This window comes from Herbaspirillum sp. CAH-3, from assembly GCF_009668275.1.
GTDB lineage: Bacteria > Pseudomonadota > Gammaproteobacteria > Burkholderiales > Burkholderiaceae_D > Herbaspirillum > Herbaspirillum aquaticum.
Genome location: NZ_VSWE01000004.1, coordinates 283777 through 339913 on the forward strand (window position 1 = coordinate 283777; position 56137 = coordinate 339913).

At 63.2% G+C, this 56137-nt stretch carries 48 protein-coding genes and 1 riboswitch (1 of these 49 cut by a window edge); of the genes, 26 read left to right on the forward strand and 22 right to left on the reverse strand.

Translation table 11 applies throughout. The features are described 5' to 3' along the window. Positions 1–1089 carry the 5' portion of a DUF342 domain-containing protein gene (locus tag FYB76_RS07355; protein WP_154133182.1) on the reverse strand. It extends 549 nt beyond the left edge of the window, so only the first 1089 of its 1638 coding nucleotides appear in the window; the start codon lies at positions 1087–1089; its stop codon lies beyond the left edge, outside the window. 267 nt (positions 1090–1356) lie between these two features. Between FYB76_RS07355 and FYB76_RS07360 the strand changes: the two genes are divergently transcribed. Together FYB76_RS07360 and mntP are read left to right on the forward strand one after the other, a co-directional pair. Then, positions 1357–2295, forward strand: coding sequence for a cation diffusion facilitator family transporter (locus FYB76_RS07360; protein ID WP_088756479.1), 939 nt, complete (start codon positions 1357–1359; stop codon positions 2293–2295). A gap of 103 nt (positions 2296–2398) precedes the next feature. After that, a riboswitch (yybP-ykoY riboswitch) is annotated at positions 2399–2579 on the forward strand. Positions 2580–2587: 8 nt separating this feature from the next. Next, positions 2588–3169, forward strand: coding sequence for a manganese efflux pump MntP (gene mntP, locus FYB76_RS07370; protein WP_154133184.1), 582 nt, complete (start codon positions 2588–2590; stop codon positions 3167–3169). 1 nt (position 3170) lies between these two features. Here mntP and FYB76_RS07375 read toward each other — a convergent pair whose 3' ends face one another. Further along, positions 3171–4091, reverse strand: coding sequence for a LysR family transcriptional regulator (locus tag FYB76_RS07375; RefSeq protein ID WP_154133185.1), 921 nt, complete (start codon positions 4089–4091; stop codon positions 3171–3173). A gap of 67 nt (positions 4092–4158) precedes the next feature. Beyond that, entirely contained in the window at positions 4159–5112 is a 954-nt protein-coding gene (locus FYB76_RS07380) for a 2-hydroxyacid dehydrogenase (RefSeq protein ID WP_154133186.1), read from the reverse strand. 408 nt (positions 5113–5520) lie between these two features. Here FYB76_RS07380 and FYB76_RS07385 point away from each other — a divergent pair, with 408 nt between their 5' ends. Together FYB76_RS07385 and ilvD are read left to right on the forward strand one after the other, a co-directional pair. Then, positions 5521–6963 carry an MFS transporter gene (locus FYB76_RS07385; protein WP_195724589.1) on the forward strand — a complete coding sequence of 481 codons (1443 nt, stop codon included), beginning with the start codon at positions 5521–5523 and terminating at the stop codon, positions 6961–6963. A gap of 199 nt (positions 6964–7162) precedes the next feature. After that, complete coding sequence (ilvD, locus tag FYB76_RS07390) at positions 7163–9025, forward strand: dihydroxy-acid dehydratase (protein WP_154133187.1); 1863 nt, start codon at positions 7163–7165, stop codon at positions 9023–9025. Positions 9026–9129: 104 nt separating this feature from the next. Here ilvD and FYB76_RS07395 read toward each other — a convergent pair whose 3' ends face one another. The 3 genes from FYB76_RS07395 to FYB76_RS07405 form a co-directional block, all read right to left on the reverse strand. Continuing rightward, positions 9130–11013, reverse strand: coding sequence for an AI-2E family transporter (locus FYB76_RS07395; RefSeq protein ID WP_154133188.1), 1884 nt, complete (start codon positions 11011–11013; stop codon positions 9130–9132). A 145-nt stretch (positions 11014–11158) separates the two neighbouring features. Continuing rightward, a complete protein-coding gene (locus tag FYB76_RS07400; protein WP_154133189.1) occupies positions 11159–11551 on the reverse strand; it encodes a VOC family protein in 393 nt (130 codons plus the stop codon). Between the two features lie 22 nt (positions 11552–11573). Continuing rightward, complete coding sequence (locus tag FYB76_RS07405; protein ID WP_154133190.1) at positions 11574–12530, reverse strand: LysR family transcriptional regulator; 957 nt, start codon at positions 12528–12530, stop codon at positions 11574–11576. A gap of 129 nt (positions 12531–12659) precedes the next feature. On the opposite strand from FYB76_RS07405, the gene FYB76_RS07410 reads away from it, so the two are divergent. Together FYB76_RS07410 and FYB76_RS07415 are read left to right on the forward strand one after the other, a co-directional pair. Beyond that, the gene (locus tag FYB76_RS07410; protein WP_154133191.1) at positions 12660–14114 is read left to right on the forward strand and encodes an MFS transporter; all 1455 of its coding nucleotides are present in this window, start codon (positions 12660–12662) and stop codon (positions 14112–14114) included. A gap of 327 nt (positions 14115–14441) precedes the next feature. Continuing rightward, the gene (locus tag FYB76_RS07415) at positions 14442–16088 is read left to right on the forward strand and encodes a methyl-accepting chemotaxis protein (protein WP_154133192.1); all 1647 of its coding nucleotides are present in this window, start codon (positions 14442–14444) and stop codon (positions 16086–16088) included. A 55-nt stretch (positions 16089–16143) separates the two neighbouring features. On the opposite strand, the gene FYB76_RS07420 is transcribed toward FYB76_RS07415, so the two are convergent. Together FYB76_RS07420 and FYB76_RS07425 are read right to left on the reverse strand one after the other, a co-directional pair. Further along, on the reverse strand, positions 16144–17487 hold the full coding sequence (locus tag FYB76_RS07420; RefSeq protein ID WP_154133193.1) for a nitrate/sulfonate/bicarbonate ABC transporter ATP-binding protein: 1344 nt from the start codon (positions 17485–17487) through the stop codon (positions 16144–16146). Positions 17488–17501: 14 nt separating this feature from the next. Then, positions 17502–19247 (reverse strand): ABC transporter permease subunit, encoded by a 1746-nt coding sequence (locus FYB76_RS07425; RefSeq protein ID WP_154133226.1) that lies wholly within the window; start codon positions 19245–19247, stop codon positions 17502–17504. Between the two features lie 298 nt (positions 19248–19545). Here FYB76_RS07425 and FYB76_RS07430 point away from each other — a divergent pair, with 298 nt between their 5' ends. Continuing rightward, the gene (locus FYB76_RS07430; RefSeq protein ID WP_154133194.1) at positions 19546–19803 is read left to right on the forward strand and encodes a PbsX family transcriptional regulator; all 258 of its coding nucleotides are present in this window, start codon (positions 19546–19548) and stop codon (positions 19801–19803) included. A 128-nt stretch (positions 19804–19931) separates the two neighbouring features. On the opposite strand, the gene FYB76_RS07435 is transcribed toward FYB76_RS07430, so the two are convergent. From FYB76_RS07435 to FYB76_RS07450, 4 genes are all read right to left on the reverse strand, one after another. After that, a complete protein-coding gene (locus tag FYB76_RS07435) occupies positions 19932–21278 on the reverse strand; it encodes an MFS transporter (protein ID WP_154133195.1) in 1347 nt (448 codons plus the stop codon). Positions 21279–21355: 77 nt separating this feature from the next. After that, positions 21356–21574 (reverse strand): DUF2783 domain-containing protein, encoded by a 219-nt coding sequence (locus tag FYB76_RS07440; RefSeq protein ID WP_088756464.1) that lies wholly within the window; start codon positions 21572–21574, stop codon positions 21356–21358. 41 nt (positions 21575–21615) lie between these two features. After that, a complete protein-coding gene (locus tag FYB76_RS07445; protein ID WP_154133196.1) occupies positions 21616–23361 on the reverse strand; it encodes an FAD-dependent oxidoreductase in 1746 nt (581 codons plus the stop codon). A gap of 38 nt (positions 23362–23399) precedes the next feature. Then, the gene (locus FYB76_RS07450) at positions 23400–24359 is read right to left on the reverse strand and encodes an MBL fold metallo-hydrolase (protein ID WP_088756462.1); all 960 of its coding nucleotides are present in this window, start codon (positions 24357–24359) and stop codon (positions 23400–23402) included. Between the two features lie 343 nt (positions 24360–24702). On the opposite strand from FYB76_RS07450, the gene FYB76_RS07455 reads away from it, so the two are divergent. Together FYB76_RS07455 and FYB76_RS07460 are read left to right on the forward strand one after the other, a co-directional pair. Then, positions 24703–25485 carry an IclR family transcriptional regulator gene (locus FYB76_RS07455; protein ID WP_154133197.1) on the forward strand — a complete coding sequence of 261 codons (783 nt, stop codon included), beginning with the start codon at positions 24703–24705 and terminating at the stop codon, positions 25483–25485. Beyond that, positions 25482–26339, forward strand: coding sequence for an IclR family transcriptional regulator (locus tag FYB76_RS07460; RefSeq protein ID WP_154133198.1), 858 nt, complete (start codon positions 25482–25484; stop codon positions 26337–26339). The genes FYB76_RS07455 and FYB76_RS07460 overlap by 4 nt, the downstream gene beginning before the upstream one ends. A gap of 60 nt (positions 26340–26399) precedes the next feature. Here FYB76_RS07460 and FYB76_RS07465 read toward each other — a convergent pair whose 3' ends face one another. Beyond that, positions 26400–28922: an ATP-binding protein gene (locus tag FYB76_RS07465; RefSeq protein ID WP_154133199.1), complete on the reverse strand. Its 2523-nt coding sequence runs from the start codon at positions 28920–28922 to the stop codon at positions 26400–26402. 338 nt (positions 28923–29260) lie between these two features. Between FYB76_RS07465 and FYB76_RS07470 the strand changes: the two genes are divergently transcribed. After that, entirely contained in the window at positions 29261–31228 is a 1968-nt protein-coding gene (locus tag FYB76_RS07470) for a bifunctional diguanylate cyclase/phosphodiesterase (RefSeq protein WP_088756458.1), read from the forward strand. On the opposite strand, the gene FYB76_RS07475 is transcribed toward FYB76_RS07470, so the two are convergent. The 3 genes from FYB76_RS07475 to FYB76_RS07485 all read right to left on the reverse strand — a co-directional run bounded on the left by FYB76_RS07475 (position 31204) and on the right by FYB76_RS07485 (position 33151). Further along, positions 31204–31593, reverse strand: a complete 390-nt coding sequence (locus FYB76_RS07475; RefSeq protein WP_088756457.1) for a hypothetical protein — start codon at positions 31591–31593, stop codon at positions 31204–31206. The genes FYB76_RS07470 and FYB76_RS07475 overlap by 25 nt on opposite strands. A 67-nt stretch (positions 31594–31660) precedes the next feature. After that, on the reverse strand, positions 31661–32173 hold the full coding sequence (locus FYB76_RS07480; RefSeq protein WP_154133200.1) for a ferritin-like domain-containing protein: 513 nt from the start codon (positions 32171–32173) through the stop codon (positions 31661–31663). Positions 32174–32248: 75 nt separating this feature from the next. After that, positions 32249–33151 (reverse strand): manganese catalase family protein, encoded by a 903-nt coding sequence (locus tag FYB76_RS07485; protein WP_088756455.1) that lies wholly within the window; start codon positions 33149–33151, stop codon positions 32249–32251. A 507-nt stretch (positions 33152–33658) separates the two neighbouring features. Between FYB76_RS07485 and FYB76_RS07490 the strand changes: the two genes are divergently transcribed. From FYB76_RS07490 to FYB76_RS07500, 3 genes are all read left to right on the forward strand, one after another. Next, a complete protein-coding gene (locus FYB76_RS07490) occupies positions 33659–34492 on the forward strand; it encodes a ZIP family metal transporter (RefSeq protein ID WP_370516320.1) in 834 nt (277 codons plus the stop codon). A gap of 11 nt (positions 34493–34503) precedes the next feature. Then, positions 34504–35082 (forward strand): hypothetical protein, encoded by a 579-nt coding sequence (locus FYB76_RS07495; RefSeq protein ID WP_154133202.1) that lies wholly within the window; start codon positions 34504–34506, stop codon positions 35080–35082. Positions 35083–35148: 66 nt separating this feature from the next. Further along, on the forward strand, positions 35149–35574 hold the full coding sequence (locus FYB76_RS07500; protein WP_229296906.1) for a DUF4399 domain-containing protein: 426 nt from the start codon (positions 35149–35151) through the stop codon (positions 35572–35574). 82 nt (positions 35575–35656) lie between these two features. On the opposite strand, the gene FYB76_RS07505 is transcribed toward FYB76_RS07500, so the two are convergent. Then, positions 35657–35863 (reverse strand): KGG domain-containing protein, encoded by a 207-nt coding sequence (locus tag FYB76_RS07505; RefSeq protein ID WP_088756453.1) that lies wholly within the window; start codon positions 35861–35863, stop codon positions 35657–35659. Between the two features lie 372 nt (positions 35864–36235). Between FYB76_RS07505 and FYB76_RS07510 the strand changes: the two genes are divergently transcribed. Next, a complete protein-coding gene (locus FYB76_RS07510) occupies positions 36236–36466 on the forward strand; it encodes a hypothetical protein (RefSeq protein WP_088756452.1) in 231 nt (76 codons plus the stop codon). A gap of 77 nt (positions 36467–36543) precedes the next feature. Here the strand turns inward: FYB76_RS07510 and FYB76_RS07515 are convergent, their stop codons facing one another. Then, on the reverse strand, positions 36544–36765 hold the full coding sequence (locus FYB76_RS07515; RefSeq protein ID WP_088756451.1) for a hypothetical protein: 222 nt from the start codon (positions 36763–36765) through the stop codon (positions 36544–36546). A 356-nt stretch (positions 36766–37121) separates the two neighbouring features. On the opposite strand from FYB76_RS07515, the gene FYB76_RS07520 reads away from it, so the two are divergent. The 4 genes from FYB76_RS07520 to FYB76_RS07535 all read left to right on the forward strand — a co-directional run bounded on the left by FYB76_RS07520 (position 37122) and on the right by FYB76_RS07535 (position 42360). Then, on the forward strand, positions 37122–37310 hold the full coding sequence (locus FYB76_RS07520; protein WP_088756450.1) for a hypothetical protein: 189 nt from the start codon (positions 37122–37124) through the stop codon (positions 37308–37310). A gap of 85 nt (positions 37311–37395) precedes the next feature. Next, the gene (locus FYB76_RS07525) at positions 37396–38556 is read left to right on the forward strand and encodes a zinc-dependent alcohol dehydrogenase (RefSeq protein WP_154133203.1); all 1161 of its coding nucleotides are present in this window, start codon (positions 37396–37398) and stop codon (positions 38554–38556) included. A 417-nt stretch (positions 38557–38973) separates the two neighbouring features. Next, positions 38974–40542, forward strand: a complete 1569-nt coding sequence (locus tag FYB76_RS07530) for a methyl-accepting chemotaxis protein (RefSeq protein WP_154133204.1) — start codon at positions 38974–38976, stop codon at positions 40540–40542. Between the two features lie 48 nt (positions 40543–40590). Then, complete coding sequence (locus FYB76_RS07535) at positions 40591–42360, forward strand: GGDEF and EAL domain-containing protein (protein ID WP_284078887.1); 1770 nt, start codon at positions 40591–40593, stop codon at positions 42358–42360. Positions 42361–42419: 59 nt separating this feature from the next. Here the strand turns inward: FYB76_RS07535 and FYB76_RS07540 are convergent, their stop codons facing one another. Beyond that, positions 42420–43172, reverse strand: a complete 753-nt coding sequence (locus tag FYB76_RS07540; RefSeq protein ID WP_088756446.1) for a GAF domain-containing protein — start codon at positions 43170–43172, stop codon at positions 42420–42422. 447 nt (positions 43173–43619) lie between these two features. Between FYB76_RS07540 and FYB76_RS07545 the strand changes: the two genes are divergently transcribed. The 3 genes from FYB76_RS07545 (at position 43620) to FYB76_RS07555 (ending at position 46070) form a co-directional block, all read left to right on the forward strand. Continuing rightward, positions 43620–43796 carry a hypothetical protein gene (locus tag FYB76_RS07545; RefSeq protein ID WP_229296907.1) on the forward strand — a complete coding sequence of 59 codons (177 nt, stop codon included), beginning with the start codon at positions 43620–43622 and terminating at the stop codon, positions 43794–43796. A 236-nt stretch (positions 43797–44032) separates the two neighbouring features. Beyond that, a complete protein-coding gene (locus tag FYB76_RS07550) occupies positions 44033–45016 on the forward strand; it encodes a DUF1852 domain-containing protein (protein WP_154133205.1) in 984 nt (327 codons plus the stop codon). A gap of 25 nt (positions 45017–45041) precedes the next feature. After that, positions 45042–46070 carry a methionine synthase gene (locus tag FYB76_RS07555; RefSeq protein ID WP_370516317.1) on the forward strand — a complete coding sequence of 343 codons (1029 nt, stop codon included), beginning with the start codon at positions 45042–45044 and terminating at the stop codon, positions 46068–46070. 139 nt (positions 46071–46209) lie between these two features. On the opposite strand, the gene FYB76_RS07560 is transcribed toward FYB76_RS07555, so the two are convergent. After that, positions 46210–47109 carry a formylglycine-generating enzyme family protein gene (locus FYB76_RS07560; protein WP_370516321.1) on the reverse strand — a complete coding sequence of 300 codons (900 nt, stop codon included), beginning with the start codon at positions 47107–47109 and terminating at the stop codon, positions 46210–46212. A 565-nt stretch (positions 47110–47674) separates the two neighbouring features. On the opposite strand from FYB76_RS07560, the gene FYB76_RS07565 reads away from it, so the two are divergent. From FYB76_RS07565 to FYB76_RS07580, 4 genes are all read left to right on the forward strand, one after another. Next, the gene (locus FYB76_RS07565; RefSeq protein ID WP_154133207.1) at positions 47675–48601 is read left to right on the forward strand and encodes a LysR family transcriptional regulator; all 927 of its coding nucleotides are present in this window, start codon (positions 47675–47677) and stop codon (positions 48599–48601) included. A gap of 76 nt (positions 48602–48677) precedes the next feature. Further along, a complete protein-coding gene (gene tcuA / locus FYB76_RS07570) occupies positions 48678–50081 on the forward strand; it encodes an FAD-dependent tricarballylate dehydrogenase TcuA (RefSeq protein ID WP_154133208.1) in 1404 nt (467 codons plus the stop codon). Next, on the forward strand, positions 50068–51240 hold the full coding sequence (tcuB, locus tag FYB76_RS07575; protein WP_154133209.1) for a tricarballylate utilization 4Fe-4S protein TcuB: 1173 nt from the start codon (positions 50068–50070) through the stop codon (positions 51238–51240). Before tcuA ends, tcuB begins: the two co-directional genes overlap by 14 nt. 90 nt (positions 51241–51330) lie before the next feature. Further along, complete coding sequence (locus FYB76_RS07580; RefSeq protein WP_154133210.1) at positions 51331–52641, forward strand: MFS transporter; 1311 nt, start codon at positions 51331–51333, stop codon at positions 52639–52641. A 253-nt stretch (positions 52642–52894) separates the two neighbouring features. On the opposite strand, the gene FYB76_RS07585 is transcribed toward FYB76_RS07580, so the two are convergent. Then, a complete protein-coding gene (locus FYB76_RS07585; protein ID WP_370516318.1) occupies positions 52895–54097 on the reverse strand; it encodes an ammonium transporter in 1203 nt (400 codons plus the stop codon). 232 nt (positions 54098–54329) lie between these two features. Then, positions 54330–55124 (reverse strand): alpha/beta fold hydrolase, encoded by a 795-nt coding sequence (locus tag FYB76_RS07590; RefSeq protein WP_154133212.1) that lies wholly within the window; start codon positions 55122–55124, stop codon positions 54330–54332. Between the two features lie 111 nt (positions 55125–55235). Between FYB76_RS07590 and FYB76_RS07595 the strand changes: the two genes are divergently transcribed. Next, positions 55236–56137: LysR family transcriptional regulator (locus tag FYB76_RS07595; protein ID WP_154133213.1), on the forward strand; the 902-nt coding region annotated here is incomplete at its 3' end.

Here is a 56137-nt window from a genome sequence, read left to right on the forward strand (position 1 = left end):
GATGTCCTCGGCCGCTTCGATGTGGGCACTCTCGGCAAACATCACCTGCACCGATTTTTGCGAACTGATGCGCGAGGCAATGGCGGTGGTGCCGGCCTGCGCGGTCACCCCTTCGCTGTGGCCGATCACGCCGCCCTTGACCGTGACACTGCCACCGGCCACGATCTCGGCCGCTTCGACGGTCCCATTGATCACCACGTCGCCGCCCACATTCATCTTCATGCCGGTGAGCACGTCGCCCGAGACGCGCACCGTGCCTTCGAAGCTCAGGTTGCCGGTGGAGAGGTCGACGTTTTCCACATCCAGCACCGGATTGACCTTCACCCCGTTCTTGATGACCGTAGGCTGGCCCGGCACGATGGCCACCAGCAGGTTGGGATCTTCTTCACTCGGTTCTGCACCGATGCATTCCTTGGCGAAAGGCACATCGGCAATCGGCCGTGCCGGCACCTTGCCGCCACGGATGTCGATGCCATCCTGGCCCGGCACCGGCGGCGTGCGGCGCATCAGCGGGTCCCCGACCTTGACCAGCAGGATGTGGCCCATGTCGGCATAGGAGACCACGGCATCTTCGTCGATGTCGGCCAGCTCTTCTTCCTTTTCTTCCAGTAGGCTCTCGAAACGGGCCGGCTCGGCAGGCGTGGGCATGAGGCCCTGCGCCACCACCAGCTTGTTGCAGAAACCGGCCGAGAGCGCCCCGCGCAGTTGCTCGTGCAGGATGCCGTAAGTGATGCCGGCGGCGCGGATGGCGTTGACCACTTCCACGCTCTTGGCGCGGCCACCGTAGGGCGGCACCAGGGTCAGCGAGGCCATCATCAGGTCATCGGACACATCGAGCGAGAATTCGCCATCGCGCCGTTCGGCGATGACCTGGGTGACGGGTTCCTTGGCATCCTCGGCCTTGCGCACGAAGCTATTGAGGACCGAATCCTGGAAAAAGAGTTTGGTCAGCCCATGGTCGGTCATGGCCTGTTTCAGGAAGGCCAGCGTCAGCGGCGGGAAGCCCTGCACGGGTTGCCAGGTGGCGCTCAGTTCGCCGCTGGCCCTGTCGAACGCAAATGACAGCGGTTGCGGGGTTGCTTGGTTCATGCTGTTCCTCGATGTAAGGCTGCACCGGGTCTGTCTCGGATCGCTCGCGTGTCATGGCAACAGCCATGGACGCGGGGATGTCTGGTCCTGCTATGGAGGTGCGGGCCGTGATCCGGCGCGTTGCTGACCGCACCGGCAAAAAGGCGGCGGCAGTCCCCCTGACGCAATACGGATGACATTGTAATGTGGCAAGATGATCCAGTAATTTGTTCGATAGCACAAGTTTTGCCAATTTTGGCTCTAGATTAGGCTCTTATCGTTGGTTTTATGTTAAGTACCCAAATAGAAGACTTCAAGGGGGAAGATCCTCGCGATGATGCCTTGAGTGCGGCCCGTTATCGGGCCGGCCGCACCAGTACGCTGGTGAGCATCGTGGTCAATATCGCGCTGGTGATGCTGCAGGTGACGGCGGGCGTGTTTTCCGGATCGCAGGCCCTGATTGCGGACGGCATTCATTCGCTCTCCGATCTCATTTCCGATTTCGTGGTGCTGCTGGCGGGCCATCACAGCCGCAAGCAGGCCGACGACGATCATCAATATGGTCACCAGCGTTACGAAACGGCGGCCTCGCTGGCACTGGGTGCATTGCTGCTGGCCGTGGGCCTGGGCATGCTGGTGTCGGCGGCGCAGAAGATCCAGCACTACGGCCATACGCCGCCGGTGCACGTGGCGGCCTTGTGGGTAGCGCTGGCGGCCTTGCTGGCCAAGGAACTGCTGTTCCGCTACATGCTGCGCATCGCCGAGCGTGTGCGCTCCAGCATGCTGGTGGCCAATGCCTGGCACGCGCGTTCGGATGCGGCCTCCTCCTTGGTGGTGGCGCTGGGCATCGTGGGTAGCCTGGCTGGCTTCACCTTGCTCGATCCGGTAGCGGCGGCAGTGGTGGGGTTGATGGTGGTGCGCACCGGCTGGGGATTTTTCTGGAGCGCGCTGCATGACCTGATGGACCGCGCCGTGTCGGCGGAAGAAGCCGAGGCCATTCGCACCACCATCCTCGCCACGCCCGGGGTGCAGGGACTGCATGACCTGCGTACGCGGCGCATGGGCGATCTCACGCTGGTGGATGTGCACCTGGAAATCGATGGAGGCATCACGGTCACCGAAGGCCATGCCATTGCCATTGAGGCGCGGCGCCGGGTGCTGGCGGCGCATCATGTGCTGGATGTGATGACGCATGTGGATCCGGTGGGTCAGGGTGGAGCGCACTGATCGTCACAATATCTGCCTGGCAATACATTGTGTAGCGTACGCCGCATCATTCTGACGAAGCCGGCACGACAACTTGTCTAGCGCGGCCGTCTTCGTTTAAAATCCGGGCTTCTCTTTGGGGAGTAGCCAGCTTTCGGGTCATCCGGAAGAGCCCGTGTCAACATTCTCGGCAGCATCGATGCCGTGGCGCGGGTAGCCATCCAGGTAGGCGAGACCATAGACGTATCCTGCGGCCAGGCTGGGCGCGCAGGCGCGTCCATGGACTTTTCGCCCGGCCAAGGAATCCCCGCTCATGAATTTCCCCGCTCTCCTTCTCCTCGCGCTGGCGATGTCCACCGACGCTTTTGCGGCCGCCATCGGCAAGGGTGCCGCCATGCAGAAGCCCCGCTTCCTGCAGGCATTGCGCATCGGCCTGCTGTTCGGCGTGATCGAAGCCATCACGCCCTTGATCGGCTGGTTCGCCGGTTCCGTCGCGACCAAGTGGGTCTCGCAATGGGATCACTGGATCGCCTTCGTGCTGCTGCTGGTACTGGGCGCGCGCATGATCCACGAAGGCTTGAGCGACGACGATGAGGAAGAAGACGCCGGCACCACCCCGCAGAAGCAATCAGTGGTCATGCTGGCCCTCACTGCGGTTGCCACCAGCATCGACGCCATGGCCGTGGGCGTGGGCCTGGCCTTCATCGACGTCAACATCCTCGAAGCCGCGCTCCTGATCGGCCTGGCCACCACCACCATGGTCACCATCGGCGTAATGGTCGGCCGCGTGCTGGGCCACCTGATCGGCAAGCGTGCCGAGATCATCGGTGGCGTGGTCTTGATTGGCGTGGGCGCTGCGATCCTCTATGAACACCTGAGCCGCGCGGGCGGCTGATTCAGGCCGGTGCCGCCTGCCGCAGCCTGGCTGCGCGCGCGGCACAGTAGTCGGCGGCCATCAGGCGGAAGGCCGTGACCGCCGGATTGTCCTGGTCCGCGCGCCAGGCCATGCTCATCTCCGCACGCGGCACCTCGCCTGCCAGTGGACGGAATTCCACCCGGTCGTAACGGAAACGCTGGGCCGAGGCCGGCAGGATGCCTACGCCCAGCCCGGCACGCACCAGCGACAGGATGGTGTGGCTCTGGTCGATGTATTGCGTGAAATCGGGTTTGACGTCCGCCGCACCCAGCATGGCCATGATGCGTTCGTAGAAATATTTTCCATGCGTGGGCGAATGCATGATGAAGGGCTGGCCATCGAGCTGGGCCGTGGCGATGCGTTCATGCGCAGCCAGCGCGTGGCCTTGCGGCATCGCCAGCACCAGGGGCTCGTCATCCACCAGTTGCAATTCCAGCGGCTGGCGTGATGAGACCGGCCGCAGGAAGCCGATGTCGATGGTGTTGGCGGTGAAGGCCTCCAGTTGGGCGACCGAAATCAGTTCGAACAGCACGACGTCGATCTCGGGCAGGCTCTGGCGCGCCTGCATCAGCAGTTCCGGAATCAGCTCGTAGCCGGCCGCACCGGTAAAGCCGACCCGCACCCGCCCGGTCTTGCCCTGGCTGGCGCGGCGCACCGTGCTCTCGGCCTGTTCGGACAACTGCAGCAGGCGTGAGGCATCGGCCAGGAACACCCGGCCTTCGGTGGTCAGGCGCACGGTGCGCCCGACTCGTTCAAACAATTGCACGCCCAGCCTGTGCTCCAGCAGATGGATTTGCCGTGACAGGGGCGGCTGGGTCATGTTCAGCAGTGCCGCCGCCCGGCGGAAATTGAGTTCGGTCGCAGCGACCACGAAACAACGGACTTGAGCCAGATCGAGCATGGGAATTCGCCGGTAAGGGGAGCGTGCATTATAGGCAGGTACGCTCCCGGCCACGGCCATGATCTCTTCAGGTAGTGAGGCTACCCTCTGGCCGCTGTCCGGCCAGGCCTTGCGCCAGGCTGGCCAGCACCATCTCGCCCATGGCCGTGCGGGACTCCACGGTAGCGCTGGCGCGGTGCGCCTGCAATACCACCTGGTCCATCTCCAGCAGGGCCGCCGGCACGTTGGGCTCATCCACGAACACATCCAGTCCCGCACCGGCGATCACGCCGCGCTGCAGGGCATCGACCAGGTCTTCTTCCACCACCAGCTTGCCGCGCGCGATGTTGATGAGGATGCCTTCGCGCCCGAGCGCATCGAGCACGGCGGCATTGATGATGCCTTGCGCCTTGTCGGCGGCAGCGGCCAGCACCAGAACATCGCTCTCGCGCGCCAGTTGCAGCAGCTCAGCCTGGAAGGTGTAGGGCAGGTCCTCCATGGCGCGCAGGTCCGTATAGGCGACCGGGCAGCCGAAGGCTGCCGCGCGCTGGGCGATGGCGCGGCCCACCTTGCCCATGCCGACGATGCCCACGCGCTTGCCGCTCAGGCGGCGTGACAGCGGGATGGCCGTCGGCGAAGGATGGCGCACCCAGTCGCCGCGCTGCACGAAAGCATGGCCTGGACAGATCTGCCGGCTCACCGCCAGCATCAGCCCCAAGGCCAGGTCGGCCACATCCTCGGTCAGCGCGCCGAAGGTGCCGGTGACCGGCAGGCCCTTGCTGCGCGCATGGTTGAGGTCCACCGCATCGGTGCCCACACCATTGACCGCCACTACCTTCAGCGCCGGCAGGCGATCCATGAGCGCATTGCTGATGCCGGTGTGGCCTCCGGTGATGACGCCTTCGATCACCGCACCATGGCGCTCGATGTAGGCTTCCTTGTCCTCCTGCTCGAACAGGCGGTGCATGTGATAGAGGCTTTCCAGCTTGTCGTTGATGGCCGGGACCAGGATGGGATTGAGCTGCAGCACGTGGCGTTTCATGAGGGTCTCCTTCTCGTTCGGTGGCAATGCCGGCGGATGATGCGGGCATTCCGGCCGAGCGTCCAATCCGAAAAGGCTATCAATTGATTCACGAAATGGTGGCTGGTTCGGTATCAGTATCGATTCAATCCGCACATCACTTGATAGCCAGAAAAGATTGGACGCCATGCGGGGCCGCGGCCATGATTCCCAGCGTCGGCCACCTGGACACGCAGGGGCCAAGATGAATGCCGGGCGTCAACAGATCCCTCAAGGGACACATAACAAAGCCCGCCACCCGCACAGGAGACAAGCATGAACCTGGGATCACCCCGGACCGGCCGCGCGCTGCCGTCCTGAGCGCGGCAGTGCCACGCCATTGCCGCCATCCATAACGATAAACACGAGACACGCCCAAGGAGTCCGACGATGAATCATGTCGACGCCGCCGACCCGGTCGGCCGCCGCAGTTCCGCCGCATCCGCCTCATCCGCCGCCCCGGCCGCCAGCGCGGCCACACCGTTGGCCCAGCAGAAACCGACCCGCTATCGCTGGGTGGTGATGGGCCTGATCTTCATGATCTGGGCCATCGCCTGCGCCGATCGCGCCAATTTCGGCATCGCCCTGCCGTACATGAAGAAGGAATACGGCATCTCCAATACCGAAGCCGGGTTGATCGTGAGCCTGTTCTCGTTCGCCTATGGCATCGTGCAGATTCCGGTCGGGCTGATGTACAAGCGCCTGAGTGAAAAGACCACCGGCATCCTGTTTTCGGTCTTCATACTACTGACTTCGCTCTTCACCGGCCTCATGGGCACGACCTCCTCGGTGCTGCTGTTGCAGCTTTACCGCGTGGGCTTGGGCTTGTCGGAAGGACCGCTGGGCATCGGCTGTACCAACGTCATCAACCGCTGGTTCCCGCCCGAGGAAAAAGGCACGGCCACCGGGCTCTGGATTGCCGCCTCCAAACTTGGCCCGCTGATCGTGCCGACGGTGTGCATCATCGTCATCCAGCTCTGGGGCTGGCGCGAAATCTTTTACGTATTTGCGGTGCCGGGCATTTTCCTGGCCATCCTGTGGTTCTTCCTGGTGACCAATTCGCCGGCCGAGAATCGTTTCTGCAATGAGGCCGAACGCCGCTACATCACGCAGGACGTCCCGGCCGCGCCGGCCACTGGCGGCGCGCGTCCCGCCCAGGGCGCGCAGGTGGCGCCGATGCCCTGGCTGGACGGCATCAACCGTACCCGCCGCGTGCCGCGCCTGGAAACCTTGCGTCAGGTCTTCACCTCCTGGAACGTGATCGGCGTGGCCATCGGCTATGGCTGCATGATCGGCATCAGCAACATCTTCATGTCGTGGATCCCGACCTACCTGGTCACGGTCAAGGGCTTCGCCTCGGTGAAGATGGGTTTCCTGGCCTCGGCGCCCTTCATCGGTGCGGTGGCCGGCAACATGCTGGGCGGGGTGATCTCGGATCGCCTGCTGGGCGGCCGCCGCAAGCCCATGATGCTGTTGGGTGCGCTGGGCACCGCCGTGATGACGTTGATGCTGGTGGAAGCGCCGGACAGTGTGCTCTACCTGGGCGCCATGCTGATGCTGTCGGGCCTGATGCTGGGCATCGGCTTTGCCGGGTATTCGGCCTACCCGATGGGGCTGGCGACCAAGTCAACCTATCCGACCGCCTTCGGCATCGTCAATTCGCTGGGCCAGATCGGTGGCGCCTGCGCGCCCCTGGCGGTGGGCATGCTGCTGGATCGCTATGACTGGAGCAGTGTCTTCCTCTACATGGTCGGTACCTCGCTGCTGTGCCTGGTGCTGCTGCTGAGCGTGGTGGAGCCGATCACGGTGAGAAAGGCCGGAGAAGAAGCCTGAGCCTTCTCACCGCCTTGAATGTTCGGAGGGGCCCGCCATGGTGCGGGCCTTTTGCCTGCCTGCAGAGTCGATTGATGTTGTTTTGGAATAATATCCATCGGATATTAATAGGCATCGAATTATATATTGGACAAACACTGCCCCCGAAGGCACTCTTGTGCTCCCTTTTTCCCTAAGCAGCCCTGAGGAGACACCCATCATGCCGACCTACCGTTCCTATACCACCACCCAAGGCCGCAACATGGCCGGCGCGCGTGCGCTGTGGCGTGCCACCGGCATGAAGGATGGCGATTTCAGCAAGCCCATCATTGCGGTCGTGAACTCCTTCACCCAGTTCGTGCCCGGCCACGTGCACCTGAAGGACCTGGGCCAGCTGGTGGCGCGCGAGATCGAGGCGGCCGGTGGCGTGGCCAAGGAATTCAACACCATCGCCGTGGATGACGGCATCGCCATGGGCCACGACGGCATGCTGTACTCGCTGCCTTCGCGCGACCTGATCGCCGACTCGGTCGAATACATGGTCAACGCCCACTGTGCCGACGCCATGGTCTGCATCTCCAACTGCGACAAGATCACCCCGGGCATGCTCATGGCCGCCATGCGCCTGAACATCCCCGTGATCTTCGTCTCCGGTGGCCCGATGGAAGCCGGCAAGGTCATCAAGACCGTCAACACCGACAAGAAGGTCATCAAGCTCGACCTGGTCGACGCCATGATCCAGGCCGGCGACAAGAACATCTCGGATGCCGACGTGGCCGAAGTGGAACGCTCGGCCTGTCCGACCTGCGGTTCCTGCTCGGGCATGTTCACCGCCAACTCGATGAACTGCCTGACCGAAGTACTGGGCCTGTCGCTGCCGGGCAATGGCACCGTGCTCGCCACGCACGCCGACCGCAAGGAACTGTTCCTGCGCGCCGGCCGCCTGATCGTCGAACTGGCCAAGCGCCACTACGAACAGGACGACTACAGCATCCTGCCGCGCAACATCTGCACCAAGGAAACCTGGGAAAACGCCATGGCCCTGGACGTCTCCATGGGCGGCTCCACCAACACCGTGCTGCACCTGCTGGCCGCAGCCCACGAAGCCAAGGTGGAATTCACCATGGCCGACATCGACCGCATCTCGCGCAAGGTCCCCTGCCTGTGCAAGGTGGCGCCGATGACCAACAAGTACCACATCGAAGACGTGCACCGCGCCGGCGGCATCATCGCCATCCTGGGTGAGCTGGCCCGCGCCGGCCTGCTGGACACCTCGCGTCCGACCGTGCACAGCAAGTCCCTGGGTGAAGCCATCGAGAAATTCGACATCCGCGTCACCAGCGACCCGGCCGTGCACAAGCTGTTCCGTGCCGCCCCCGGTGGCGTGCCCACGCAAACGGCCTTCTCGCAGGAAGAGCGTTTTGAAGACAGCGACCTGGACCGCGCCAACGGCTGCATCCGCGATCGTGAACACGCCTACTCGCAAGACGGCGGCCTGGCCGTCCTGTACGGCAACATCGCCGAGAAGGGTTGCATCGTCAAGACCGCAGGCGTGGATGAAAGCATCCTGAAGTTCTCCGGCACGGCGCGCGTATTCGAAAGCCAGGACGCAGCCGTCGAAGGCATCCTGGGCGACAAGGTCAAGGCCGGTGACGTGGTCATCGTGCGTTACGAAGGTCCCAAGGGCGGTCCCGGCATGCAGGAAATGCTGTACCCGACCTCGTACATCAAGTCCAAGGGCCTGGGCAAGGCGTGCGCACTGTTTACCGATGGCCGCTTCTCCGGCGGTTCCTCGGGCCTGGTGATCGGCCACGCTTCGCCGGAAGCGGCCGAAGGCGGTGCCATCGGCCTGGTGGAAGAGGGTGACATGATCGATATCGACATCCCCAACCGCACCATCAACCTGCGCATCTCCGGTGAAGAACTGGCCAAGCGCCGGACCGAGATGGAAGCCCGTGGCGATGCCGCGTGGCAGCCGGGCAACCGCCAGCGCGTGGTATCGCAGGCACTGCAGGCTTATGCGGCGCTGACCACGTCGGCCGATCGCGGCGCCGTGCGTGACCTGTCGCAGTTGAAGCGTTAATTTCCGTGGCCGTCACTGACGGTGACGCAACGATGCAGCAAAAGAAAACCGCCCGGCGCAAAGCCGGGCGGTTTTTTTTCGTGCGCAGTTGAACCTGCGTGGGCTCATGCCTTGATGGCCGGCCGCATATGCGTAGACGCAAACGCCAGCCCTTCTTCGAAGGACGACAGCACCATGTCCACCTGTTCCTTCACGGTCGCGGCCTCCACTTCCTCGTTGAAGAAGGAGGGGCGGATGGTGACCAGCAGCGCATGTGGCAGGTTCTCGCGCAGGTCATGTACCACCGCCATCCACGCCTCCAGCTTCTCGCGCACCGGATAGATCAGGAACACGATGGATACCAGTTCCGCCTTGCTGGTATCGGGCTGTTCATCCTCGGGCTGGTCCAGCGTGATGCTGCGGGCATCGATGCCGGTCACGCGCAGGGCATGCACCAGCAGTTCGGAGAGCAGGTCATCGCGCTCACCGCGCAAGCCGCCGCACAGCACCACCGAGCCCTGCGGCACATCCAGCGAACCCTGCCAGCGGCCCAGTCGCGCCTGACGCAGTTCGCGCAGGTGCGCGCCCACGCCGCTGTTGAGCAGCGGCACTTCGCGCCGGCGACGCAGGCTGCGTGGCGCGCCCGGGCTCTGCGTGAGCACTTCGGTGAGTTGCGAGACCGAATGCAGCAGCCGTTCCTGCTGCGCACCCTCGATGCGGCCATGGCGCAGGTCCAATGCCGCCAGGGCCAGGCCGGGCAGCAGGATCTGGTCGCAATACTTGGCGAAGCTCTGCTTTTGCAGATGGCCGCGTGCATCGCGGATGATGGCCTCCGATTCACCGGCCAGGGCGCGCTGGTAGAAGCGCTCGGCGTGGGTCATGTCGGGCGCTTCGCCCAGCAGGATGGTGATCGGTTCCAGCGCGGCCACGTGACGTCCGGCCACCACCAGGCACAGCGTCAACGGGGTGGAGAGCAGCAGGCCGATGGGCCCCCACAGCGTGCCCCAGAACAGCGCCGAGACGATCACCGCCAGCGGGGAGAGGCCGGAGCTGTGGCCATACACGCGCGGCTCGATGAAGTTGGCCACGATCACTTCCAGTCCCACATAGAAGGCCAGGAAGGACAGTGCCAGCCACCAGCCGGGATCGATGGCGGCGATGAACACCGAAATCATCAGCCCGGAAGCCAGCGCCCCCAGGTAGGGTACGAAGCGCAGCACCCCGGCCAGCGCGCCCCACAGCACCGCGTGCGGCACGCCGCCGGCGGCCAGTACCGCGCCCATGATGAGTCCGAACACCAGGTTGACGATGAACTGCGAGAAGAAGAAGCGCGACACCCCTTCGGCCGCATCGCCCAGCGCCTGCATGGTGCGGCTCATCTCGGTCAGCCCGGCCAGGCGGATCAGGCGTTCGCGCAGGGATTCCTGTTCCAGCAGGATGAAGACCAGCAGCACCAGCACGATGCCGGCCTGGCCGATCGGCCCCCAGGCCAGCGCAAAGAGGCGCCGCAAGGCACCGCGCACCGACATGCGGGTATCGGCTTCGGGCGTGGCGGCTGCTGCAGCGGCGGCGGCAGCGGCACGGCTATTCTTCTTGCCGCTGCGTGCGCTCTCCGGCAGCGGCTGCGGGATCACTGCGCTCAGTTCGGCTTCGAGCCGGGCGAAGGGACGCTCGGCCATGGTGCGCACGCTTTCCACCTTGTCCTGGATGGCGTCGCGGTACTGGGGCAGGTCGCTGGTGACGCTCACCAGCTGGAAGGTCAGCACCACCGCCAGCGCCACCAGGCAGCCACCGACCAGCAGCACCGAGACCATCGCGGCCGCCGCCCGGTTCAGGCCGAGGGCATCGAGCTTCCTCACCAGCGGCAGGATGATCAGGCTGGCGATCCCGGCCACCGCCAGCGGGGCCAGGATGTCGCGACCAAAGTAGAGCATGCCCAGCACCACGGCAGCTCCCAGCAGGGTGGTGGAACTCAGGCGCGAGAAGGCGGAAGACTTGAGGTTTTGCATGGCGTGGATGTGGGCAGGAAGGCAGGCCGGTCAGGAATGCAGCGCGAGTATAGCCGTTGCCCTTGGCCTGTGCGCATGGCGCCTTGACGTTTTCTGCACCATGCCCCGCAAGCGCACGGGGGGCGCGGCTTGCGGACGGGCGGGGTCAGCGCATCACTTCATACAGTTCCAGCGGGAGCCCATCCGGGTCGGCGAAGAAGCTGAAGCGCTGACCCGTGTATTCATCCACGCGGATCTCTTCCACGGCCACCCCCTTGGCCTCCAGCTCAGCCTTGCAGGCCGCGACGTCGGCCACCGCAAATGACAGGTGCCGCAGGCCGCAGGCCTCGGGACGCGAGGGACGGGCCGGCGGAGACGGGAAGGAGAACAGCTCGACCTGGGTGCCATCGGGCAGGCCCAGGTCCAGCTTCCACGAGTCGCGCGCTTCACGGTAATGCTCGGCGATCACGCGCAGGCCCAGCAGGTCCACATAGAAGGCCTTGGAAACGGCGTAGTCGGAACAGATGATGGCCACATGATGGATGCCTTGCAGTTGCATGGAGTGCTTTCAGGAAAAGGGTTCAGCCAGGGCGGCCTTTGGCACCCGGACCGTGCTGCGCCAGTCCGGCACAGACCGCGCGCACCTTGTCGCGCAGCCAGCGGTGGGCCGGGTCCAGCTCCACACGCGGATGCCACATCAACGAGACGATGATGGGATCGGTCGCGACCGGCAATTCGAACAGATGGATGCCGGAAGCACTGCCATCCTTGCGCGGCGCGCCGGCCGTGGTCAGGAAGGAGCGCGGCACCATGGCCACCAGGTCGGAGGTGCGCACGACGGCCAGCGCACCGGGAAAGCTCGGCACCACCGCCACCACCTTGCGCACCAGGCCGCGCTCGGCCAGTGCGGCATCGAGCGGACTGGCGCGGTCGCCGCGCGGGGACGCGCTCACGTGTTCGTAGGCGCAATAGCGCTCGGCACTCACGCGCCGCAGGGCCGCCAGCGGATGGCCGACCCGGACCGCGCCCACGAAGCGGTCCCGGAACAGGGTCTGCAGGCGCACTTCCGGTCCCATCTCGCTGGCCACGCCGATCTCGATATCGGCACTGCCTTCGCGCAAGGGCAGAGGACTGCGCTCCACCTTGGGCGCGAAGCGCAAGCGCACCAGCGGGGCCTCGCTGGTGACGGCACTGATGAGCGCGGCACCGCAGGCTTCGATGAAGCCCTCGTTGGCGCGGATGGTGAAGTCGCGCGCCAGCCGCGCCACATCCAGTTCCGGTACCGAAGGTCGCAACACGGAGCGGGCCTCATGTACCACGTTGCGCACGCGCTCCTGCAGGGCTTCCGCGCAGGGGGTGAGCACCATCTGCCGCCCGGCGCGCACCAGCAACTGGTCGCCGGTGGCCTGGCGCAAGCGCGTGAGGGTACGGCTCATGGCCGAGGCGCTCAGGCCCAGGCGGCGCGCAGCCCCGGCCACGCTGGCTTCGGCGATGAGGGCATCCAGGGCGATCAGGAGATTGAGGTCGGTATCGGGCATGGCGGCATCCTAGCATGCGACCGATGACATGGCGTCCCATGCAATGATCCAATGCAAGCCATGCGTCTTCCGCCTTGTCTCGCGGCTGGCTATAGTGAAGGCCTGATCCGATCTTCCCTGGCGAATTCCATGTCACTCTTTTCCGATCTGCCCGGCGACGAAGGCCTGCCGGGCGTGCAGCGGCGCCGCGCCATGCTGGCTGTCATGACGGCCACCACCATGGCGGTGTTCGACGGCACCATCATCAACGTCGCGCTGCCACAGATCAGCCTGGCGCTGCAGACCTCGGCCGCTGCTTCCGTGTGGGTAGCCAACGCCTACCTGCTGGCTACGGCGATGACGCTGGCCGCGTTTGCGGCGCTGTCCTCAAGGCTGGGCTTTCGCACCCAGTTCACGGCCGGGCTGGCGGTCTTCACGCTGGCTTCGCTGGGTTGCGCACTGTCGCACTCAGTAGATCTGCTCATTGCCATGCGCGTGCTGCAAGGGCTGGGTGGCGCGGCCATGCTGAGCATTGCGCCGGCCATCCATCGCACCGTCTTTCCCAACCGCCTGCTGGGCCGCATCCTCGGCTTGAATGCCGTGCTGGTGGCTGCCAGCACGGCCGTCGGTCCGGTACTGGGCGGCACCTTGCTGGCAGCGCTGGGCTGGGAGTGGATCTTCCTCATCAACGTACCGCTGGGCATCGTCGCCGTGCTGCTGTCGTGGAGCGCCATTCCGGAAACACGCAAGCCGGTGCAGGCGCCCTTCGACGTGGCCGGTGCGCTGTGGTCGGCGCTGGCCATGGGCGCCATCATCATGGCGGCCGATACCTGTGCACGCTTCGCCGAACCGGGCCAGGGGACCCACGCCATGCTGGAGGCGGCAGCCTACGCCCTGGTGGCGCTGCTGGCCGGTGCCGCCTTCGTGCGCGGCCAGCGCCGTGTACCGGAGCCGCTGTTGCCGCTGGACATCTTTGCCAATGCACGTTTCTCGCTGGCCGCACTGACCTCGCTGGCGTCCTTCGTGGGGCAGGGCATCGCTTTCGTGGCCTTGCCCTTCCTGTTCCAGAACGGCTATGGATATACCGCGTTTGAGTCGGCCGCACTGTTCACACCCTGGCCGCTGGGCATCGTGCTGGTGGCGCCGCATGCAGGCAAGCTGGCCGACCGTCATTCACCGGCGTTGCTGTCTAGCCTGGGCCTGGCGCTCTTTACGGTCGGGCTGGGCTTGCTGGCCTTGCTGCCTGATCACGCCCAGGCCTGGGACATTGGCTGGCGCGCACTGGTATGCGGCATGGGCTTCGGTTTCTTCCAGAGCCCCAACAACCGCGAAATGCTTTCCAATGTCGCCCGCGAACGCAGCGGCAATGCCTCGGGCGTGCTGGCCATCATGCGCACCTTCGGCCAGTGCCTGGGCGCCGCCTTGCTGGGGACGATCCTGGCGATCTACACCGCCGGTGCGGTGGCGCAAGGGGAGCTCAAGATGAGTGCGGCGCAGGATGGCGATGCGATTCGTCTCGCACTGTGGGTGGCGGTCCTGGCCACGGCACTGGCCACCGCAGTCAGCGCCAGCCGCTTGCGGCGCAAGGCGCAATCGCCCGCCTGATCTGCCTTGGCGGGCCATGGTGCAGAAAACGTCAACACCCGCCGAGCTCATCATTGACTGAAATGTACCCAAATTGGTAACTTTTTAGTGAGCCGGTAAATCCTCGCTGATTCTCGCTTTGTCCCGGCAGGCGGGAGCATAGACTGCTCTTGCTTGCCGGCGTACTGACTGCACCAGGGCGAACCACAATCACAACAGCGTCCCGCTTCACCCTCCTCGCCCCACTCAAGCGTTCAGGTCCCGCAGTCCTTCCCGGGCAAGCTCCGTCAAACTCTCCCCGGCCTCACCTTCCGTCGGCCGGGGGATACCGCAAAAGGGGGCAATACCATGGGCAAGCTGAAAGTCGTGACCAGGCTGGCGTTGGGCTTCGGCCTGATTCTCGTGTTTCTGTTGGGCATTTCCGTACTGGGCATGGCGGGCATGGCGCGCATCAATGACGCGCTCACCGACATCACCGCCATCAACAATGCCGAAACCAAGCTGGTCAGCGCCTTGCGCAACGCCTTGAGCCAGCGCGCCATCGCCATTCGCAACATCGCCCTGCTGGACGATCAGGAAGGCATGCGGGTGGAATCGCAGACGCTGGCGCGCCAGGAGAAGATCTATGCGGATGCACTGGTCACGCTGGACAAGATGTTCAATACCGAAGCGGCCACGACCGAGCGCGAAAAGCAGTTGCTGGCGCAGATCAAGGCCGATGAAGCGGCCACCGTGCCGTTGATGGCCAAGGCGCTGCAACTGGGGCTGGACAACAAGCCAGCCGATGCGGTGAAAGTGCTCATCACCGAAGTGCGTCCCAGGCAGCAGGCCTGGATCAAATCGCTCACCGAACTGGCCGACTTTGAAGATCAACTCAACGAAGAAGCCGCGAGCAGCGCGCGCAGCACCTATGCATGGCTGCGCACCATCATGCTCAGTGCCGTGGCCTTGGCGTTGCTCATCGGCGTGGCCGCCTCGGCCATGATTGCGCGCAGCATCCTGCGCCAGCTTGGTGCCGAGCCGTCGGAAGCGCAAGCCATCGCCCGCGAGATCGCCGCCGGCGATCTCACCGCCACCGTGCGACTGCGGGATGGCGATGGCAACAGCCTGATGGCTTCCATCGAGCAGATGCGTTATCAATTGAACGTGATCGCGCACGGCATCAAGTCGGCGGCCGAGACCATTTCGGTGGCCAGTGGCCAGATCGCACAGGGCAATTTCGACCTCTCGCAACGCACCGAAGAACAAGCCGCCTCGCTGGAAGAAACCGCCGCCAGCATGGAAGAACTGACCACCACCGTGCGCCAGAACACCAGCCACGCCGCCGAGGCGCTGCGCCTGTCAGGTGGCGCAGCGCAGACCGCCGCCAGTGGCAGCGAGGCCTTTGATCGCGTGGTCTCGACCATGGACAAGATCTCGGCCAGCTCGGGCAAGATGGCCGACATCATCGGCGTGATCGAAGGCATCGCCTTCCAGACCAATATCCTCGCCCTCAACGCAGCAGTGGAAGCCGCCCGCGCCGGCGAGCAGGGACGCGGCTTTGCGGTGGTGGCCTCGGAAGTGCGCTCGCTGGCGCAGCGCAGTGCGGTGGCGTCCAAGGAAATCAAGGACCTCATCGGCGAATCGATGGCGCATGTGGGCGCAGGCTCGCAACTGGTGGCCAGCGCCGGCCAGCAGATGAATGGCATCGTGGCCTCGGTGCAGCGCTTTGGCGAGATCATGAACGAAATCGCTACCGCTACCCAGGAGCAAGGCAGTGGCATCGAACAGATCAACACCGCCATCGTGCAGATGGATCAGGTGACCCAGCAGAATGCGGCGCTGGTGGAAGAAGCCAGTGCGGCAGCGCAGTCGCTGTCACAGCAAGCGATGGGCTTGCTGAAGGTGGTATCGATCTTCAAGATCCGCCAGGATGCCTCGGTCACGCCCGGCAGTGGCCATGCCACCCCTGCTGCACCGGGCTTGCCGGGCGCGCCGCTGGCGGCCCTGCACTGAGACTGGCACTGCCAGGCAAGCACGGCGGGCCGGCGTGGGGCCGGCCCTGCGTGCATCAGCCCTGGGCGCCGTCGTCCTCGTCTTCGTCCTTGGGCACGAAGACCATGCCGGTCTTGGCGTTGTAGTCCATGAGACCGGCATAGCGGCCCCAGGCGATCATGGTCTCGAAGGTCTTTTCGGGATTGTCGTAGGGCAGGGCGCTGCCGATGTCCTTCAACACGCGCTCGGCCTCGATTTCTTCGGCCTCGCCCAGCACCGCCAGGATGATGTGGAAGATGCGCAGCTTGTAGACCTGCTCGGCGAAGATGGCGCGCTGGCCCTGGCGGTCGGCGGCCACGAAGCGGCGGCCCAGGTCGGTCAGGTAGACCTCCTGCTTGGGCGTATCCACCAGCTCCAGGATCTCGGCGGCTTTCACGGTGGCGATGGTCTCGCCGAATTCCTTGCCGATCTCGTCCGAAATATCGTAGATGTTGTTCAGTTCCGGTTCGTCGTGCAGCAGGCTCATCAGGCCCAGGATCTGGCCCACCGGGATCAGCGGGATGGATTCCATGCGCTTGCGTCCGCGCGAGATCGGCTCGCCCGGCACGTGCGCTTCCGGCGGCAGGTCGGGCAGCGAGAGCGTGGTGATGGCTTCGTGGATGATGTTGACCAGGCGCTGGAATTCCGGGCTCTTGGAGTCGCGCGGATAGGGCAGGGGGTTGTCCAGCACCAGGCCCAGGCGGCCCGGGCGCGGGAACACCACGACGATGCGGGTGGCCATTTCCACCGCTTCCTCGATGTTGTGGGTGACCATGAAGATCGAGGTCAGGCCGCTGTCGGGGGCACGCCACAGGCTGATCAGTTCCTGGCGCAGGTTCTCTGCGGTCAGTACGTCCAGGGCGCTGAAGGCTTCGTCCAGGCACAGGAGCTTGGGCTTGGAGACCAGCGCACGCGCAATGCCCACGCGCTGGCGCATGCCACCGGAGAGCTCACGCGGATAGGCGCTGTGGTAGTTGCCCAGGCCGATCAGTTCGATGGCGCGGTCTACTGCGGCATCGCGTTCCTCGCGGGTCGGGTTGTGCGACATCAGGCCCACGGCCACGTTCTGTTCCACCGTCAGCCACGGGTAGAGCGCGAAGGTCTGGAACACCACCGAGGCATCGCGATTGACGCCATAGAGTGGCTTGCCGGCGGCCATGGTGTGGCCCGAGCTGGGTTCGACCAGGCCGGTCAGGCAGCGCAGGATGGTCGACTTGCCCGAGCCCGACTGGCCCAGGAGGGCCAGCAGTTCGCCTTCGTGGACGGCCAGGTCGATGTTGTCCAATACCTTGAGCTCGTGGCCGCCGGCGGTGTTGTAGGATTTGCTGACAGCGCACAGTTCAGCGACGGCGGGACGTTGTTGCGGAGAATTCATGGTCATGGCGTGGCTCAAGATCAATCGAGGCGGAAACGGCGTTCGGCGAAGGCATACAGGCGACGCCAGACAAACTTGTTCATCAACACGACGAACATCGACATCACGCCGATGCTGGCGATGATGAGCGGCGTGTCACCGGACTTGGTGACTGCCGAAATATAGGCACCCAGGCCATCGGCCTTGAGCGAGACATCGCCCCAGCTGGCCAGCTCGGCCACGATGGAGGCATTCCATGCGCCACCGGCTGCGGTACATGCGCCGGTCACCCAGAACGGGAAGATGGCCGGCAGGATCAGCGTCTTCCATAAATTCCAGCGCGACAGGCCATACATGCGGGCGGCTTCCTTCAAGTCATTGGGAATGGCCATGGCACCGGCGATGACGTTGAAGAGGATGTACCACTGCGTGCCCATGGCGATCAACAGGATGCTGCCCCAGTTCATGCTCACGTTGGCGGCCACGAACCAGCCCACCACCAGCGGGAAGGTCATGTTGACCGGGAAGGACGCACCGATCTGCGCCAGCGGCTGGGCGAAACGGGCAATGTGCGGCTTGGAGCCGATCCACACGCCCACCGGGGTCCAGATCAGCGTGGCAATCACGGTCATGGCCAGCACCCGCAGCATGGTCAGGAAACCCAGCCAGACGATGTGGCCGAACAGGCTCCAGCTCATGGCGCCGTGCAAGGCATCGATGGCCGCTACCAGCCCGCGCAGGGCTTCGAAGATCAGCAGGCCGCAGATCAGGCCGGTGATGACGCGCTTGGTCCAGCGTTCACGGGTGATGCGGGCCGGGGTCGGTGCGGCTGACGTGGCGGGCCGCTGGCGCGCCAGCCAGTCGCCCAGCGGCAGCCACAGTTTTTCATCGAGCCAGGTGAAGACGTAGGAACCACGCAGCAGGTCATACACCCAGGAGGTCGGCGGCGAGCTCGATTCGGTCAGTTCGATCTTGAACTTGTCGGCCCAGGCCAAGAGCGGCCGCCAGACCAGCTGGTCGCTCACCAGGATCAGCGCCAGCATGGCAATCACCGCCCACAGTGCCGCAGTATGGTCGCCCTGGTCGATGGCTTGCGCCATGTAGGAACCGAGGCCAGGCAGCTTCAGGTCCTTGTTCATGACGCTGATGGCTTCGCTTTGCGCCACGAAGAACCAGCCGCCGCCGAAGGACATCATCGAGTTCCAGATCAGGCTGTGCGCCGAGGCCGGCAGTTCCACGGTACGGAAGCGCTGCCAGGCGGTCAGGCGATAGGTGGTGGCGGCTTCCTGCATGTCGGTCGGGATGGTGACCATGGAGTGGTAGAAGCCGAATGCCATGTTCCACACCTGGCCGGTGAAGATGGCGAAGATGGCCGCGCATTCCACGCCCATCAAGCTCCCCGGGAACAGCGCCATGAAGCCGGCCACGGTGGCCGAGAGGAAACCCAGCACCGGCACCGATTGCAGGATGTCCAGCGCCGGCAGGATCAGGGCGCGCGCGCGGCGGCTCTTGGCGGCCAGGTAGCCGGTGCCGATGGCGAAGAAGAGCGAGAAAGCGAAGGCGATCCACATGCGCAGCAGCGTGCGGCCGGCGTAATAGGGGATCATGGCGGGCGAGCTGTCCACCTCCAGCTGGTCGGACGGATCGAAGTGCACCAGCATGCCTTTACCGAAGTGCAGGGCGCTCCACAGCAGGCCGAACAGCACTGCCAGCACCAGCGCATCGATCCAGCCGAAGCCAGGCTTGACTTCTTCATAGGCCGTCAGTTGCGGCGAGGTGGTCTTCATTGTCATGGCGGTGAGGCTGGATGGCGGGTTTGGCGGTAATGGCGGTGTTGGCGATGATGGCTGGGCAAGGCGTTCAGGTGCGCATGGATCGGTCGTGTGCGATCAATCCGATCGCTCAACGGTCTGATTCCGTGCAACAGGCGGCCCCCGAGACCGGCGGCGCAACTGTAGCAAGAAATTCTGACAGTTTCTTGACCAGCTTGTCGGGGCCGAAATTTGGTTCTTCCCCGGAAGGGATGTTGTGGCTCAACGCGTCAGAGAGGAGAAAGGCTGACGTTCATCGACTTGGAGAGTTGAAATGGAGTTGAAAGTGGTGTGGGACCAGGATGGGGCGACTATTCGTCTTCATACCGGTCAATTCGAAAGGCTCGGTCTCAAACCGGGCGATCATCTGCGCATAGAGCGCTCTTCTCAAGGGATGATATTGCGGCCGCTGCGCCGACGGCCCAGATATGCGCTGGCCGAATTGGTTCTTCAATGCGATCCGGGTGTACCTGAATCGACCGATACCAAGGCTTGGTCTCAGCTTTTCCCAATTGGGCGAGAGTTTGGTTGAATTTTAGAATGGTGCTATCGATTTCGATCCGAATCGTGTCGCGGTGTCCCCAGCAAAAAGCCGCCCTGTTTTCACAGGGCGGCTTCTCACATCCGATTGAAAGATCCTTTCAGTTGGGGGCGCTTCCCTTACTGCGGTCCCTTCCGTGGAATCATCGTCCACATCGTCAACCCGCTCAGCAACAGCAAGCCCGCCAGGATATACAGCGCAATATCGATATTGCCCATGCGTGTCTTGACCAGCCCGATCAGCCAGGGGCTGACGATGCCGCTGGTGATGCCCACGCTGGAGATGAAGGCGATGCCCGGCGCGATGGTCTGGGCCGGCAGCAGGCCCGGCGGCAGCGACCAGAAAATCGGCAGGGCCGCAAAGATCAGCACCGCCGCGATCGACAGCAAGCCCAGCGACACCGCCAGGCTGGACGGATGCAAGGTCAGCGCCGCCAGCGCCAGCGCGCCGCCGGTGGTGCAGACCAGGAAGTGCCCGTGGCGCTCGTTGCGGCGATCCGAGCGGCGCGCAATGAGGATCAGGCCGATGGCGCCGATGGCGTTGGGAATGACCGTGTAGAGCGAGACCTGCACCACATCCTTGATGCCGAAGTCGCGGATCATCAGCGGCATCCAGAAGTTCAGGGTGAGCGAACCGCAGGTGAGCGCAAAGTAGATGAAGGCGAACAGGTAGGTCGGCCGATGCGACAGCGCCTGCTTGAGTGCCGCCAGCGAGTGCGCGCTCACGTGATGGGTGCGCAGCGCTTCCTGGCTCTGGCGGTTCAGCAGGAAACTGCGCTCCTGGGGCGTAAGCCAGCTGGCCTGCGCCGGTCCGTCGGCCAGCAGGAAGATCACCAGCAAGCCAAGCACCACCGCCGGTGCCCCTTCGATGGCGAACATCCATTGCCAGCCGTAGAGGCCCATGAGCCCCGCCATGTCGCGCATGATCCAGCCCGAGACCAGCCCGCCCAGCACCCCGGCCACCGCTACCCCGGCAAAGAAGATCGCCATCACCGCCGCGCGGCGCCGCGCCGGGAACCAGTAGCTGAGATAGAGCACGATGCCGGGGAAGAAGCCCGCCTCGAAGACGCCCAGCAGGAAGCGCAGCACGTAGAAGTGCGTGGCATCGCTCACCGCCATCATCCCCACCGAGGCCAGGCCCCACAGCACCATGATGCGCGAGAAGGTGCGTCGCGCGCCAAAGCGTGCCAGCAGCATGTTGCTGGGTACCTCGCAGAGCACGTAGCCGACGTAGAAGACGGCCGCGCCGAGGCCATACATGGCATCGCTGAAGCCAAGGTCCTGCTTCATCTGCAACTGGGCGAAGCCGATGTTGATGCGGTCCAGGAAGGAGACCACGTAGCAGATGAAAAGAAAGGGAATGATGCGCAGCCAGACCTTGCGATAGATGGCGTCTTCGGCCGCCACACTGAGATCGGGTGAGGAAGGGGCAGCCAGCGTGCCGGCGCCCTGGGATGGGGTCATCATGAATGTCTCCGTTGTGTAGGCGCCTCGGGTGGCGCTCTTGTTGACGTGGATGTGGATGTGGGTGAAGGGGGCCTGGCTCAGGCCGCTTCGGCAAGGGCGGCTGGCGCGACGGTTGCGCGCGCGCGCTGCATGGCCTCGATCAACAGCGCATGCCCGCCGATGTGATTGCACAGCAGCAGGATCAGGCGCGCATTGACTTCCTGGCTGGCGGCGTCGTCCAGGCCGCGATGCATGTCGATCAGGGCTTCATAGAAATCGTCCGGACGGTCCAGGTTGGGTGCGGTGTTCAGGTTCACGGGAGTCTCCTTGATATCGGGTTTGTTCAGCGCGAGGCTTGTCAGGCCGCATCCAGTACCGGCGCGGCCAGTGCACCCTGGCGGTGCCCGGTCGCCCGCAGCAGGGCCTCGGCCAGTGCCGCGGCGTCGACCTTGCGCCAGGCGGCGCAGATGTGCTGGTCGGGACGGATCAGGTAGCAGGTCTGCGGCTGCGCGTCGTAGCGTTGCGCAGCCAGGCCGTCGATGTCCTGCACCTGGCGCGCGTCCTGCCCCAAAGCCGAAAGCGCGGCGCGATCCTCGGCCGTGGCGTCGGCGCTGCTGACGAAGAGCAGGCGCAGCGGTACGCTGCCTTCGCACAGTGATTGCAGGGCTTGTCGCTGTGCCTCGGACAGTTCGGCGGGCGCGGCGAACATCATGGCCACGAACTGGTCGCCCAGCTGGGGCAGCAGCCAACCCGGACCGGTACTGGTCAGCACCGGCGCATCGGTGCAGGGCGCACCCGCCTGCATGGCCCCGCTGAAGGGCGCACTGGCGGGAGTGTTCAGGGGCGAGCCATGCAGCGTGGCCGGCAGGGACAGGCGGCCGCTGTTGACCAGGCGGCGTGCAAAGTCATGTTCGCGCGCCAGGGCCAGTACGGCATCGCGGAAGCATTTGCTCACCGCACTCTTGGGAGTGATGAAGTCGGTGGCGCGGGTGGAGTTGAGCAGGTTTTCGTCGGCGGCAACTTCGCGCTCGCTGGCGTAGCTGTCCAGCAGGCTTTCCGGTGCCTTGCCCTGCAGAACGTAGGCCAGCTTCCAGGCCAGGTTCTCCGCATCCTGCACGCCACTGTTGGCGCCGCGCGCACCGAAGGGCGAAACGCAATGCGCGGCATCGCCCACGAACAGCACGCGGCCATGGCGGAAGCGATCCATGCGCACGCAGGAGAAGGTGTAGACGCTGACCCACTCCAGCGAGAATTTCACATCCTTGCCCAGCAGCGCCTGCACGCGCGGGATCACGCGTTCGGGCGTCTTCTCCAGCACCGGGTCGGCATCCCAGCCGAGCTGGAAATCGATGCGCCACACATCGTCAGGCTGGCGATGCAGCAGCACCGACTGGTTGGGATGGAAGGGCGGATCGAACCAGAACCAGCGTTCGGCCGGGAAGGGGGCTTCCATCTTGACGTCGGCGATGAGGAAGCGATCGCGGAAGGTGTGGCCCACGCTCTCCAGTCCCATCATCTTGCGCAGGGGACTGCGCGAGCCGTCGGCGGCCACCACGTAGCGCGCCTTGAGGGTATAGCTGCCAGCGGGGGTGTCGACCGTCAGCGCTTCATGATCGCCCTGGTGGGTGATGCCGCTGACCTTGCTCTTCCAGCGCAGTTCGATCTGCGGGTACTGGCTGGCTTCTTCCAGCAGGTAGCCTTCCAGGTAGTACTGCTGCAGGTTGATGAAGGCAGGACGGGCATGGCCGGCTTCCGGCAGCAGGTCGAATTCGTAGATGGCCTGGTCGCGCAGGAAGACTTTGCCGCGATTCCATCCCACCCCTTTGTCCACCATGCGCTGGCCGCAGCCGATGCGGTCAAGGATGTCCAGTGTGCGCTTGGCAAAGCAGATCGCGCGCGATCCGACGGAAAGCATGTCGTCGTCGTCCACCACCACGACGGGGATGCCTTGTCGCGCCAGGTCGATGGCGCTGACCAGGCCGACCGGCCCGGCGCCGATGACGACCACCGGATGCACGGGAGCAGCGTCGCTGCGGGTTTGTTCCAGGCAGGGCTGGAAGGAGAAGCGCTGCTGCTGGTAATCGATGGCTGGGTTTTCGTTCATGGGTTGTCTCCTCGCTATCCTCTATGGGGTTGTTGGGATCAGGCTTGCAATGCGGCCCACATTTCCTTGTCGCGCTCGGCGGTCCAGATGCGCGGATGGGCGATGCCGGAGGCTTCGTCGTAGGCGCGCGTGACGTCGAAGGGCAGGCAGTGCTCGTAGATGAAGACCTGGCCGAACTTGGGATCCATCAACTGCCGGGTATGGGCCATGGCTTCCTTCAGGCCCATCCTGGCGGCGACCGCTTCGCGTCCGGCACGCAGCAGGGTGGACACGAAATCCTTGGTGTAGGCGATGCCTTGCTCGACTTGCGCACGTCCGCGCAACGCCGGTCCGCGACCCGGTACCAGGGCTTCGGGCTGCAGGGCGGCCAGGGCGTCGAGGGTGGCCGGCCAGGGTTCGAGCTGGGCATCGCCGCAGTAGCAGGCGGCGTCGTATTCCACCAGGTCGCCCGAGAACAGGACCTTCTGGCCGGGTAGCCACACCACCGTATCGCCCTTGGTGTGGCCGGCGCCGAGATGGGCGATCTTCACTTCCAGCTTGCCCATGAACAGCGTCATTTCCTTCTCGAACACCAGGGTCGGCCAGGTCAGGCCGGGCACCGTCTCCACCCCGGCAAACAGACGCGGGAAGCGTTCGATCTCGGACTTCATGTCAGCCTCGCCGCGCTCGACGATCATCTCGTAGGTGCCGCGGCTGGCGATGACCTGCTCGCCGCCCTCCTTGAAATAAGCCGACGCGCCCAGCACGCGCACCGCGTGATAGTGGGTCAGCACCACGTACTTGATGGGCAGGTCGGTGACGCTGCGGATGCGCGCGATGAGGTCCTGCGCCATGGCCGGGGTGGCGGTGGTATCGATGACCATCACGCTGTCGTCGCCGATGATGACGCCGGAATTGGGATCGCCCTCGGCGGTGTACGCGTAGGCGTTTTCCGAGATGCGTTCAAAGGTGATCTTCTTGGCGTCGAGATCCGCCTGGGATGCAAAAGCCTTGGCCATGTCTGCCTCGTTCAGTAACAGTTTGGGTGGGGACGCGGCTGGACATGGCTTGCGCCATCGGGGGAGGTCTCCGTCCAACCCGTCATGGATCAATGCGGGTCAAATCTTGTTGTTGATACCTGCCGTGAGCAGGTTGATGGCATCTTAGTGAGCGTCTTTTGATTAGTCAATGGCAAAGATGCTTGTCAGAGATTAATTGACGTTTTCTGCACCAAGGCCAGTTCTTGCTGCGCTGCAAGCCAGTTCGATTAGAATCCGGGTGTGACGCCGCATGCCGCATGCGCATGCGGCACTGCTGCTGTGCATAGTCAGCAGCCCAAATCATCAATCTTGGAATTCCCGGATGAGCGCATCTCCCGCAAAGACACAACGTGGCATCCAGAGTGTGGAAGTGGCCGGCCGCCTGTTGCAGGCCCTGGCCCTGGCGCGCCAGCCCTTGCCGCTGGTGGCGCTGGCGGCCGCGGCCGAATTGTCCTCGGCGCAAGCCCACACCTACCTGGTGAGCCTGCTGCGGCTGGGCCTGATCAAGCGTACCCCCGGCGATGGCCACTACGAGCCCGGCCCGCTGGCCTTGCGCCTGGGCATGGCGCGCCTGGCCCAGGAGCCCGCCTACCGCCTGGCCCTGCCGCAGGTGCAGCAGCTGAGCCAGGATACGGGCCTGAGCGTGGCGATCAGCTTGCCCACGCCGGCCGGACCGACCATCGTGCACTATGCCCATGCCGGCAAGCCGCTGCATGTGAACTTGCACGTGGGCACCGTGATGGCCTTGTCCGATACCGCCACCGGGCGCGCCTATTGCGCCTATGTCCCTTTCGCTGCCTGGCAGGGTGTGTGGGAGGTGCAGCATCCGGGAGTCGCCAAAAGCCAGCTCAGGCATTTCCACGAAGAACTCGATGCCATCCGCAAGCGCGGCATGGAGCGGGCGGTCGACTTGCCCAGTCCGGGTGTGACCAGCCTGTGCATGCCCCTGCTCGATGCGCAGCAGCAGTTGCTATTGCTGGTCACCGTCATCGGCAGCAGCGGCGTGATCGATGCCGGCTGGCGCGGCACGGTCGCGCGCCAGTTGCGCGGCTGCATCGAGGCCATCGCGGCCACCCTGCCCGACACCGAAGAGGAGGCCGCATGAAGACTTCCACCCCCTTGCCCATGCCCGAAGACGACCAGGACGGCACGCGCAGCCAGCGCGGCATCCAGTCGCTCGACAGCACGGGCGCATTGCTGGAAGCCTTGCTGGAGGCCGGCCGGCCACTCCCGCTGGGCGACCTGGCGCGACTGGCCGGCATGCCGGCGGCCAAGGCCTTCCCGCACCTGGTGAGCCTGCAGAAGATCGGTTTGCTCTCGCGTGACGCCCAGGGCAATTTCTTCCCCGGTGCACTCAGTCTCGACCTGGGCCTGGCCGCCTTGCAACGGCTCTCGCCGCTGCGCGAGGCCGAGGCCGAAGTGGCGACCCTGGCGCAGGCGACCGGCCTGTCGGTGGCGCTGGCCGTGGTCGGTCCGCTGGGGCCGACCGTGGTGCGGCTGGAGGAATCCTCCCGGCCGCAGCATGTGAGCCTGCGCATCGGGACTGTGCTATCGATGGTGCATACCGCCATCGGCCGTGTCTGCGCGGCGCATTTGCCGCCGGACATGCTGGCCGGGGCCCTGGCCATGGATGCGATCCGCATGGAAGGCGCGCAGCCCGACAGCGTCGCCCATGCCGATGGCAGCCTGCGCCACGACTACGCCGAACGACTGCGCCAGATCCGCGAGCAGGCGATGGACCAGGCCTTGGGCCGACCTGTACCGGGTATCCACACCTTGGCCGCACCGGTGTTCAATCACGCGGGACAGCTGGCGCTGGTGATGGCCATCATGGGCAGCAGCGGCAGTTTCGATACTGCCCTGGAGGGAGATGCGGCACTGCTGCTGCGGGCAGCTGCGCAATCGGTGTCGTGGCGGCTTGGCGCAGTCGAGCCGGCCATGGCGGCCATGCGCGGGTGAGCGCTCAACTCGTTTATATCGCTTATATCGCTTATATCGTTTATATCGTTTGCAGGATATTCAGCTTGCCGTAGTGCGGCTCTCCAGGATGGCCTGGACCCGTTGCATTAGGCCATCCATCTTGAACGGCTTGGTCAGCAACTGCATGCCCGCCGGCAGGTGGCCGTTGCCGAAGGCGGCGTTTTCCGCATAGCCGGTGATGAAGAGCACCTGCAGTTCCGATCGCGCAGCGCGCGCTGCATCGGCCACCTGGCGGCCATTGAGTCCGCCCGGCAATCCCACATCGGTGATGAGCAGGTCGATGCGCGCGGCCGAATGCAGCAGGCGCAGCGCAGTCGGCCCATCCTCGGCCTGCAGGGCCGTATAGCCGGCCTCGGTGAGGACTTCGGCCACCAGCAGGCGAATCGGCGCTTCGTCGTCTACCACCAGCACCACTTCGCCCCTGCCGGCGGCCCCTGGCGCACTGGCCGGTTCAATTTCCTCCGCTCGTGCCTCCTGCAGGTGGCGCGGCAGGTAGAGCGACACCGTGCTGCCCCGGCCCACTTCCGAATAGAGCCTCACCTGGCCGCCCGACTGGCGCGCAAAGCCATACACCATGGACAGGCCCAAACCGGTGCCTTCGCCGATGGGCTTGGTGGTGAAGAAGGGATCGAAGGCCCGTGCCAAAACATCGGGTGGCATGCCGGTTCCGTTATCGGTCACCGAGATACAGACATACTCCCCGGCCGGGAGATCGCGTTCCTGCGCCCATTTGTCGTCCAGCCATTTGTTGGCGGTTTCGATGGTCAGGCGGCCGCCATCGGGCATGGCGTCGCGCGCATTGATGCACAGGTTCAGCAGGGCGCTTTCCAGTTGCGGGCCATCGACGAAGGTCGGCCACAGCGCTACTGCGGTCACCACTTCCAGCGTGATGGCCGGGCCGATGGTACGGCGGATCAGTTCTTCCATGCCGCTGATCAAGACGTTGACGTTGGTGGGGCTCGGTGCCAGCGTCTGCCGGCGCGCGAAGGCCAGCAGCCGTTGCGTGAGGGAGGCCGCACGCTGCGCGCTGCGCGCAGCCAGGTCGATGTAGCGGAACAGTTCGTCGCCGCGTCCCTGCACCAGCCGCACCCGCATCAGGTCCAGGCTGCCGGTGATGCCGCCCAGCAGGTTGTTGAAGTCATGCGCCAGGCCGCCGGTGAGCTGGCCGATGGCTTCGATCTTCTGCGAATGGCGCAGCGCTTCTTCCGTGGCCATCAGCTCTTTGGTGCGTGCGCTGACCTCGGCTTCCAGCGACTCGTTGATCTCGCGCAGGCGCGCCTCGCTGGCGGCCAGCGCCTGCTGGTTGCGGATGCGTTCAAAGGCCGCGCGCGCCTGCTCGCTCACATCGCGCACGATGGCCAGTTCATTGTCGGTCCACGTGCGGGGCACGTTGCTGCTGACGTGCACGACGCCGACCAGTTCGCCGCCCTCGATGAGCGGTACGTCCATATAGGAAGCCACGCCGCAGGCACGGTGCTGCTCTTTCACGCTGGCTGCGCGGGCGTCGTGATCGATATGGCCGACCAGGACCACGCTACCGCTGCGCAGGGTTTGTGACAGGCGCCGCTCATCGTGCAAGGCCAGTGCGGCCGCACCGTTCTCATCAGGATGGAAACTCCACTGGCCCAGTTCCTGTACCTGCAGCTGCGGTCCCAGTGTCTTGTAGCTGACCCAGCGCGCGGTGAGGGCATCGCCGATGACGTGGGCAGCTGCGCGGGCCACGTCGGTCAGCGAACCGGCTGCGCGGATCGCTTCGGCCAGGCGGAACAGGGCATGCTGGCGTGCCTCGCTGTTCTTGCGCTCGGTGACGTCGCGGGTGGTGCCGGCCACGGCCTCGACTTCGCCATCCGGGCCGAGGACGGGGAAGATGATGTAGTCATAGATGCGTCGGCCGAAGGTGCCGTTGAAAGGGACATCGCCACGCACCGGGCGCTTGGTGGCACGCACCTGTTCGATTTCGCGGCTGTGCATCTCGGCATGCCAGGGCTCGTAGCCCAGTTCCAGGCAATTCTTGCCGATGGCTTCCTCCCAGGTCTTGCCCCACATCTGCAGCAGCACGCGGTTGGCGTAGGTGAAGCGGTGATTCAGGTCCCAGGCATAGGCCAGGTCAGGTGTCGTGGAAAGGAAGGTTTCATAGAATCGCCGTCGCTGTTCGTGCAGCGTGCGCTCCGAGGGAGGCTCCGGGTCCGGCGCACAGGCAGGCAAGCACTCGCGTAGGCTGGCCGAGACGCCCTGCGCTTGCGGGCTGCAGATCACTTCAAAGGAAATCGCCAGGCCTGGCGGTGAATAAACGCACTGTCGGCATTGGCCGTCGGCCAGGGTGGCGCGCAGTTGCGCCTCCAGCAAGCTGCCGGCCAGGCCAGGAAAAGCCTCCCACAGCATTGCGCCCGGGAGCGTGTGCGTCCCATCCTGGCGCCGGCCCAGCACGCTCGTAGCGGCATCATCCAGGTAGACCAGTTGCCAGCGGGCATCGACGGCGAAATACGCGGCCACAGGGACTGCGGGAACGGCTGATCCGGCGGTGGGCGGCGAGAGATCAGCACGACGGGAAAACTCGGACATGGCGGACCTTGATTTCTGATGTCGCCTGATTGTAGATGAGCCTTTGTGAGGAAGCTGTAGGACAAGGACGCAATTTGGGTGTTTGCGCAGGCAGATGTTGCCAGAGCTCATCCTTTCCTGCCCGATGCGGCAAGCCAGGCTGAACGTTGCGTTCCGGCTGCTTGCGGTTGAGCACCTGATCGCCCGGAAAGCGGGGATACATCAGGCTTTTCCTGAGTTTGGGAAGCCCCGCACGCGCCTATAATCGAAGCCGTCACAACAAATGCTTGCATAGGGTGATGCCGGCCCTCATGGCTCCCTGGCTGCGGCGAAAAAGTAGAAAAGGCACAGAGCACAGGATGTCTGCTTCCTCATTGATGAGCATGGTGCGCCGTTACTGGCGCGTGGACTATGATCAGCCCGAGCTGCTCATCGCGCAGTACCGTGCGTTCTCCGGCAAGATGCCGATGATGTACCTGATCCTGCTGATCAACAGCTGGGCACTGGCACAGACCTATTACCCGCTGGCACCTTATTGGCTCAGCCTGTATTTCCCGGCGATGCTCACGGTGCTGTGCGTGACGCGCCTGACCTTCTGGTGGCGCGGCCGCCTCGTCGATCCCACCCCTGGCATGGCCGCCAATGCGCTCAAGCGCACCAGTTTCCTGGCGGCGCCCATTGCGCTCAGTTTCTCGCTGTGGTCGGTGATGCTGTTTCCCTACGGCGACAGTTATGCCCAGGCCCATGTCGCTTTCTACATGGGCATCACCGTCATCTGCTGCATCTTCTGTTTGATGTACCTGCGCTCGGCGGCCTTGTCGGTGGCGTTGATCGTCAATGGCATCTTCACGGTCTTCTTCCTCTCCACCCATATTCCGACCTTCGTGGCAGCGGCACTGAACGTGGTGCTGGTGACCATCGGCATGCTGGCCATCGTCAACAGCCATTACAGCGATTTCGTCCGGCTCATCGATGCCCAGGTCAAGACGACCTTGCTGGGCAACGAGAACCTGCGCCTGGCCAACCTCGATTCGCTCACGCAGATTCCCAACCGGCGCAAGTTCTTCGCCCAGCTCAACGAGATCTGTACCCGGGCTACCGCGAGCGGCCAGCGTTTTGCGGTTGCCATCCTCGACCTCGACGGGTTCAAAGCCGTCAATGACCTCTATGGTCATACCCATGGTGACCAGCTGCTGGTGGAAGTGGGCCAACGCCTCACCGCCGTCTGCCAGGACGATCATTTCCACCTGGCGCGCCTGGGCGGCGACGAGTTTTCCATCATCATCGATGCCGACCTCAGCGATGAGGCCCTGCAGCAATTCGGCGGCCGCATCTGCGATGCCTTGCGCCGGCCCTTCGTGCTCTACAAGGCGACGGTACAGATTGCCGCTTCGGTGGGCGTGGCCACTTTTCCCGACATGGCCGTGGACGCCAGTTCGCTCTATGAGCACGCCGACTATGCGCTGTACCAGGGCAAGCGCGAGCGGCGCGGGACCGTGACGCTTTTTTCCGAAAAGGACAAGGCCCAGATCCAGCGCAATGCCAATATCGAACAAGCCTTGCGCCTGGCCGACTTCGATCGCGAACTGTCGGTGTTCTTCCAGCCCATCGTGCGCCTGGAGGATTGCCAGCCGATCGCCTTCGAAGCCCTGGCGCGCTGGCACAGTGCCGTCAAGGGGACGGTGGCCCCCATGGAGTTCATCCCGGCGGCCGAGCGCATGGGCATCATCAACCAGTTGAGCGTGATCCTGCTGAAGAAGGCGCTGCAGGCTGCTGCAACCTGGCCGCCCGACATCCGCCTGTCGTTCAACCTGTCGGCCAATGACATCAATACCAGCGAAGGGATGGCGCAGATCGTGCAGGTGATTACCCACTCGGGGATGTGTCCTTCGCGGCTCGACCTGGAGATCACTGAAACGGCGGTGCTGCAGGACCTGGAAAAATCCAGCCAATTGGTGAGTACCCTGCGCCAGCTGGGCTGCGGCATCACGCTCGATGATTTCGGCACCGGCTATGCCAGCCTGAGTCACTTGCACGCACTGCCGCTCACACGCATCAAGATCGACAAGAGCTTCGTGGCCGACATCGAGCACAATGCGGTGAGCCACAAGATCGTCAAATCCTTGCTCGCGCTCACGCATGACATGCAGCTGGCCTGTGTGGTGGAAGGGGTGGAAACGCCGGCGCACCTGCAGAGCCTGCGCGAGCTTGGCGCGCTGTACGGGCAGGGCTACCTGTTCTCGGTGCCGCTGGCAGCCGGGCAGGTGCAGGCGTGGATGGAGGCCCGGCAAGCCGGTTCCCTTCAGCGCGAGCCGTCCTTGCGCTGACGCGCCGCATCGAAGTCCATGCCGCTGGCGCGATAGACTTCCTGCAAGGCGTTGAGGATGTGCGGATCGCGTGTGCTCACCAGCAGCAGCGCTTCGCAAGACCAGAAAACTTCCTGCCTGCCTGCTCCCACGTTGGGATCGTCGCGGCTGCCCAGCATGTCCATCCAGCTGCTGTCGAAATGCACATCAGTTTCCTTGTATTCAAGGATGAAGTTGCCGCTGGACGGCCCGGCCTCATCATCCATCACCCGCAATTCCATCTGCTCCCGGGTGAGGCCCCGTTCGCGCAAGGCGTCATAGGCGCGTTGTGCGCTGGCCAGCGTAGGGAAGGGAAAGGCGGCCACGGTCGGTTCCTGCGTCGTCATCGGATTCTCCTTGGGCTGCTGTTGCGGATGCGAAGCCGGAGCGGTCGCAGCGCGTCCGGCCAACGCGCTACACCTTGGCCTTTTGGCCCGGTGTGGCCGAGCGCACCAGGAAGTCACGGGTAACCGTGGGGAGGTGGTTGAGCATCCAGCTGCTCATGGCTTTTTCCTGTTCCAGGATCGCCTGGCAGATGCGCTCGGTCTCGCTGTCACCCGCTTCGCGCGCCGCCGCGATGAGTGAGGTGTAGCAGGCGATTTCAAGATTCTCGAACACATAGCCTGCAATGGCCCCCTTGACGATCTCATCGTGCTGGGTCATGCCGCCTGCCGCTTGGGCGAAGGCGGTCATGCGCCCCGCCATGTCCTTGAAGAGGGAGGCGCTGCCGTTGAGCCGCTTGATGCATCCCTCCACCAGTTCCTGCTGGCCGAGGGTTTCCTGCAGGTGCGACTCCAGCCGCGCTTTCAGTTCGGGATAGTGATCGATGCGGCTGGCCTGGGCCTTGAGCATGTGTTCAGCCTGCTGTTCCATGGCGTGGGCATCCTTGAGCCAGGCCAGCAGGTTTTCGTTGACGTCGGTAGTCATCGCGTTCTCCTTGTCGGGTTCCGGGGCAGGTGGCGCGTTGCCTGTGCAACGCGCACACCTCTGCAGGAGCGGGGCTCAGGGCTTCTTGGCTTTGAGGTTCATCTCCGGATCGGCCGAGCCAATCTCGGCGCCGGTCAGCGGTTCACCGTCCTGGGCCGAGGCGGTGCGGGCCGCCATCTGGTCCAGCATGGCCTGCTCCTCGGCACCGAGTTCCACGGTGGCCTGGCCGTCGCCGCCATCGACCGGGGTCAAAGCATCGGCGCCATCCAGGCGCTCCCACTGCTTGCCGTCATTCCATGGACCAGTCTGTTCGCCCAGACCTTGCGAGAGATTGACGTAGACCTTGGAGAAGCGCGGATCGCCAGGCATTTTTCCCGGCGGGAAGTTTGGGCGGATCGAATAGAGCGCTTTTTCAAACGACTTCTGGTGGGCAATCTCGCGCGTCATCAGGAAGCCCAGCGCTTCTTTCACACCCGGATCGTCGGTGAGGTTGATCAGGCGTTCATAGACGATCTTGGCGCGCGCCTCGGCGGCGATGTTGGAGCGCAGGTCGGCAGTGGGCTCGCCGATGGTGTCGATGTAGGCAGCGCTCCAGGGTACGCCGGCTGAATTGACCAGCGGTGCGCCGGCCCCATAGAGGACCTGGGTGATATGGCTGTCGTTGCCGGCACCGGTGATTTCCTTGTAGAGGATGCCTTCTTCTTCCACGCCTTCGGCCAGCTTGCCCTTGGCGCCCTTGTTGAGCATGACCACGATGTTGCCGATCACTTCCAGGTGGCTCAGTTCTTCGGTGGCGATGTCGAAGAGCATGTCCTTGCGGCCGGGATCATCTTCGGCGATGGCCTGGGTGAAGTAGCGGCAGGCAGCGGCCAGTTCGCCTTGCGGGCCGCCGAATTGTTCCAGCATCAGATTGGCCAGCCCGGGATTGGGGCCGGCGACGCGTACCGTGTATTGCAGGCGTTTGTTGTGAGCGAACATGTCGGACTCCTTGTCGAGGTCGAGGGATTGAACGGGGAGAAAGCTGGACGTGAATGCGTCACCGTGTGGCGAGCGAGCCATTTGTCCAGCAGAGACTTCATGCTAGGAGGCGAGTGCTCAGCCATACCATCGGCATGAGCGGAAAACATGCGGTGATCGGTAACGATGAAACGTGTCGGAGATCCTTAGCGCGGCAGCAGCCGCCGTCGGACGACCACAGGTCCGACAATCAGTGTTAGTCCGATGGAGCGCAGGCGGACTCCCCGCTAGACTCGGAGACTTGCATGACCGTGCAGGTTGGACGTGCGCGCTGCAGGCTCAATGCCGCCGCGCAAGCTTGATTGCGGTCGCCTCCTTTTCGATTTCCATTTCCGCTCACGCAAGGACAACATGCTCAAGAAAGTCGAGCCCTCCGTGACCACGCTCACGCTGACGCCGCGGCAGCCAGCCGGCGCCACGGCCACTCCTGCCGGGGCCGCGTCCACATCGACGGCGGCCCCCGATGCCATGCGGCTGAGCTGGCCCATGGTCGCCCTCGGCGTGGTCCTGCTGGCCGCTGCCATCGGCTGGTGGAGCGCCCACGATGAGCGTATCTGGCGCGCCTACGTGGGCGGCATGGCCGCCGCTGCAGCCACTGCGGCGGGGACGCTGCCGCTGTTTTTCTCGCGCCGTTTCTCGCCCCGCATGGCCGATTGCTGCACCGGTTTCGGTGCAGGGGTGATGCTGGCCGCCTCCGTCTTTTCGCTCATCCTGCCGGCCCTGGAGAGCCTGGAGCAAGGCGGCAGCACCAAGCAGATGGCCAGCCTCATCACCGGGGCCAGCGTACTGTGCGGTGCGCTGCTGGTGCTGGTGCTGCAGCGTGCCGGGCAGGGCCATGACGAACTGGCGCGCCAGGCGGCGCTGCGCCGCGTGTGGCTGTTCGTGCTGACGGTCGGGTTGCACAACTTGCCTGAAGGATTGGCGGTCGGCGTGGCCTATGGTGGCGTGGCGCCAGAGCAGGCTTCCGTGCTCACCTTCGGTATCGCCTTGCAGGACATCCCCGAAGGCATGATCGTGGCCACCGCCCTGCGTGGCATCGGCTACTCACGAGCTGATGCCATCGGCTGCGGCATCCTGTCGGGATTGGTGGAGCCGCTGGCTGCGGTGGGCGGTGCGGCGCTGGTGTCGCTGTCGGCGGCGATGTTGCCGTGGGCCCTGGGTGGCGCGGCCGGGGCCATGCTCTTCGTGCTGGCCCATGAAGTGATCCCGGACCCGCATCGCCGTCGCGATGCGCTGGCGGCGACCTGCTGCCTCATCATCGGCTTCGTGCTCATGATGGTGATGGATACCGCACTGTCATGAGGGAAGCGATCATGACCACTCCCGCCCCTGACGAGGATCCGGCCATCGCGCCATCGGCGCTGACTTACGTGGAACTGTGGCGCGGGGCTGAGCTGCTCATCAGGAAGGCCGGGGAAGGGCAGTCCGGCTCGCGCTGGGTGTTCCTGTCGGTGCTGATGCTGCTCTCGTTCTGTCTGGAAGCCTATCTCAACCACGCCGGTCCCCTGCTGTTGGGCGCTGCCTGGAACGAAGGCCGGCAGCCGCACAGGGACAAGGATGTGAAAGCCAAGCTGCGCCTGGTGTGCGCTGCCTGCGGCGTGACACTGGAAGCGCCCTACAAGTACCGCACGGTCGCGCTGACCCTGCTGGAATTGCGCGAGAGTCTTGGCCATGCCACCCAGGTGCGGCTGGCGCCGCCGGGCGTGACACCCTCACGGCGCGCCGCGCTACCCGATAGCGCATCGGACCCCGCCGAGCTCGCGCTCGACCCGGCATGGAGCCCTTATTGCGAGCGCAGCGTGGTGCTGGAGTACCGGACCCAGCTGCGCAGCCTGCTGGCCAAGCTGCATGCGGGATTGTCGCAGCAGGGACGCAGCCCGCTGTCGATCTGAAGCGTAGCCATCCGGTCCGTGCCGGCCCGAAACAACCCTTATTTTTTCTTCACTACAGGAGTCCACATGTTCAATCCGCTTTCCCGTCCTGCCCTGTTGCGTGCTGCGTGCAGTGCCCTGGTGGTGCTGTCCATGCATGCGCTGCCGGCCCACGCCGATGCGCCCACGGTGAGCATCCTCGAGCCCAAGACCGGGCAGACCGTGACCAGCCCCTTCCGCGTGCGCCTGGCCGCGCATGCCATGACAACCCGCCCGGCGGGCAAGGTGGTGGAAGGAACCGGTCATCACCACCTGCTCATCAATCACGGTGCCGTGGGCAAGGGGGAAGTCATTCCCGACGATGACACCCATCTCCACCTCGACAAGGGCCAGACCGAAGTCATGGTCACGCTGCCACCGGGCAAATTCAAGCTCACGGACCAGTTTGCCGATGGCGAGCATCGTTCCTACGGACACATGATGGCGCACGGTATCAACATCATCGTGAAATGATCCTCCCACGGGGCGCCGATAGTACACAGCAGGCAGCAAAAAGGGCCCCGGGGGGCCCTCTGCCTTCGGCAAGCCAACGCCCTTAGCGGTTGTTGCCCTGGTTGCCGCCGCCGTGGCTGTTCTGGCCGCCCTTGCGGCCGGCTTCACGTGCTTCTTCCGAGCTGAACTCGTGCGCGCTGCCCTTTTCGTGGGCGGCCTTGCCGCCCTGGCTGGCGATTTCGCGCTGCTTGTTTTCATCCATCGAAGCGAAGCCGCGGTTGCTGGTCGAGCCTTGGTTCTGGTTTGCCATGATGTATCTCCTTGAGTCATGAGGGGGTGGAAAAATCCGCAGGGCTTTGTCTTCCCTACGAGTCTTCATCTTAGGCAGGTGCCGGCGGTCGTGATATCGGCGTGTTTCCCGATGAGGGGGCGGCGGGGACTGTCAGTCTTGCCAGCATCATTGAAGAAGAGTTGCTGCTCTGCCATGAGCTCTTCCACACCGGGTGAAGCGTGGCAGCTCATCGTTTTCATCAGTCGATCAGATCAATCGGAACCGTGCCATCTACTGTGCAGATGAATCGATGCACCCCTTCAGGAACCAACACGGCCTGCGGGACTCCATGGCTTGTTCTGGGCATCGCATGCTCACGGCCTGCGATGCCGGTAAAACCTGGATACCACCATGAAGAAGAAACAAGCGCTGATCGAGGGAGTAAACCGGCTCAAGGCCTCGCACGAGCAGGCAGCCACCATCCTGCAGAACATCGTGCATGACGTGGTGCGGGTCAGCAAGGGAGGGGAAGGCTTGCCCGAGCGCCGCGACTTTCGCCGCTATCGCCGTGCCATCAAGGAATTGAAACTGCAGTGCCTGCAGGTGGAAATGGTACTGGCCGAATTCGACCGTGAAGATTGATCTGTGCGCTTGATCATCTGAAGTGCATTGATCTGCCGGGGCGATCAATCGGAGGTGCCCCGGCAGGGGCCTTGCCCTTACAGTTGCGGACTGTTCTCCCGCATATCCTGCTCCGAATAATTGTCGCCTTCCGGTTTGTTGCGGGAGCCAGGCTTGTCGCTGTCGCCCGGCGCGTATTGCTTGCCGCGGTCGAGCATGTCGCGCTCATTGGTGCCGCTGCGCGCGTTACCCTCGGTTTGCAGGTCTTGCGGGCCGGAAGTGTCGGGGGGATGGGTGTGCTTGTTCAGGGCGTCGGTCATGATGCTCTCCTTGTCCTTGGATGAATGGATGGCGCGCCGTCATGCAAGCCGGCAGGCGCAGTGCTGCATGTGCTGGTCGATGCTACTGCGACACGCAGGCCGTGTATGTCGGCCAGCACCGCCAATGCTGGCTCCGGGCGGCTGACACGGGGCAGGGAGCGCAGTCATTCCTGCTTCGCCCCATCCGCTGCGCGCGCTCATCAAGCGGCGCTGACGCGTCCGACAGCCTCGCCCCACAAAGGCAGGCGGGGGCCGCTGATGGTGGACTGTCCTCGCTCTCGTTAGTGTGGAAGCTCAGGACCTTTTCCCTTTTCGCCTTTTCCCTTTTTCCCCTCAGCTTTCCCAAGGAGAACCACATGGCCATCGAATCCAAACTGCCCACCCGCGCCAATCCCGGTCCCGCACAGTCCAGTGGCGACGCCACCAACCGCGCGGCCCGCAGCGACCACGTGGAAGCGCGCGAAACCAGCACCGACAACGCCAACAAGGAAATCGCCAAGCCCGAATTCGACATCGTCCAGGATGATGCCCGCGCGCCGCGCTGAGTCTGCCACCGAGTCTTCGACTCGTTTTGCCAGGCTTGCCGCCGATGTTCATTGACGCCAGACCAGCCCATTCAAGGAGTAACCCATGCGCGCATTGCTCTACCATTCCGCCCATGACGTGCGGGTCGAAACGGTCCCCGACCCCATCATCCAGGAAGCCGACGACATCATCCTGAAGGTCACTGCCACCGCCATCTGCGGCTCCGACCTGCACCTCTATCGCGGCAAGATTCCTGCCACCAAAGCAGGCGACATCCTCGGCCATGAATTCATGGGGGTCGTGGTGGAGACCGGGCCGGGCGTAAAGAGGCTCAAGAAGGGCGACCGTGTGGTGGTGCCCTTCGTCATCGCTTGCGGCCAATGCTTCTTCTGCGACCAGCATCTCTACGCCGCCTGTGAGACGACCAACCCGGATCGCGGTGCGATCATGAACGGCAAGGGCATCCGCTCGGGAGCGGCCATGTTCGGCTACAGCCACCTCTATGGCGGCATGCCGGGCGGACAGGCCGAGTACGTGCGCGTCCCCAAGGCCGACGTCGGACCCATCCGCATCGACTCGCCGCTGGCCGATGAGCAGGTCCTGTTCCTGAGCGACATCCTGCCCACCGGCTATCAGGCGGTGAAGAATGCCGGGGTGCGTGAGGGCTCCACGGTAGCCATCTACGGTGCCGGTCCGGTGGGCCAGATGGCGGCCGCGTGCGCCCGCATGCTGGGCGCGGAAAAGATTTTCATGGTCGATCACCATGACTATCGCCTGCGCTTCGCTGCCGAGCAATACCATGCGATTCCGATCAATTTCGACCAGACCGATCCGGGCGAGACCATCATCGCCAATACCGCCGGCCGGGGTGTGGATGCGGTGATCGATGCGGTCGGCTTTGAAGCCAAGGGCAGTGTGGTCGAAACCGCGATGACCAACCTCAAGCTCGAAGGCAGCAGCGGGCAGGCACTGCGCCACTGCATTGCCTCGGTGCGGCGCGGCGGCACGGTGAGCGTACCGGGTGTGTATGCCGGCTTCATCCACGGTTTCCTGTTCGGCGACATCTTCGAGAAGGGGCTCACCATCAAGACCGGCCAGACCCACGTGCAGCATTACATGCCAGAGCTGCTGGCCAGTATCGAGGACGGCTGGCTGCGCCCCGAGGCCATCATCACGCACCGCTTGCCGCTGGAGGAGGCCGCCGAGGGCTACCGGATCTTCAATGAAAAGCGCGAGGAATGCCGCAAGGTGGTGCTCACTGCCTGAGCATGCCGGGCATGCTGCTGGAGAGGGAAGCGACCGGGTGATGCCGGTCGCTTTTTTCTGGTCCTCACACGGGAGGGAATTTCATCCGTCCCTTCGAACGAGCGACTTCTGCTCATCTTTTTCGAGGTTCATCCGTAGTGAATAAGGGCCCAGACAAGGCTTGATAGCGCCTCAGGAGCCGGGTTTTGGTGGTCTTGGTGGAAAGGGGAGGCTGGCGAGCACTGGCTCGCATTTTTGTGGTGAAAATGTCGCGCCGTGATATAAAAATGCCAATGCTGCAAGTTTCATTTGCTGGTAAGACCTTTGTGTGCGTAAATACTGCAAAATTTATGAAATATATGACCTAAAGTTGGCTCAATCTCATAATTATTTGAATATTTTTCATATTTTTCCTTACGCACACCACTCGGGAAGCCAATGAAGGCCTTGTCAGACATGAAAATCGGCGTGAAGCTGAGCTTGGGGTTCGCCAGTTTGTTGGTGATGATGCTGGTCCTCGTGGGGGTGGCCATGCTCGGGATCAATGGCCTGCGCAGCTCCATCGAACGCGCCAACGAAGTCCAGAACGAAAGCCTGGCGCCCCTCTACGTGGCCCGCGAGGCGCTGGACCAGACCGGTATCGCTGCCCGCAATGCCTACGTCTTCCTCAGCGACGCCGATGCGCAATCCGAACTGAAGATCGTCGACGAACAGAAGGCGGTCTATCTCGCCGAGCTGCACAAGCTGGAATCGCGCCTGGCCGGCAATGCCCATTTCGCACCGGTGCGCACGGGCCTGCTCCAGATGGCCGATGAACTCAAGCGCCCGCGCCAATACCGCGAGAGCGGGGCGATGGAGGCTTATCGCAGTTTCCTGGTCAATGATTGCAGCCCGCTGCGCCGCAAGATCGTGGCCGACATCAACGTCCTCATCGGCGACATCGCCGGCCAGAGCACGGACGCCGGCCTGGCCGCAGAGCAGTCGGCCACTGCCGCCCTGCGGCTCATCGCCGTGCTGGCGGCCCTTGCCGTCGTCATTGCGGTGGCGGTGGCCTTCACCATCACACGCGGCTTGCTGCGCCAGCTCGGCGGCGAGCCGGCCTATGCAATGGCCATCGCCCAGCGCATCGCACATGGCGACCTGGCCGTGGAGGTCGCCACCCGCAGCGGCGACCGCAGCAGCTTGCTGCATGCCCTGCGCATGATGCGCGACAGCCTGGCCGGCATCGTCGGGCAGGTGCGCCAGGGGACCGATGCGATCGAACGCGCCTCCTCCGAGATTGCCTCCGGCAACGTCGACCTGTCGGCCCGCACCGAACGCCAGGCCAGCTCACTGGAAGAGACCGCCAGCGCCATGGAGGAGATCACCTCGGCCGTGCGCCAGAGTGCAGCCAATGCGGCGCAGGCCAATGAGCTGGCGGCCTCGGCCTCGGGGGTTGCGGTCAAGGGCGGGCACATGATGGGCGAGGTGGTGGCGACGATGGAAGACATCCATCAATCCTCGGTGAAGATCGTGGACATCATCAGCGTGATCGATGGCATCGCTTTCCAGACCAACATCCTGGCCTTGAACGCAGCCGTGGAAGCGGCGCGCGCCGGCGAGGGCGGGCGCGGCTTCGCGGTGGTGGCCTCGGAAGTGCGCACGCTGGCCCAGCGCAGCGCGGCAGCCGCCAAGGAGATCAAGGAACTGATCGGCGCCTCGGTCGCCAAGGTCGAGAGCGGCAGCGGCCAGGTCAAGGACGCCGGACAGACCATGGAAGAGATCGTGGCCAGCGTGCGCAAGGTGACCGAGGTGATCGCTGAAATCAGCCTGTCCAGCCGTGAGCAAAGCGAGGGCATCGAGCAGGTCAATGACGCCATCGGCCACATGGATGAAGCGACCCAGCAGAACTCGGCGCTGGTGGAGCAGGCTGCTGCAGCGGCCGAGGCGCTGACCTCACAGGCCGGTGCGCTGGCACGGCTGGTGTCCACCTTCAAGCTGGCGCCGGCGGCGCAGGTGATGGGGTGATCCGTGCTGCTTGAAAACCCTGACAACGCCGTTCATGCAGACTTTTCCGTGCCGGCCCGATTGCCGCAAGACGAAGGCGCTCGCCTGGCCGCGCTGCAGGGCTATTGCGTACTCGATACCCTGCCCGACAAGACCTGCGACCAGATCACCGAGCTGGCGCGCTCGCTCTTTGGCGTGGAGATCTCGCTGGTGTCGCTGGTGGATGAAGAGCGACAGTGGTTCAAGTCGCGCGCCGGCTTGCCTGCCCATGAAACCCCGCGCTCCATGTCTTTCTGCGCCCACGCCATCCTGTCGGGCGGTAGCCTGGTCGTGCTCGATGCCCAGCAGGATTCACGTTTTCGCGGCAACCCGCTGGTCACCGGTGCGCCGCGCATCCGCTTCTATGCGGGCGCGCCGCTGGTGTCCTCGCAAGGCCATGCGCTGGGCACGCTCTGCCTGATCGATCCGCATCCGCGCCAGCGCTTTGGTCCGGCCGAGGTGGCCAGGCTGGAACAGCTCGCCGCCATGGTCATGGAGCGCCTGGAGCAGTTGCGCAACCGCGGCTATACCGACCATGTGACGGGTTTGCCCAATCGCGCCCGCCTCATGGAAGTGCTGCGCACACGGCCGCACGCCAGGGGCGCTGCCGGGCTGCCCTGTGCGGCGCTGGGCGTGGACATCTGTTCGCGTGAATATTTGTTCGATATGGTCAAGGCGCTGGGCTGGGATTATGCCGAGGCCTTCCTGGTGCAGGTCAGCCGTGCCCTGTGCGAGGCGCTGGGCGGGCAGCCGGTGTACCGGGTCACGACCACGACCTTCGTCTTCCTCGACGAGAGCACCACCGCGCAGCGGCAGGAACACATCGCCAACGTTCGCCAGCAGTTCGTGCAGGCCCTGGAAATCCACGGCATTCCCCATCAGCTCGACATTGCCATTGGTGTGTTGCCGGCCGTGGATGACATCGCCGGTAGCGACGTGGTGCGCTCGCTGCTGACGGTCATCGATGTGGGGCGCGAGGAAGGCGTCTGTCCGCGCCAGTTCGAATCGGTCCATGCGGAAAACCAGCGCCACGCTTTCTGGCTGCTCTCGGCATTGCCGATGGCCTTCAATGCGTCCAATGAACTGAGCCTGCATTACCAGCCCAAGGTCCGCTTGCGCGACGGCAGCTGTGTCGGCGCCGAAGCCCTGATTCGCTGGGTTCACCCGGTGATGGGCAACATCTCCCCGGCAATCTTCATCGCGCTGGCAGAGAAAACCGCCCAGATCCGCCAGATCACGGCCTGGGTGGTACGCCATGCGGTGGCCCAGGTCGCGGCCTGGCAGGCGCGCGGTCTGGCGGTCCCGATTGCGATCAACACCTCGGCGCGTGACTTCGAATCCGACGACATCCTGCGTCTGCTGGCCGCGCAGTTGAAGCAGCACGCGGTCTCGCCCGGATTGATCGAGATCGAATTCACCGAGAGCTCCATGGCCAGCAATCCGGAAGGGGTGCGCCAGCGCCTGGAGTCGCTGCGCGAGCTGGGGGTGAAGGTGGCCATCGATGACTTTGGCAGCGGCTTTTGCAACCTCTCCTACCTCAAGAGCATCCCGGCCGACATCATGAAGATCGACCGCTCCTTCATCCGCAGCCTGGAAGAGGACCAGGCCGACCAGGTGATCGTGCCTTCCATCATCCATCTGGCACACCAACTGGGCTTTTGCGTGGTGGCCGAAGGGGTGGAAAGCGAGCGCACGGCCAGGATCCTGCATCACCTGGGCTGTGACATCGCCCAAGGCTATGCGATTGCGCGGCCGATGCCGGCCGACGAACTGGAGCAGTGGCTGGGGATGGAGCCATGAGGGCCGCTGGCGCCGCAGTGCTGCGGCGGGCAATCCGCGCCCTGCCAGGGGCGCGGCGCTTACGGCAGGTTCGATTCCAGCAGTTGCAGCGACAGGATATCGGTGGCCAGGGCGGCCAGTTCTTCGAGGGCCTGCCGTTCGTGGGCGCGCAGGATGCGCGGTTCGGTATCGATGACGCACAGGGAACCGAAAGCGCGGCCCTGGTACATCAGGCGGATGCCGGCATAGAAGCGGATGAACGGCGAGCCCGTGACCATGGGATTGTTGACGAAGCGCGGATCCTTGGTGGCGTCGGAGACGGTGAAGATCTCCTCCTGCATCACGGCGTAATTGCAGAAGGCCCACGAGCGCGGCGTGGAGCTGATGTTCAGGCCATGTGCCGCACGGAAGATCTGCAGCTCCGAGGTCAGGAAAGTGACCAGGGCAATGGGGACGTCCAGCAATTCGCTGGCGAGCCATGTCAGGCGATGAAAACGGGCCTCGGAATGTGTGTCTTCCATTGTCTGTTCAACGAAGCGCGCACGCTCGGCTTCATTCGCGCTGACCGGATAAGGCACTTCGATCTGGGGCACGACGGGGCCGGCCGCGGGCTCGGGTTGTTTCACTTCACGATGGCCGAGCAAGGTCATGACCGAACTCAGCCGGGTGCGTCGGTGGCCCCCGGGTGTCTTCCAGGAGGCCAGCATGCCGCTCTCCATCCACATCTGGGCGGTGGTGATCGACACGCCCAGCAGCCGGGCTGCTTCCCGCGAGGTCATCGCCGGGTCGCTGGGAGGTGTTTGGTTGTCATCAGAGGGTGCTGCGCGACCCATTTGATTGATCCTTGTAAAAGTATAACTGCGCGCGGACGAATTTTTATATTTCACATATTTAATATTTTAAAAATGGCAGAAATGCAACGAAAGTCAGTATTTTTAATATCTTTCACTTTTCGTTAGCGCTGCTCTGTGCAAAATATGAAATAGGCAGATATCCGTACGGTAGCGAGGGGAGCTTACGCCATCCTTGTTGTCGATGAATTCTCGCTATGCGGGAATGGTTCATCGTTGTTTTGAAGGTGTTGACGTTGGTACCAAGCGGGCATTGTAGTGCCCATTGCGAAATGATGTCGGACAAGGTCTGTGGTTCTGACGGGAAGCTGACCTGCGTCAAGCCTTGGGGCCTGATCCGTCGCAGAAAACCCGACGCGGTCGCAGGCGGCAGGGAAAACCAGGGAAGAAATGGGCAAGCGAGAAAAACCGGCAGCGACTTCTCATCGAATGAAAATTTGTGTCGCCGGCAGGACCTACGTGGTGGAAAGCCGGCCGCTGGACGCGGCCCGCGAGCAACGCTGTTACGTGTACCGGGTCTGGAGCGACGGTGTACTGGTGAAGGATTGGACCGAGGGCAACATGGCCGACTTCTTCGGCATGCTGCCTGAGGCTGGCAAGGAATAGAACGCAACTGCTCCGGCGCACCTCCGCGCCGGATCGCTGTCCCGCCTTCTCATCCCCCCGAGAAGGCGTTAGCCCTGCTTCGCAAGAAGCAGGGCTTTTTTTGCCGCTTCGCAGCGCAGTCGGTGGCAATGTATGAACCAATCTCATTGATCAATGAGATCAAATCATTTTTATTCATGGATGGCCCGTCATAGAATTCGGCCAGAACATTGACCGACAAGGGGCGCAGACACATCATGAGCAACGACTTCTCATTCGCCATCAAGAGCATCTGTTTCGACGAGGACTACCGTCCCGCCGACAACACGCGCATCACCACCAATTTCGCCAACCTGGCCCGGGGCGCAGAGCGGCAGGCGAACCTGCGCAATACCTTCCGCATGATCAACAACCGCTTCAATGCGCTGGCGCACTGGGACAATCCCAAGGCCGACCGCTACGCCGTGGAGCTGGACATCGTCTCTGTGGAAATGGGGATCGCCGGACAGGATACGGCTCATGCGCTGCCGCTCATCGAAGTGCTCAAGACCAACATCGTCGATCACCACACGGGTGAGCGCATCGAGGGTATCGTCGGCAACAATTTTTCGTCGTATGTGCGCGATTACGATTTCAGCGTGGTGCTGCTGGAACATACCAAGCAGCAGTCGGGCTTCAGCGTCCCCGATCATTTCGGCGAGCTGCATGGCAATCTGTTCAAGCGCTTCGTCGACTCACCCGCCTACCGCGAGCACTTCAGCAAGCCGCCCGTGATCTGCCTGAGCGTGGCCAGCAGCAAGACCTATCACCGCACCGGCAATGTCCATCCGGTGCTGGGTGTGGAGTATCTCCAGAATGAAAGCTCGCTCACCGATGCCTACTTCGCCAAGATGGGGCTGGCGGTGCGCTACTTCATGCCGCCTGACAGCGCCGCGCCGCTGGCCTTCTATTTCAGTGGCGACCTCCTGCGCGACTACACGAACCTGGAGCTGATCAGCACCATCAGCACGATGGAGACCTTCCAGAAAATCTATCGTCCGGAGATCTACAACGCCAATTCCGCTGCCGGCAAGACTTACCAGCCCAGCCTGCAGAACGAAGACTATTCCATGACGCGCATCGTCTATGACCGCGAGGAGCGCAGCCGCCTGGCGGTCCAGCAGGGGCGCTTCGCCGAAGAACATTTCATCAAGCCGTACCGCGCCGTGCTCGAACAGTGGTCGGCTGCTTGTGCCCGTTGATTTTTCCTCCACCAGGTTCTCCATCGTGAAAAAACTTTTGCCCACCTCCACCGCCGGCAGCCTGCCGAAACCCGCCTGGCTGGCCGAGCCCGAAAAACTCTGGTCGCCCTGGAAGCTGCAAGGCGAAGAACTGCTCGATGCCAAGCGCGATGCGTTGCGCTTGTCGTTGCAGGAGCAGCAGCATGCCGGCATCGATATCGTCAGTGATGGCGAGCAGACGCGCCAGCATTTCGTGACCACATTCATCGAGCATCTCGACGGTGTGGATTTTGCCAAGCGCGAGACAGTGCGCATCCGCAATCGCTATGACGCCAGCGTACCCACGGTAGTGGGTGCGGTGTCGCGCCAGAAGCCGGTGTTCGTCGAGGATGCGCGCTTTTTGCGCAGCCAGACCGACCAGCCGATCAAGTGGGCGCTGCCCGGCCCCATGACCATGATCGACACGCTCTATGACAGCCACTACAAGAGCCGCGAGAAACTGGCCTGGGAGTTCGCCGTGATCCTCAACCAGGAGGCGCGCGAGCTGGAGGCAGCCGGCGTGGACATCATCCAGTTCGATGAGCCGGCCTTCAATGTCTTTTTCGATGAAGTCAACGACTGGGGTGTGGCCACGCTGGAGCGCGCCATCGAGGGACTCAAGTGCGAGACCGCCGTGCACATCTGCTATGGCTACGGCATCAAGGCCAACACCGACTGGAAGAAGACGCTGGGTTCCGAGTGGCGCCAGTATGAGGAGACGTTCCCGAAGCTGCAGGCATCCAATATCGACATCGTCTCCCTGGAATGCCACAACGCGCGCGTGCCCATGGACCTGATCGAACTCATTCGCGGCAAGAAGGTCATGGTCGGTGCCATCGACGTGGCCAATCACACCATCGAGACGCCCGAGGAAGTGGCGGCGACCTTGCGCCGGGCCTTGCAGTTCGTGGCGGCGGACAAGCTCTATCCGAGTACCAATTGCGGGATGGCGCCGCTGCCGCGTGATGTGGCGCGGGGCAAGCTCCATGCCTTGAGTGCGGGGGCGGAGATGGTGCGGCGTGAGTTGCAGGGATAGTTGCAACGTGAACCTTACCTGATGAAAGGAAAATGACCACCGGAAACGGTGGTCATTTTTCTTTGGATCGCGTGTCTTGCTGCGCCGTGTTCTGCGCCCTATCAAGCGGAAAAGAGTCTGCAAGGAGGGTACGCGTCTTTCAGCGGGAGGGGGCCACATCCCGCACCAGCCTGATCCCGACCAGGGTATAGCGCGTAGTGGGGGTATTCCAGTTCCGGAATGCACACCGCGCATACAAGGCCCACGTATGCCACGAGCCCCCGCGCCGTACTTTGGTCTGACCGCTTGCCGGCCCCTGCGGGTCTGCCAATGGCGAGCGTGCGTAGGTGTCTTCTCCATACCAGTCTGCAGTCCACTCCCAGGCATTGCCTACCATGTCGTGCAGCCCGAAGGCGTTCGGCGGGAAACTGCCGACCGGGGAGGTGAAGGCGAAACCATCATGGCCCTTGAGCGCATGGCCCGCCAGGCGCGGCCAGTAGGGCGCTGCATCGGCATCGAAGGTATTGGCAATGAAGCTGAGGCCCTCGGGATCATCGCCATTGGGATAACGTGTGGTACTGCCTGCGCGGCAGGCGTATTCCCACTCGGCTTCCGTCGGCAGACGGTAGTGTGCCTTTTCCTTTTCACTCAGCCATGCGGCCAGGGCTTGTGCGTCGTTCCAGGTGACGTTGAGCACCGGATGATCGTCGCCCTGGGGAAAGCCTGGAGTCTTCCAGCTGTATTGCGGGTTGCGCCCTTCGAAGGCGTCCTTGCGCTCGGTCTTCTCAGGGTCATAGACGGGGTTGTAGCCATAGCCTCCCGTCTGGTCGCGGATGGATTCGGGAACATAGCCGGACTGCGCCACGAATCTGGCAAACTGGCCAACGGTGACCAGGTGCTTGCCGAGATAAAACGGACGGGTGATGCGCACCTTGTGGCGCGGCCGCTCATCGTCGAGGTCGCGCAGGCGGCGCTCTTCATAATCCGGATAGGCTTGTTTGAGCGACGCGAGGGATTCATCGGTGCCCATCAGGAATTCTCCCGCCGGGATCAGGACCAGTTGCATGCCGATGGCGTTTTCCATCGTCGCGGGTAGTGGCGGTCTTTCCTCGGCGCACGCGCATTGCACGTTCGCGCAAAACAATATCGCCAGCAAGCTGATGGTGCCGTGTTTCAAGTCATCCCCCTGATGTCGGCTGCTGCTTCCCTGTTGACGTTGCAACGAGGAGTTCAATTCGTTGCCGCCTGCGCCAGATCCCCCTGGATGGCAATCGATTCTATCGCAAACGACAGAAGGGGCTTGCTGGCCTCGTGCAGTATGAGGACGGGCTTTGATATTGAATAATTACCTCTGCAATCATGGGAGGATGGCGGGCCGGGCTGTGAATGGTTCCGCGAATTGAAAAAATAGGTCAAAGTCTCCAGGTGTCAGTGACAAGCTTGTTGGATTGTATTCGCGGGTTCTCTAGCAGGAGGCATCAAGCGCTATTTCTTAAGCGTACGGCGTGGCTATGCTCCTCGAGCAGAGATCGCGTACGGCCTTGGAATAGGAAACGCGCGATGCCTTGCATCGGGCGGCTGCGTTGCTGTAAAACCTGTCAACCTATTTCAGGACTGGATGCAACATGGAATTAAGACAACTCCGCTATTTCATACGGGTCGTTGAGTTGGGAAGCATGGGCCGAGCTGCAGCGGACCTGGGGGTAGTCACTTCTGCACTCAGTCAGCAAATCAGCCGGCTGGAGGGCGAACTCTCTACCCGTCTGTTGCGACGTACGACGACCGGCGTTGTCGCGACCGACGCAGGTTTGGCATTCTGGCACCAGGCACAACTGGCGCTGCGGCATGTCGACGAGGCAAGCCGGGCTGCGCAGAACGCGCGCATGTCCGGGCATGTCAGTGTCGGCTTTGCGCCAACCACGGCATCGGTGTTGGCGCTGGCCTTCATGAGCAGCTTGCGTGCCCGCTACCCTGACATCCGTTTGCACCTTGTCGAAAGCCTGTCGGGTAACTTGGCCGCCATGCTCAATGCGCGGCAACTGGATCTCGCCATTCTGTTCGAGACAAACGCAGGCAAGCGCCTGACGGCCACGCCTCTTTTGCACGAGCGCCTCTTTTTGGTCGGTTCCCATCAGCTCGCTGACATGCCCAAGGTCAACAAGATCCATCTCAAGGATATCGGCACGTTGCCGCTGGTGATGCCTAGCGGAACCCATGGGTTGCGGGCGGTTGTGACAAAGGCCTTCACGCAGGCCAAGTGCGAGCCCAACATCGTCGCCGAGATTGATGGCTTGGCGACCCTCATGGACGTTGTCCGGACGGGGCTGGCAGCGACGATTCAGCCCGGCGCCGCGGCCTCGCGTCTCCACGGATCCGAAGTTCGGCTCGTACAGGTGGCCGACAAGGGAGTGCGTCGGACCAATTTGCTGGCCAGCCTGCCAGAGGATGAATTGTCGCCGGCTGCATTGGCTACCCGCATCGTGCTGAGGGACGTCGTGCGCGAACTATTGACCGGGTCCCATTGGTTGGGAGCAAGTCTTCACGAATCATGAACGCGGCTTGTCGGGCTGACGACTACCGAAGCTGATACGGTCCACCTAGAATCGCCTCTTGAAACGGAGGCAAGCGATGGTAGACGTATTGGTTGTTGGAGGCGGCAATGCGGCACTGTGTGCGGCGCTCATGGCCCGGGAAGCAGGCGCATCCGTCTTGCTGCTTGAGGCATCGCCACGTGAATGGCGTGGTGGAAATTCTCAGCACACGCGCAACCTGCGCTGTATGCATGACGCGCCACAGGACGTGTTGGTCGACGCCTATCCCGAAGAGGAATACTGGCAGGACCTGCTCAAAGTCACCGGCGGAATCACCAATGAAAAATTGGCACGCATCGCCATCGTGGCATCGTCAAACTGCCGCGACTGGATGCGCCGGCATGGCGTGCATTTCCAGCCACCACTGTCTGGTGCGCTGCATGTAGCCCGTACCAACGCCTTTTTCATGGGCGGAGGCAAAGCCCTGGTGAATGCCTACTTCCGTAGCGCAGAAAGACTGGGCGTACAGATCCGCTACGATACACCGGTGGTGTCCGTCGAACTCGATGGCGACCGCTTTGCTGCCGTGCGCACTGCCAAGGGTGAACGAATCACCGCAAAAAGCTGCGTGCTGGCGGCAGGCGGCTTCGAATCCAATCGCGCATGGTTGCGCGAAGCCTGGGGCCAGAACGCCCGTGGCGAATGGCCCTCCGACAATTTCCTGATTCGCGGCACGCGCTTCAACGAAGGCGTGCTGCTCAAATACATGATCAATGCCGGGGCCGATGCGATCGGCGACCCGACACAAGCCCATATGGTGGCAATCGACGCACGCGCGCCGCTCTATGACGGCGGCATTTGCACGCGGATCGATTGCGTCTCGCTTGGCGTGGTCGTCAATCGTGACGGTGAACGCTTCTATGACGAAGGGGAGGACTTCTGGCCCAAGCGCTACGCCATTTGGGGGCGCCTGGTGGCGCAGCAGCCAGGTCAGATCAGCTACTCCATCATCGACCAGACAGCCATTGGCCGCTTCATGCCGCCGGTCTTTCCTGGCACCACAGCCAACACGCTTCCCGAATTGGCACAGAAGCTCGGACTGCCCGAGCAGGCCTTCATCAAGACAGTGGACGACTACAATGCCGCCTGCCGTCCTGGCCACTTTGACCACACTGCGCTCGATGACTGCCGCACTGAAGGTCTCACTCCCCCAAAAACGCACTGGGCGCGCCCCGTCAGCACGGCGCCGTTTTATGGCTATGCCCTCAAACCTGGTGTCACCTTCACTTACCTGGGCTTGAAGGTCAATGAGCATGCCGCCGTGCACTTCGGCGGCCGACCCAGTCCCAATCTGTTCGTGGCCGGGGAAATGATGGCGGGCAATGTGCTTGGCAAGGGATACACCGCCGGCGTTGGCATGGCCATCGGTACGGCCTTCGGACGCATCGCTGGCACGCAGGCGGCCGCTGCCGCAAAGAGAGTTGAACATGCAACAGCTTGAAGCCCTGACCCGACAAGCCTGCGAGCAGGCCTCAGGGGGGTATGCCGTGATCCCGATCCTGAGCGCGAAGGAGGCCGAGGTCGAGCGCCAGATGAAGATCTGCAATTCCTGCCGCTACTGTGAAGGCTTCTGCGCGGTGTTCCCGGCAATGACGAGGCGGCTGGAATTTGGCAAGGCTGACATCAATTACCTTGCCAATCTCTGTCATAACTGTGGTGCCTGTTTGCATGCGTGTCAGTACGCACCGCCGCATGAATTCGCCGTCAATGTACCGCAGGCCATGGCCAAGGTGCGCGTTGAGACCTATGCCGACTATGCCTGGCCGCCTGCTCTTGGGGCGCTATACAAGCGTAACGGACTGTTCCTCGCGCTCGCGTTGGTCGCGGGATTGACACTGTTCCTGATGCTTGCCGCCTGGTTGCAGGGCTCGCTGTTGCGCGCACCTTCCGGCGCCAATTTTTATTCCATTTTTCCGCACAAGCTGATGGCAGGTTTGTTCGCGCCAATCTTCTTGCTTGCACTACTGAGTCTGAGCCTGGGTGTGCGGCGTTTTTGGAAAGACATCTCACCGGGAGCCGCTACGGCGGACGCTGTGGGAGACGCCGCAGACAAGGTGCTGAGACTGAAATTCCTGGACGGCGGACATGGGGAAGGGTGCAACAACGCCAATGACAGTTTTACGTTGGCGCGGCGCCGCTTTCACCATTTCACGTTTTACGGTTTCCTGCTGTGCCTGGCGGCTACCAGCGTGGCGACGTTGTACCACTATCTGTTCGGCTGGGAAGCACCCTACGGCTTCACCAGTTTGCCCAAGCTGTTGGGCATCTCAGGTGGCGTTTCTCTGCTGATCGGCACTACCGGTTTGTTTGCTTTGAACTTGCGCCGCCACCCGTTGCAGGGGGATACAGCGCAGAAACCCATGGACCGCGGTTTCATCGCCTTGCTGTTCCTTACGGCAGCGAGCGGCCTGATGCTGATGCTCTCGCGCGGAACCCCCGCACTGCCGCTGACCTTGTGTGTGCACCTGGGCGCAGTCATGGCGCTGTTCGTCACCTTGCCCTATGGGAAGTTCGCCCATGGCATTTTCAGAAGTGCTGCTCTTCTCAAGTGGGCAATCGAGAAGCGCCAACCGAATTCATTAAAACTAAGCGACGACTAAATGCCTGACACGGCCAGTTTGCGTGATGCGTCAGCTCTGCTCATGAAAAGACCCGTGACATAACTTATAAAATATTTGGAGGCAAATACAATGACCATAAAAGACACCAATAGGGATGGCGCAGGTTCTCGACCCTCGTCAAAAATCGGCGCCGTACTGCGTGTCACCAGTGGAAACTTTCTGGAGCAATTCGACTTCTTCCTTTTTGGCTTCTACGCAAACTATATCTCCAGGATTTTCTTCCCAAGCGATAACGAATTCGCGTCCCTGATGCTGACTTTCGCGGTGTTCGGTGCCGGTTTCTTGATGCGGCCGCTGGGTGCGATCATATTGGGTGCTTACATCGACAAGGTGGGCCGCCGCAAAGGCTTGATTGTCACGCTCTCGATCATGGCGAGCGGTACGGTGCTCATTGCGCTGGTGCCGGGATACGCATCAATCGGTTTGTTCGCACCGTTGCTGGTGCTGATCGGCCGCTTGCTTCAAGGCTTCTCGGCCGGGGCGGAACTGGGTGGCGTATCGGTCTACCTGGCGGAGATTGCCACCCCTGGCCGCAAGGGCTTCTATACTGCCTGGCAATCGGCTAGCCAACAGGTCGCCATCGTGATGGCGGCTGCGCTGGGATTCGGCTTGAACCACTGGCTTTCTCCAGAGGAGGTGACGGCATGGGGGTGGCGTATCCCGTTCCTGATCGGCTGCGCGATCATTCCCGTTATCTTCATGTTGCGCAACACCCTGGAGGAGACCGGCGAGTTCCAGGCGCGTCGTCACCATCCTGATATCCAGGAGGTGTTTCATTCGATGGTCAAGAATTGGCGTACGGTGCTCACAGGGATGCTCTTTGTCGCGATGACGACCACCACTTTCTACCTGATCACCGTCTACACACCAACCTTTGGTCGCAGCGTGCTGCACTTGGGAGCGGGCGACAGTTTGTTGGTGACGCTTTTCGTGGGATTGTCCAATTTCGTCTGGCTGCCGATTGGTGGTGCACTATCCGACCGCATTGGCCGCAAACCTATTCTGGTCGGCATTTCCTTGCTTGCGCTGCTGACAGCTTATCCCGCGATGTCGTGGTTGGTGGCCAACCCCAGCTTTGGACACCTGCTTGCGGTGTTGCTGCTGTTCTCTTTCTATTTCGGGATGTATAACGGTGCCATGGTCGTAGCGCTGACGGAGGTCATGCCTGTGAACGTCAGAGTGGTAGGCTTCTCACTCGCCTTCAGCCTGGCAACCGCCGTCTTTGGGGGATTTACACCCGCCATTTCCACGTATCTGATCGATGTGACGGCCAATAAAGCGTCGCCCGGACTTTGGATGAGTTTCGCTGCGCTATGTGGGCTCACCGCTACTTTGATCTTCTGTCGACGCGGTGGAGCAGTGAGTCGCGTTGTGCAGTGAAACTCAGGCGCGACGCTTGGCCTCAATGGAAAAGATGTCCGCAATGCGCTGGCGATGAGCGCTTCTGCCACCAATTGCGGACATCGCTACGATTACTGTTTGATATTGAGAAGGCCACCGCAATGGTGGCCTTTTCATTGGCGCTGACGCTGTTGCCACTGTGCTTTTGATACGGCATCGATGAGTCCGACTGGCTTTCATCGGGTTGACAGGCCTTATTTCGGAAATGCAGACTCCATTCTTGTTGATCGGCTCACCAGCTGGCCTCCCTCTCCGCCGTGGAGGAAATCTTGTGAATGGCCAGGTCGGCCCCTTCAAACTCCTGCTCCGGATCCAGCCGTATCCCCACCGCCTTCTTCAGCAAGCCATAGACGATCCATCCGCCCGCTGCCGCAATGGCGATCCCCATGAGGCTGCCGATGAGCTGCGACATGAACGACACGCCACCGCGTCCGCCCAAGGCCTGCAGCCCGAAGATACCCGCCGCCAGTCCGCCCCACAGGCCGCACAGGCCGTGCAGCGGCCACACGCCCAGCACGTCGTCGATCTTCCACTTGTTCTGGGTGCGGGTGAACATCCACACGAAGATCGCCCCGGCAATGCCGCCGGTGACCAGCGCGCCCAGCGGATGCATCAGGTCCGAGCCCGCACATACCGCCACCAGGCCGGCCAGCGGGCCGTTGTAGGCGAAGCCGGGATCGTTGCGGCCCATCAGCAGCGCCACCAGCGTACCGCCGGCCATGGCCATGAGCGAATTCATGGCGACCAGGCCATTCATCTTGTCCAGGGTCTGCGCACTCATCACGTTGAAGCCGAACCAGCCCACCGTCAGGATCCACGCGCCCAAGGCCAGGAAAGGAATGTTGGACGGCGGATGCGCTGCTACCGCGCCTTCCTTGCTGTAGCGGCCACGGCGTGCACCCAGCAGCAGGACCGCCGGCAGCGCAATCCAGCCACCCACGGCGTGGACCACGATGGAACCGGCGAAATCATGGAACTCTGCACCGAAGGTGGTCGCCAGCCAGGCCTGCACGCCCAGGTGCTGGTTCCACGCGATGCCCTCGAAGAAGGGATAGACCAGGCCCACCAGCACGGCCGTGGCGATCAACTGCGGATTGAATTTGGAACGCTCGGCGATGCCGCCGGAGATGATGGCCGGGATGGCTGCCGCAAAGGTCAGCAGGAAGAAGAACTTCACCAGCTCGAAACCGCTGCGCTCGGCCAGCGTCTCGGCGCCGGCAAAGAAGCTCACCCCATAGGCCACGTAATAGCCGATGAAGAAGTAGACGATGGTCGATACCGCAAAGTCAGCCAGGATCTTCACCAGGGCATTGACCTGGTTCTTCTTGCGCACCGTCCCCAGTTCCAGGAAGGCAAAGCCGGCATGCATGGCCAGGATCATGATCGCCCCCAGCAGGATGAAGAGGGCGTCTGCGCCGTTTTTGTGATCGTCCACCAGAAAATCTCCCAAAAAGTGTGCAAGGAAATGCGTGAAAGCCACGACTAAAGCAATTTCCGTTCCATTTTGGTGGGAAATGCGCAGTGCATTGATTTGAAAAGACTTTTTCGGTGCGTCAGCTATGCGTCAGGCACCGACATGCACGAACTCCGTGCATGTCGGTGCCGGTCGGTTGTAGTCGGCTGCATTTTGGTGCGTGGGCAGTAAAGCCTTGCCTGCCCAGCGTCGCTTATTGCCGAGTCGCCTTGGGCAGTGCGTCAATGAAACCCTCAATGAGCTGCGCCACCGCCTCCGGATCTTCCAGCGGTGACAAGTGGCCCACGCCAGGAAGGACGCGGAGGGCGGCCTGGGGAATGCGCGGCAAAAGCTCTGCCTGCAGCGTCGCGATCCTGTCGACCTGATCCTGCTCGCCCGAGATGACCAGCGTGGGGACTTCGATGGCAGCGACATCGGCCGTGATGTCCTCCGCCATCGCCACGTTGGGCCAGGCGAGCTTGGCCTGGGGTGCAGCCTGCAGGCTGTCCTCGATGACCTGTGCGCGGCGCGCGGCCGTGAGGGGCTTTGCGGTCAATACATGGTCGAGCACGAACTCCACCGATTCGCGCGACTGGTAGGCGCCTGCCAGCATGGCCCGCTGTTCCGCCGAAAGCAGCATGGGCGAGGGCGGAGATGGTGCCACCAGGATCAGCCCTTCAAGCCCGTGCGGCCGGCGCGAAGCCATCAGCTGTGCCACCTTGCCACCCATGGAGTGGCCCACCAGGACATAGCGCTGCAGTCCCAAGGCGGCAATGACGCCCTCGGCATCGGCGGCCAGGTCGGCAATCCGGTAGCCCTCGGCGGGCGCTGCAGAGCGGCCCCAGCCGCGATGGTCGGTGGCGACGATGCGGCATCGCTGCGCCAGCGGCGCAGCTACCGCATCCCAGGTCCGCGACGAGCCGCCGTAGTAATGCAGGAACACCAGCGCCAGTTCGCCGCTGCCCTGCTGGGCAACGTGGATGCGTGTTCCGTTGGTTTCGATATGCATGTGTCTGCTCCTTTGTGATGGGGGAGAGTCAATGGTAGATTCCATGCGAAAAATTTATAATTGGCGAATTGTTAGTCACAGTCGACACTCTGATGATCGAATAGGGGGCGCATGGACAAACTGATGAGCCTCAATGTCTTTGTGGCCGCAGTGGAGGAAGGCAGCTTTGCCGGGGCGGCCCGGCGCTTCGCGCTGTCGCCGGCGATGGCGGGCAAGCACGTCAGCCAGATCGAGGCGGAGCTGGGTGCCCGCCTGTTTCAACGTACCACGCGCCGCCTGAGCCTCACCGAGGTAGGCCGGACGTATTATGCGCGTTGCCGCCAGATCCTCGCGGCATTCGAAGAGGCGAACCGCGAAGCGACTGCGGCGCAAGGGACCGCACGGGGCGTTCTGCGCGTGGCCGTGCCGGTGACCTTCGGCGCCATGCATCTGGGCCCGGTCATTGCGCGCTATCTTGCGGATCACCCGGAGGTCAACGTCGAGGTCGTGCTCGGCGACCGCTATGTCGACCTGATCGATGCGGGCGTGGATGTGGCCATCCGCATCGGAAAGCTCGACGATCCCGAACTGGTCACGCGCCGTCTGGCACCCTGCAGCATGATCGCCTGTGCCTCTCCCGAACTGATCGCGCAGCATGGCCTGCCTGGCACGCCGCAAGCCTTGTCGCGCCTGCCGCGCCTGGCCTTCAGTGACGCAGTCTCTGAAGGCGACTGGACTTTCATCGATGCCGCGGGACAGGCGCATCGCATCGATGGTCCGTGCCGACTGACGGCCAACAACATGCAGATGCTGCTGGCTTGCGTGCTGGCGGGCGCGGGCGTGGCCTACGGGCCTTCCTTCGTCTTCGGGGAACATATCAGGCAAGGGCGCTTGATTGCCCTGCTTCCGGAGTACCGCGCCAATGCATTGGCCATCCAGGCCGTCTATCCGAGCGCGCGAGGAATTCCGCTCAAGGTCCGCCGCTTCGTCGATTATCTTGCCGAAGACTTCGGCGCTCATCCGCCGTGGGAAGT

Coding starts and splice junctions, on each gene's coding strand:
- FYB76_RS07360 (WP_088756479.1), top strand. CDS start 1,357: ATGTTAAGTACCCAAATAGAAGACTTCAAGGGGGAAGATCCTCGCGAT.
- mntP (WP_154133184.1), top strand. CDS start 2,588: ATGAATTTCCCCGCTCTCCTTCTCCTCGCGCTGGCGATGTCCACCGAC.
- FYB76_RS07375 (WP_154133185.1), bottom strand. CDS start 4,091: ATGCTCGATCTGGCTCAAGTCCGTTGTTTCGTGGTCGCTGCGACCGAA.
- FYB76_RS07380 (WP_154133186.1), bottom strand. CDS start 5,112: ATGAAACGCCACGTGCTGCAGCTCAATCCCATCCTGGTCCCGGCCATC.
- FYB76_RS07385 (WP_195724589.1), top strand. CDS start 5,521: ATGAATCATGTCGACGCCGCCGACCCGGTCGGCCGCCGCAGTTCCGCC.
- ilvD (WP_154133187.1), top strand. CDS start 7,163: ATGCCGACCTACCGTTCCTATACCACCACCCAAGGCCGCAACATGGCC.
- FYB76_RS07395 (WP_154133188.1), bottom strand. CDS start 11,013: ATGCAAAACCTCAAGTCTTCCGCCTTCTCGCGCCTGAGTTCCACCACC.
- FYB76_RS07400 (WP_154133189.1), bottom strand. CDS start 11,551: ATGCAACTGCAAGGCATCCATCATGTGGCCATCATCTGTTCCGACTAC.
- FYB76_RS07405 (WP_154133190.1), bottom strand. CDS start 12,530: ATGCCCGATACCGACCTCAATCTCCTGATCGCCCTGGATGCCCTCATC.
- FYB76_RS07410 (WP_154133191.1), top strand. CDS start 12,660: ATGTCACTCTTTTCCGATCTGCCCGGCGACGAAGGCCTGCCGGGCGTG.
- FYB76_RS07415 (WP_154133192.1), top strand. CDS start 14,442: ATGGGCAAGCTGAAAGTCGTGACCAGGCTGGCGTTGGGCTTCGGCCTG.
- FYB76_RS07420 (WP_154133193.1), bottom strand. CDS start 17,487: ATGACCATGAATTCTCCGCAACAACGTCCCGCCGTCGCTGAACTGTGC.
- FYB76_RS07425 (WP_154133226.1), bottom strand. CDS start 19,247: ATGAAGACCACCTCGCCGCAACTGACGGCCTATGAAGAAGTCAAGCCT.
- FYB76_RS07430 (WP_154133194.1), top strand. CDS start 19,546: ATGGAGTTGAAAGTGGTGTGGGACCAGGATGGGGCGACTATTCGTCTT.
- FYB76_RS07435 (WP_154133195.1), bottom strand. CDS start 21,278: ATGATGACCCCATCCCAGGGCGCCGGCACGCTGGCTGCCCCTTCCTCA.
- FYB76_RS07445 (WP_154133196.1), bottom strand. CDS start 23,361: ATGAACGAAAACCCAGCCATCGATTACCAGCAGCAGCGCTTCTCCTTC.
- FYB76_RS07450 (WP_088756462.1), bottom strand. CDS start 24,359: ATGGCCAAGGCTTTTGCATCCCAGGCGGATCTCGACGCCAAGAAGATC.
- FYB76_RS07455 (WP_154133197.1), top strand. CDS start 24,703: ATGAGCGCATCTCCCGCAAAGACACAACGTGGCATCCAGAGTGTGGAA.
- FYB76_RS07460 (WP_154133198.1), top strand. CDS start 25,482: ATGAAGACTTCCACCCCCTTGCCCATGCCCGAAGACGACCAGGACGGC.
- FYB76_RS07465 (WP_154133199.1), bottom strand. CDS start 28,922: ATGTCCGAGTTTTCCCGTCGTGCTGATCTCTCGCCGCCCACCGCCGGA.
- FYB76_RS07470 (WP_088756458.1), top strand. CDS start 29,261: ATGTCTGCTTCCTCATTGATGAGCATGGTGCGCCGTTACTGGCGCGTG.
- FYB76_RS07475 (WP_088756457.1), bottom strand. CDS start 31,593: ATGACGACGCAGGAACCGACCGTGGCCGCCTTTCCCTTCCCTACGCTG.
- FYB76_RS07480 (WP_154133200.1), bottom strand. CDS start 32,173: ATGACTACCGACGTCAACGAAAACCTGCTGGCCTGGCTCAAGGATGCC.
- FYB76_RS07485 (WP_088756455.1), bottom strand. CDS start 33,151: ATGTTCGCTCACAACAAACGCCTGCAATACACGGTACGCGTCGCCGGC.
- FYB76_RS07490 (WP_370516320.1), top strand. CDS start 33,659: ATGCGGCTGAGCTGGCCCATGGTCGCCCTCGGCGTGGTCCTGCTGGCC.
- FYB76_RS07495 (WP_154133202.1), top strand. CDS start 34,504: ATGACCACTCCCGCCCCTGACGAGGATCCGGCCATCGCGCCATCGGCG.
- FYB76_RS07500 (WP_229296906.1), top strand. CDS start 35,149: ATGTTCAATCCGCTTTCCCGTCCTGCCCTGTTGCGTGCTGCGTGCAGT.
- FYB76_RS07505 (WP_088756453.1), bottom strand. CDS start 35,863: ATGGCAAACCAGAACCAAGGCTCGACCAGCAACCGCGGCTTCGCTTCG.
- FYB76_RS07510 (WP_088756452.1), top strand. CDS start 36,236: ATGAAGAAGAAACAAGCGCTGATCGAGGGAGTAAACCGGCTCAAGGCC.
- FYB76_RS07515 (WP_088756451.1), bottom strand. CDS start 36,765: ATGACCGACGCCCTGAACAAGCACACCCATCCCCCCGACACTTCCGGC.
- FYB76_RS07520 (WP_088756450.1), top strand. CDS start 37,122: ATGGCCATCGAATCCAAACTGCCCACCCGCGCCAATCCCGGTCCCGCA.
- FYB76_RS07525 (WP_154133203.1), top strand. CDS start 37,396: ATGCGCGCATTGCTCTACCATTCCGCCCATGACGTGCGGGTCGAAACG.
- FYB76_RS07530 (WP_154133204.1), top strand. CDS start 38,974: ATGAAGGCCTTGTCAGACATGAAAATCGGCGTGAAGCTGAGCTTGGGG.
- FYB76_RS07540 (WP_088756446.1), bottom strand. CDS start 43,172: ATGGGTCGCGCAGCACCCTCTGATGACAACCAAACACCTCCCAGCGAC.
- FYB76_RS07545 (WP_229296907.1), top strand. CDS start 43,620: ATGAAAATTTGTGTCGCCGGCAGGACCTACGTGGTGGAAAGCCGGCCG.
- FYB76_RS07550 (WP_154133205.1), top strand. CDS start 44,033: ATGAGCAACGACTTCTCATTCGCCATCAAGAGCATCTGTTTCGACGAG.
- FYB76_RS07565 (WP_154133207.1), top strand. CDS start 47,675: ATGGAATTAAGACAACTCCGCTATTTCATACGGGTCGTTGAGTTGGGA.
- tcuA (WP_154133208.1), top strand. CDS start 48,678: ATGGTAGACGTATTGGTTGTTGGAGGCGGCAATGCGGCACTGTGTGCG.
- tcuB (WP_154133209.1), top strand. CDS start 50,068: ATGCAACAGCTTGAAGCCCTGACCCGACAAGCCTGCGAGCAGGCCTCA.
- FYB76_RS07580 (WP_154133210.1), top strand. CDS start 51,331: ATGACCATAAAAGACACCAATAGGGATGGCGCAGGTTCTCGACCCTCG.
- FYB76_RS07590 (WP_154133212.1), bottom strand. CDS start 55,124: ATGCATATCGAAACCAACGGAACACGCATCCACGTTGCCCAGCAGGGC.